General features: G+C 64.5%; 55 protein-coding genes (2 of these 55 only partly in view). 16 read left to right on the top strand and 39 right to left on the bottom strand.

Annotation, left to right across the window (positions count from 1 at the left end; all coding sequences use genetic code 11):
• The 4 genes from ACR9ZN_RS21685 to ACR9ZN_RS21670 form a co-directional block, all read right to left on the bottom strand.
• On the bottom strand, positions 1–541 hold the 5' portion of the coding sequence (locus ACR9ZN_RS21685) for a sugar-binding transcriptional regulator (protein WP_434958504.1). 431 nt of this gene lie to the left of the window's left edge; the window shows 541 of its 972 coding nt (coding positions 1–541); it begins with the start codon at positions 539–541; its stop codon lies off the left edge, out of view.
• Positions 542–551: 10 nt separating this feature from the next.
• Positions 552–1,574 (bottom strand): ABC transporter permease, encoded by a 1,023-nt coding sequence (locus ACR9ZN_RS21680; protein ID WP_481274381.1) that lies wholly within the window; start codon positions 1,572–1,574, stop codon positions 552–554.
• A gap of 5 nt (positions 1,575–1,579) precedes the next feature.
• Positions 1,580–3,100, bottom strand: coding sequence for a sugar ABC transporter ATP-binding protein (locus ACR9ZN_RS21675; RefSeq protein ID WP_481273149.1), 1,521 nt, complete (start codon positions 3,098–3,100; stop codon positions 1,580–1,582).
• 213 nt (positions 3,101–3,313) lie between these two features.
• Positions 3,314–4,225, bottom strand: a complete 912-nt coding sequence (locus ACR9ZN_RS21670) for a substrate-binding domain-containing protein (protein WP_481274380.1) — start codon at positions 4,223–4,225, stop codon at positions 3,314–3,316.
• Between the two features lie 494 nt (positions 4,226–4,719).
• On the opposite strand from ACR9ZN_RS21670, the gene ACR9ZN_RS21665 reads away from it, so the two are divergent.
• Both ACR9ZN_RS21665 and ACR9ZN_RS21660 read left to right on the top strand, forming a co-directional pair.
• Complete coding sequence (locus ACR9ZN_RS21665; protein ID WP_441771038.1) at positions 4,720–6,063, top strand: acetyl-CoA hydrolase/transferase family protein; 1,344 nt, start codon at positions 4,720–4,722, stop codon at positions 6,061–6,063.
• A 164-nt stretch (positions 6,064–6,227) separates the two neighbouring features.
• The gene (locus tag ACR9ZN_RS21660; RefSeq protein ID WP_454816509.1) at positions 6,228–6,692 is read left to right on the top strand and encodes a YbaK/EbsC family protein; all 465 of its coding nucleotides are present in this window, start codon (positions 6,228–6,230) and stop codon (positions 6,690–6,692) included.
• A 63-nt stretch (positions 6,693–6,755) separates the two neighbouring features.
• On the opposite strand, the gene ACR9ZN_RS21655 is transcribed toward ACR9ZN_RS21660, so the two are convergent.
• Positions 6,756–7,163: a DUF2000 family protein gene (locus ACR9ZN_RS21655; protein ID WP_454816507.1), complete on the bottom strand. Its 408-nt coding sequence runs from the start codon at positions 7,161–7,163 to the stop codon at positions 6,756–6,758.
• Positions 7,164–7,165: 2 nt separating this feature from the next.
• Here ACR9ZN_RS21655 and ACR9ZN_RS21650 point away from each other — a divergent pair, with 2 nt between their 5' ends.
• Positions 7,166–8,092 carry a helix-turn-helix domain-containing protein gene (locus tag ACR9ZN_RS21650; RefSeq protein ID WP_454816505.1) on the top strand — a complete coding sequence of 309 codons (927 nt, stop codon included), beginning with the start codon at positions 7,166–7,168 and terminating at the stop codon, positions 8,090–8,092.
• 16 nt (positions 8,093–8,108) lie between these two features.
• Here ACR9ZN_RS21650 and ACR9ZN_RS21645 read toward each other — a convergent pair whose 3' ends face one another.
• From ACR9ZN_RS21645 to ACR9ZN_RS21605, 9 genes are all read right to left on the bottom strand, one after another.
• The gene (locus ACR9ZN_RS21645; protein WP_481273148.1) at positions 8,109–9,617 is read right to left on the bottom strand and encodes an amidohydrolase family protein; all 1,509 of its coding nucleotides are present in this window, start codon (positions 9,615–9,617) and stop codon (positions 8,109–8,111) included.
• Positions 9,614–10,042, bottom strand: a complete 429-nt coding sequence (locus ACR9ZN_RS21640) for a VOC family protein (protein WP_434958496.1) — start codon at positions 10,040–10,042, stop codon at positions 9,614–9,616. The genes ACR9ZN_RS21645 and ACR9ZN_RS21640 overlap by 4 nt, the downstream gene beginning before the upstream one ends.
• A gap of 2 nt (positions 10,043–10,044) precedes the next feature.
• The gene (locus ACR9ZN_RS21635) at positions 10,045–10,938 is read right to left on the bottom strand and encodes an ABC transporter permease (RefSeq protein WP_434958495.1); all 894 of its coding nucleotides are present in this window, start codon (positions 10,936–10,938) and stop codon (positions 10,045–10,047) included.
• Positions 10,935–11,984 (bottom strand): ABC transporter permease, encoded by a 1,050-nt coding sequence (locus ACR9ZN_RS21630; protein ID WP_454816498.1) that lies wholly within the window; start codon positions 11,982–11,984, stop codon positions 10,935–10,937. Before ACR9ZN_RS21630 ends, ACR9ZN_RS21635 begins: the two co-directional genes overlap by 4 nt.
• Positions 11,981–13,546: an ABC transporter ATP-binding protein gene (locus ACR9ZN_RS21625; protein WP_481273147.1), complete on the bottom strand. Its 1,566-nt coding sequence runs from the start codon at positions 13,544–13,546 to the stop codon at positions 11,981–11,983. The genes ACR9ZN_RS21630 and ACR9ZN_RS21625 overlap by 4 nt, the downstream gene beginning before the upstream one ends.
• A 115-nt stretch (positions 13,547–13,661) precedes the next feature.
• On the bottom strand, positions 13,662–14,714 hold the full coding sequence (locus ACR9ZN_RS21620; protein ID WP_481273146.1) for a BMP family ABC transporter substrate-binding protein: 1,053 nt from the start codon (positions 14,712–14,714) through the stop codon (positions 13,662–13,664).
• 74 nt (positions 14,715–14,788) lie between these two features.
• Complete coding sequence (locus ACR9ZN_RS21615; RefSeq protein ID WP_311937788.1) at positions 14,789–15,118, bottom strand: NIPSNAP family protein; 330 nt, start codon at positions 15,116–15,118, stop codon at positions 14,789–14,791.
• 16 nt (positions 15,119–15,134) lie between these two features.
• Complete coding sequence (locus ACR9ZN_RS21610; protein WP_481273145.1) at positions 15,135–16,763, bottom strand: GMC family oxidoreductase; 1,629 nt, start codon at positions 16,761–16,763, stop codon at positions 15,135–15,137.
• A gap of 4 nt (positions 16,764–16,767) precedes the next feature.
• Entirely contained in the window at positions 16,768–17,607 is an 840-nt protein-coding gene (locus tag ACR9ZN_RS21605; RefSeq protein WP_454816490.1) for a uracil-DNA glycosylase family protein, read from the bottom strand.
• Between the two features lie 161 nt (positions 17,608–17,768).
• Here ACR9ZN_RS21605 and ACR9ZN_RS21600 point away from each other — a divergent pair, with 161 nt between their 5' ends.
• Positions 17,769–18,434 (top strand): TetR family transcriptional regulator C-terminal domain-containing protein, encoded by a 666-nt coding sequence (locus ACR9ZN_RS21600; protein ID WP_454816488.1) that lies wholly within the window; start codon positions 17,769–17,771, stop codon positions 18,432–18,434.
• 86 nt (positions 18,435–18,520) lie between these two features.
• Here ACR9ZN_RS21600 and ACR9ZN_RS21595 read toward each other — a convergent pair whose 3' ends face one another.
• Positions 18,521–18,802 (bottom strand): HU family DNA-binding protein, encoded by a 282-nt coding sequence (locus ACR9ZN_RS21595; protein WP_068297566.1) that lies wholly within the window; start codon positions 18,800–18,802, stop codon positions 18,521–18,523.
• A 432-nt stretch (positions 18,803–19,234) separates the two neighbouring features.
• Here ACR9ZN_RS21595 and ACR9ZN_RS21590 point away from each other — a divergent pair, with 432 nt between their 5' ends.
• Entirely contained in the window at positions 19,235–19,783 is a 549-nt protein-coding gene (locus ACR9ZN_RS21590; protein ID WP_481273144.1) for a methylated-DNA--[protein]-cysteine S-methyltransferase, read from the top strand.
• Between the two features lie 63 nt (positions 19,784–19,846).
• Here ACR9ZN_RS21590 and ACR9ZN_RS21585 read toward each other — a convergent pair whose 3' ends face one another.
• Positions 19,847–20,398, bottom strand: a complete 552-nt coding sequence (locus tag ACR9ZN_RS21585) for a TetR/AcrR family transcriptional regulator (RefSeq protein WP_454816484.1) — start codon at positions 20,396–20,398, stop codon at positions 19,847–19,849.
• Positions 20,399–20,492: 94 nt separating this feature from the next.
• Between ACR9ZN_RS21585 and ACR9ZN_RS21580 the strand changes: the two genes are divergently transcribed.
• Positions 20,493–21,281: an SDR family NAD(P)-dependent oxidoreductase gene (locus ACR9ZN_RS21580; protein WP_441771051.1), complete on the top strand. Its 789-nt coding sequence runs from the start codon at positions 20,493–20,495 to the stop codon at positions 21,279–21,281.
• Positions 21,282–21,292: 11 nt separating this feature from the next.
• Here ACR9ZN_RS21580 and ACR9ZN_RS21575 read toward each other — a convergent pair whose 3' ends face one another.
• The 5 genes from ACR9ZN_RS21575 to ACR9ZN_RS21555 all read right to left on the bottom strand — a co-directional run bounded on the left by ACR9ZN_RS21575 (position 21,293) and on the right by ACR9ZN_RS21555 (position 26,744).
• A complete protein-coding gene (locus tag ACR9ZN_RS21575) occupies positions 21,293–22,513 on the bottom strand; it encodes an enolase C-terminal domain-like protein (protein WP_434958485.1) in 1,221 nt (406 codons plus the stop codon).
• Between the two features lie 158 nt (positions 22,514–22,671).
• Entirely contained in the window at positions 22,672–23,505 is an 834-nt protein-coding gene (locus ACR9ZN_RS21570; protein WP_481273143.1) for a carbohydrate ABC transporter permease, read from the bottom strand.
• 17 nt (positions 23,506–23,522) lie between these two features.
• Positions 23,523–24,401, bottom strand: a complete 879-nt coding sequence (locus tag ACR9ZN_RS21565; RefSeq protein ID WP_454816477.1) for a carbohydrate ABC transporter permease — start codon at positions 24,399–24,401, stop codon at positions 23,523–23,525.
• Between the two features lie 259 nt (positions 24,402–24,660).
• Entirely contained in the window at positions 24,661–25,944 is a 1,284-nt protein-coding gene (locus ACR9ZN_RS21560; protein ID WP_481273142.1) for an ABC transporter substrate-binding protein, read from the bottom strand.
• Positions 25,945–26,069: 125 nt separating this feature from the next.
• Positions 26,070–26,744: a GntR family transcriptional regulator gene (locus ACR9ZN_RS21555; protein WP_434958481.1), complete on the bottom strand. Its 675-nt coding sequence runs from the start codon at positions 26,742–26,744 to the stop codon at positions 26,070–26,072.
• Positions 26,745–26,999: 255 nt separating this feature from the next.
• Between ACR9ZN_RS21555 and ACR9ZN_RS21550 the strand changes: the two genes are divergently transcribed.
• Complete coding sequence (locus ACR9ZN_RS21550; RefSeq protein ID WP_481273141.1) at positions 27,000–28,109, top strand: hypothetical protein; 1,110 nt, start codon at positions 27,000–27,002, stop codon at positions 28,107–28,109.
• Positions 28,110–28,225: 116 nt separating this feature from the next.
• Here the strand turns inward: ACR9ZN_RS21550 and ACR9ZN_RS21545 are convergent, their stop codons facing one another.
• The gene (locus tag ACR9ZN_RS21545) at positions 28,226–28,474 is read right to left on the bottom strand and encodes a GlsB/YeaQ/YmgE family stress response membrane protein (protein WP_434958479.1); all 249 of its coding nucleotides are present in this window, start codon (positions 28,472–28,474) and stop codon (positions 28,226–28,228) included.
• 231 nt (positions 28,475–28,705) lie between these two features.
• Between ACR9ZN_RS21545 and ACR9ZN_RS21540 the strand changes: the two genes are divergently transcribed.
• Entirely contained in the window at positions 28,706–29,188 is a 483-nt protein-coding gene (locus ACR9ZN_RS21540) for a YidB family protein (RefSeq protein WP_434958478.1), read from the top strand.
• A gap of 174 nt (positions 29,189–29,362) precedes the next feature.
• The gene (ahcY, locus tag ACR9ZN_RS21535; RefSeq protein WP_481273140.1) at positions 29,363–30,763 is read left to right on the top strand and encodes an adenosylhomocysteinase; all 1,401 of its coding nucleotides are present in this window, start codon (positions 29,363–29,365) and stop codon (positions 30,761–30,763) included.
• Positions 30,764–30,850: 87 nt separating this feature from the next.
• Here ahcY and ACR9ZN_RS21530 read toward each other — a convergent pair whose 3' ends face one another.
• Entirely contained in the window at positions 30,851–31,591 is a 741-nt protein-coding gene (locus ACR9ZN_RS21530; protein WP_481274379.1) for a superoxide dismutase, read from the bottom strand.
• 234 nt (positions 31,592–31,825) lie between these two features.
• Here ACR9ZN_RS21530 and ACR9ZN_RS21525 point away from each other — a divergent pair, with 234 nt between their 5' ends.
• Positions 31,826–32,236: an OsmC family protein gene (locus ACR9ZN_RS21525; protein WP_454816470.1), complete on the top strand. Its 411-nt coding sequence runs from the start codon at positions 31,826–31,828 to the stop codon at positions 32,234–32,236.
• A gap of 134 nt (positions 32,237–32,370) precedes the next feature.
• Positions 32,371–33,492 carry a lysozyme inhibitor LprI family protein gene (locus ACR9ZN_RS21520; RefSeq protein WP_481273139.1) on the top strand — a complete coding sequence of 374 codons (1,122 nt, stop codon included), beginning with the start codon at positions 32,371–32,373 and terminating at the stop codon, positions 33,490–33,492.
• An 81-nt stretch (positions 33,493–33,573) separates the two neighbouring features.
• Here ACR9ZN_RS21520 and ACR9ZN_RS21515 read toward each other — a convergent pair whose 3' ends face one another.
• The 5 genes from ACR9ZN_RS21515 to ACR9ZN_RS21495 form a co-directional block, all read right to left on the bottom strand.
• A complete protein-coding gene (locus ACR9ZN_RS21515) occupies positions 33,574–34,275 on the bottom strand; it encodes an ABC transporter ATP-binding protein (RefSeq protein ID WP_481273138.1) in 702 nt (233 codons plus the stop codon).
• Positions 34,272–35,150 carry an ATP-binding cassette domain-containing protein gene (locus ACR9ZN_RS21510; RefSeq protein WP_481273137.1) on the bottom strand — a complete coding sequence of 293 codons (879 nt, stop codon included), beginning with the start codon at positions 35,148–35,150 and terminating at the stop codon, positions 34,272–34,274. The genes ACR9ZN_RS21515 and ACR9ZN_RS21510 overlap by 4 nt, the downstream gene beginning before the upstream one ends.
• Positions 35,143–35,979, bottom strand: coding sequence for an ABC transporter permease (locus ACR9ZN_RS21505; protein WP_454816462.1), 837 nt, complete (start codon positions 35,977–35,979; stop codon positions 35,143–35,145). Before ACR9ZN_RS21505 ends, ACR9ZN_RS21510 begins: the two co-directional genes overlap by 8 nt.
• On the bottom strand, positions 35,979–37,037 hold the full coding sequence (locus ACR9ZN_RS21500) for an ABC transporter permease (protein ID WP_454816460.1): 1,059 nt from the start codon (positions 37,035–37,037) through the stop codon (positions 35,979–35,981). Before ACR9ZN_RS21500 ends, ACR9ZN_RS21505 begins: the two co-directional genes overlap by 1 nt.
• Before the next feature lie 96 nt (positions 37,038–37,133).
• On the bottom strand, positions 37,134–38,717 hold the full coding sequence (locus ACR9ZN_RS21495; RefSeq protein ID WP_481273136.1) for an ABC transporter substrate-binding protein: 1,584 nt from the start codon (positions 38,715–38,717) through the stop codon (positions 37,134–37,136).
• Positions 38,718–39,079: 362 nt separating this feature from the next.
• Here ACR9ZN_RS21495 and ACR9ZN_RS21490 point away from each other — a divergent pair, with 362 nt between their 5' ends.
• The 3 genes from ACR9ZN_RS21490 to olsA all read left to right on the top strand — a co-directional run bounded on the left by ACR9ZN_RS21490 (position 39,080) and on the right by olsA (position 44,607).
• A complete protein-coding gene (locus ACR9ZN_RS21490) occupies positions 39,080–40,330 on the top strand; it encodes an efflux RND transporter periplasmic adaptor subunit (protein ID WP_434958469.1) in 1,251 nt (416 codons plus the stop codon).
• Between the two features lie 17 nt (positions 40,331–40,347).
• A complete protein-coding gene (locus ACR9ZN_RS21485; RefSeq protein WP_481273135.1) occupies positions 40,348–43,542 on the top strand; it encodes an efflux RND transporter permease subunit in 3,195 nt (1,064 codons plus the stop codon).
• A gap of 297 nt (positions 43,543–43,839) precedes the next feature.
• The gene (gene olsA / locus ACR9ZN_RS21480) at positions 43,840–44,607 is read left to right on the top strand and encodes a lyso-ornithine lipid O-acyltransferase (RefSeq protein ID WP_481273134.1); all 768 of its coding nucleotides are present in this window, start codon (positions 43,840–43,842) and stop codon (positions 44,605–44,607) included.
• Positions 44,608–44,618: 11 nt separating this feature from the next.
• On the opposite strand, the gene ACR9ZN_RS21475 is transcribed toward olsA, so the two are convergent.
• Positions 44,619–45,161 carry an NADPH-dependent FMN reductase gene (locus ACR9ZN_RS21475; RefSeq protein WP_454816452.1) on the bottom strand — a complete coding sequence of 181 codons (543 nt, stop codon included), beginning with the start codon at positions 45,159–45,161 and terminating at the stop codon, positions 44,619–44,621.
• A 234-nt stretch (positions 45,162–45,395) separates the two neighbouring features.
• On the opposite strand from ACR9ZN_RS21475, the gene ACR9ZN_RS21470 reads away from it, so the two are divergent.
• The gene (locus ACR9ZN_RS21470; RefSeq protein WP_481273133.1) at positions 45,396–46,256 is read left to right on the top strand and encodes a DUF2189 domain-containing protein; all 861 of its coding nucleotides are present in this window, start codon (positions 45,396–45,398) and stop codon (positions 46,254–46,256) included.
• Between the two features lie 69 nt (positions 46,257–46,325).
• On the opposite strand, the gene ACR9ZN_RS21465 is transcribed toward ACR9ZN_RS21470, so the two are convergent.
• The 9 genes from ACR9ZN_RS21465 to ACR9ZN_RS21425 all read right to left on the bottom strand — a co-directional run bounded on the left by ACR9ZN_RS21465 (position 46,326) and on the right by ACR9ZN_RS21425 (position 53,642).
• Positions 46,326–47,108, bottom strand: coding sequence for an anti-sigma factor family protein (locus ACR9ZN_RS21465; protein ID WP_481273132.1), 783 nt, complete (start codon positions 47,106–47,108; stop codon positions 46,326–46,328).
• A gap of 2 nt (positions 47,109–47,110) precedes the next feature.
• On the bottom strand, positions 47,111–47,785 hold the full coding sequence (locus ACR9ZN_RS21460) for a sigma-70 family RNA polymerase sigma factor (RefSeq protein WP_454816448.1): 675 nt from the start codon (positions 47,783–47,785) through the stop codon (positions 47,111–47,113).
• Positions 47,786–47,820: 35 nt separating this feature from the next.
• Entirely contained in the window at positions 47,821–48,108 is a 288-nt protein-coding gene (locus ACR9ZN_RS21455; RefSeq protein WP_454816446.1) for a hypothetical protein, read from the bottom strand.
• A gap of 153 nt (positions 48,109–48,261) precedes the next feature.
• The gene (locus ACR9ZN_RS21450; protein ID WP_481273131.1) at positions 48,262–48,693 is read right to left on the bottom strand and encodes a PIN domain-containing protein; all 432 of its coding nucleotides are present in this window, start codon (positions 48,691–48,693) and stop codon (positions 48,262–48,264) included.
• Entirely contained in the window at positions 48,690–48,950 is a 261-nt protein-coding gene (locus ACR9ZN_RS21445) for an antitoxin (protein ID WP_441771065.1), read from the bottom strand. The genes ACR9ZN_RS21450 and ACR9ZN_RS21445 overlap by 4 nt, the downstream gene beginning before the upstream one ends.
• Before the next feature lie 55 nt (positions 48,951–49,005).
• A complete protein-coding gene (locus ACR9ZN_RS21440) occupies positions 49,006–49,710 on the bottom strand; it encodes an ABC transporter ATP-binding protein (protein ID WP_454816442.1) in 705 nt (234 codons plus the stop codon).
• A complete protein-coding gene (locus tag ACR9ZN_RS21435) occupies positions 49,707–50,495 on the bottom strand; it encodes an ABC transporter ATP-binding protein (RefSeq protein WP_481273130.1) in 789 nt (262 codons plus the stop codon). The genes ACR9ZN_RS21440 and ACR9ZN_RS21435 overlap by 4 nt, the downstream gene beginning before the upstream one ends.
• Positions 50,492–52,333: an ABC transporter permease gene (locus tag ACR9ZN_RS21430; RefSeq protein WP_454816438.1), complete on the bottom strand. Its 1,842-nt coding sequence runs from the start codon at positions 52,331–52,333 to the stop codon at positions 50,492–50,494. Before ACR9ZN_RS21430 ends, ACR9ZN_RS21435 begins: the two co-directional genes overlap by 4 nt.
• Positions 52,334–52,436: 103 nt before the next feature.
• Positions 52,437–53,642: an ABC transporter substrate-binding protein gene (locus tag ACR9ZN_RS21425; RefSeq protein WP_454816436.1), complete on the bottom strand. Its 1,206-nt coding sequence runs from the start codon at positions 53,640–53,642 to the stop codon at positions 52,437–52,439.
• A gap of 139 nt (positions 53,643–53,781) precedes the next feature.
• Between ACR9ZN_RS21425 and ACR9ZN_RS21420 the strand changes: the two genes are divergently transcribed.
• Positions 53,782–55,059 (top strand): hypothetical protein, encoded by a 1,278-nt coding sequence (locus tag ACR9ZN_RS21420; RefSeq protein ID WP_481273129.1) that lies wholly within the window; start codon positions 53,782–53,784, stop codon positions 55,057–55,059.
• Between the two features lie 9 nt (positions 55,060–55,068).
• Here the strand turns inward: ACR9ZN_RS21420 and ACR9ZN_RS21415 are convergent, their stop codons facing one another.
• Positions 55,069–55,389, bottom strand: partial view of a helix-turn-helix domain-containing protein gene (locus ACR9ZN_RS21415; RefSeq protein WP_434958454.1) — the end only. 483 nt of this gene lie beyond the right edge of the window; only the last 321 of its 804 coding nucleotides appear in the window; the start codon falls outside the window, past its right edge; it ends in the stop codon at positions 55,069–55,071.

Genomic DNA, 55,389 nt, shown 5'->3' with positions numbered 1-55,389 from the left:
CGAAGATCGGCGCATGGATCTGGAAGGCGCGTCCCTGCAGCTTGGAGGCGAGCTGGGCGGCGAGGTGGTTGACGTCGACGAAATGCTTGCCCTGCACACCGCCGGTCGCCGGCACCACGGTGACGTCATAGGCGCGGGTGGGCGCCAGGGCCTGGATGACGGCACTGACGCCGACGCCGCCGGAGACGCAGATGGTGTCGCCGTCCCGGAGCACGGTGAGGATATGGTCGGCGACCGAACGCCCGGCAGCCTGGAGGTTGACGCCCTCCTGGTCGGAGGCGGAGGGCACCACGATCGCTTCGGTGAGGCCGCTCGCCTCAGCCAGGGCCTGTTCGAGCTCGAACAAGTCCTGGCGCGGCGACTTCACCTCGATCCGGACATAGCCGCGCTCGTGCCCCTCCTTGACGAGGCGATTGACCATCGGATGGGACAGGCCGGTGCGCTTGGCGATCTCCGCCTGCGAAAGGCCTTCGATGTAATGCATGACCAATACCCGATGGATGCGGCGGAGCCGCTGGTCGCCTTCGTTCTCTTTTGCCACGATGCTTGTCCTATGCCTTACGAGTCAGGGCCTGCTTGCGCTTATGTAGCAGGTGATCGAAGGCGACGGCGGCAAACAGGATCAGGCCACGGATGGTGTCCTGCCAGTAGGGCGAGACGTCGAGCAGGATCAGCGAGCTCGACACCACCGATAGAAGGGCCATGCCAAGGATGGCGCCGAGGATGGTGCCCGAGCCCCCATTGAGGCTGGCCCCGCCGATCACGGCGGCAGCGATGATGTTGAGCTCCATGCCGACGCCGAAGGTCGGCGTCGCCGCCCCGAAGCGGGCCATGTAGATGACGCCGGCCACTCCCGCGAGCGTCGAGCACAGCACGATGCAGAAGAACTTCACCCGGGCCGTGCGGATGCCCGAATAGGCGGCGGCCCGTTCGTTGGAGCCGGTGTAGAACACGCGGCGGAACAGGGTGGCCTTGCGCAGGAGGAGGTCGAAGGTGACGACCACGGCCAGGAAGATCAGGATCACCACCGGCACGCCGTAGACCGAGCCTTGCCCGATGAATTTGAAGCTCGGCGGCAGGGAGAACAGCGACAGCGGCGTGCCGCCGGTGATCGCCAGGCACAGGCCTCGGATGATGACCATGAAAGCGAGCGAGACGATGAAGGAATGCAGGCCGATGCGCGTGACCGCCAGCGCCATGGCGGCGCCGATGGCGGAGCAGGCAAGGATCGCCATGGCGCTGGCGAGCCAGGGATCGACGCCCTCCAGGAAGAGCCAGCCGCCGATGACCATGGCGATGCAGACGACGGAGCCGACCGACAGGTCGATGGCGCCGACAATCAGGAGCACGGTCATGCCAACCACCACGATGCCCTCGACGGCGAATGACATCGTCATGGCGCGCAGATTGGTCCAGGTCAGGAAATAGGGCGAGGCGAAGGACATCACCACGCACAGAGCCAGGATGATCAGCAGGAGGCCGAGCTCGCGCATGTTGCCGAGACCGCGCAGCCAGCCGAGACGGGCGCGCGACGGCGCTTCGGGGTGTTTTTGATTCACTGAGGTTTCACCCATGACAGTCATGCCGCCCTCCCGGCGTCTTTGCCCAATCCGGATGCGAGGCGGATCAGCTTGTCTTCAGTCATTTCCGTTTCCGTGACCTCGCCGACGATTTCGCCCTCGTGGATGACGAGGATGCGATCGGCGAGGCCAATCAGCTCGGGCAGTTCGGAAGAGATCACCAGGATGCCGGTGCCCTGGTCGGCGAGTTCGCGCAGGATGCGATGGATCTCCGCCTTGGCGCCGACATCGACGCCGCGGGTCGGCTCGTCGAGCAGGATGACCTTGGGGGACACCGACAGCATCTTGGCGATGGCAACCTTCTGCTGGTTGCCGCCCGACAGCGTGGCGACCGCATCGTTCAGCGAGCCGCGGCGGAGGCGCAGGAGATCGCCGAGGCGGCGCGCCTGCTCCAGTTCGGCCGCACGATCGACGAAGCCGATGCGGGTGGAGACACGGCCGAGGTCGAGTGCCGAGACATTCGCCGCGATCGGCAGATCGAGGAAGATGCCCGACCCCTTGCGGTCCTCCGAGAGATAGACGATGCCGCTGGCGATACTGTCGGCATAGGTCGAGGGCGTGACATCGCGTCCGTCGAGCACGATCCTGCCGGCGCTGCGACGCATCAGCCCGCAAATGCCGAGCGCCATTTCGGTACGGCCGGCGCCGATCAGCCCGGCGACACCCAAGACCTCGCCGCGCCGGAGCTCGAAGGAGATGTCCTTGAAATGCACACCGTCGGAGAGGCCGTCCACACTCATCAAGGCGGACGCTTCGGCGCTGCCTGGGTTCTTCGGCGGATAGAGCGTGCCCAGGGTCCGCCCGACCATCTTGCCGACCACGCTTTCGGGCGTCATGTCGGCGATATCGTCGGTCGAGACGTGCTGGCCGTCGCGCAGCACGGTGATGCGGTCGCAATGGGCGAAGATCTCCGCCATGCGGTGGCTGATATAGATGATGGAAATGCCGCGTGCCTTGAGGCCGGCCATGATGGCGAAGAGCTTGCCGGCTTCGCGCTCGGTCAGCGCGGCGGTCGGCTCGTCGAGAATGAGGATCGAGCAGTCGAGGGTCAGCGCCTTGGCTATCTCGACGATCTGCTGCTCGGAGATGGTGAGATCACCGACGAGGCTGTCGGGGTCGATACGGCCGAGATCGGCCAGGAGGGCGCGCGCCTTTTCGCGGAGCTCGCCATAATTCATGAAAAAGCCGCGGCGGGCGTTGGTGGCGGCCATGAAGATGTTCTCGGCCACCGAAATGCCGCCGCACAGGGCGATCTCCTGATGCACCAGGCCGATGCCGAGGGCCTGTGCCCGGGCCGGCGAACCGATCTCGACCTTTTCGCCGCGGATGCGGATCTCGCCGGTATCGGGCCTGACGATGCCGTCGATGATGTTCATCAGGGTGGATTTGCCCGCGCCGTTCTCCCCGGCGAGGGCATGGATCTCGCCCTTGCGGACGCTGAGGCTGACATTGCGCAGGGCCTGGATCGCTCCATAGGCTTTGCTGATGCCAGTCGCTTCAAGGGCGAGATCTTGGGTCATGACCGGTCTTCGTCCTGGATAATGGCAAGGAAACTGGCGGGACGTAGGAGATGGAATGGGATCCAGAGGTCAGTCAGCACATCGACCTCTGGATCCCTCTCGCAAGCAAAGCTTGCGAGATTGCCAGGTAGGGAGCCCCATCGGGGCGGCACCGAGGCTATTCTTGAACGAGCCTCGAATAGTGGAGCTGCGGGAAGAGGCAGGCGTGCTGCCTCACTCCTCGATGCCCTTGGTGCCGCGGCGCTTGAGATAGGCGTCCCAATAGAAGTCGTCGGCATTGTCCTTGGAGACGACGGCAAAGCCATTGTCGACGAAGGGGACACCCATCGGGTTATAGCCGGCGCGCTTCCAGTCGTTCATGGGGTCGATCAGATCGGGGTGCTGGGCCATGAACAGGAGCATGAAGCCCATATAGCCCTGGATGCCCTGATTGGGATTGACAGAGCCGAAGACTTGTCCGGCCTTGATCATGTCGAGGATCTTGCCGTTCACGTCGGCGGTCATCACCTTGATCTTGCCGCCGAGCTCCTGGGAGGCCTGGGCTGCCCCCAGGGCCGAATTGGCCTCGGGCATGAACAAAGCGGCGAGATTGGGATTGGCCTGGGCGAGGGACTGCACCGCCTGATAGGCCTTGTTCGGATCCTGGTTGGTGGCGGTCCGGCCGACCAGCTTCATGCCGGGATATTTCTCGCCCATGCGGGCGATGAAGGCGGCGACACGCTTGTCGTGATTGTCCTGTCCGGGGTTTTCCAAGACGGCATAGTCGCCCTTGCCGTCGAGCGCCTTGGCGACCATGTCGGCGGCGGCGCTCCCTTCCCGGTTATTGTCGGAGGTGACATAGGAAGCGCGCTTGGAATTGGGCGAGTTGGCCGCAAAGGTCACCACCGAAACGCCGGAGTCGACGGCGCGATTGATCGGCTCGATGAAGGGATCCGAATTCATCGGGTGGACGAGGATGCCTGCCGGTTTCTTGGCCAGGGCCTGGTCGAAGCTCGCGATCTGCTTGGTGACGTCATATTCCGGCGTGCCGGTATAGGCCGTCTTGCAACCCATCGACTGGGCGGCCTGCTTGAAGGCCTCATAGACCGGGAACCAATATTCCACACCCGAGACCATGACGTTCATCACATAGGTCTCGCCTTCCTTGCAGCGGAACTTGCTGTCTGCCTGCGCGCTCGCGCCGGAGACAAAGGCCGCGCTCGCAGCCAGTCCGATGAGCCATTTCCTGATGGGCATCCTCACCTCCCGATGGTGTTTGCCGGGCTTGTTTCCCGGTGTTTTCGATTAATTTTGAAATAAATTTCACTATGTGATATTCATTTCAAATGGGATATAGATGAGATTGCGGACGGACGCAATGGCCTTTCGTCGGCGGCGTGTGTCCGGTGTGTCGATCTCCAGATCGGCATCTTTGGAAACACCGCATTTTGCTCAAGGAAGATGCCGATCCGCTTCATCACCCGATGGTGCTAAGGAGATCGGCGCACCGCGTCTGCGGACGGGATGCTCCGGCTTCCGGAAAGCCATGTCCGTCCCTCCCCTTTGGTTGACAGCGCTATGGTCGTCAGGGAAGCTGACGCAAAGGGCGCAAAGCGCCGTCACGATTGGGAGGAAGCGCCATGACCATTGGCCTTCGGGGAAAGCAGGCGACCAAGATCACGGCGGCCGAGGCGGCGGCGCGGGTCAAGCCGGGCATGTGGCTCGACTATGGATTCGGGCTGACCCAGCCAGATGCCTTCGAGGTGGCCCTCGCCGCCCGGCGCGACGAACTCCATGACGTCAAGATCCGCCACTGCCTCACCATGCGGGCGCGCGCCACCCAGGAATGCGATCCCAATGGCGAGCATTTCGGCTGGTTCAACTGGCACTTCTCCGGCTATGACCGCAAGCAGCACGATGCCGGACGCTGTAACTACATTCCGATGAATTTCGGCGAGGCGCCGGACTTCTATCGCCGCTTCATCGATCCCGTGGACATTGTCGTGATCAAGACGGCACCGATGGATGCGGAGGGCTATTTCAACTTCGGCGGCGGCGCTACCTATGTCGAGGCCATCCTCGAACGGGCCCGTACCGTTGTCGTCGAGGTCAACGAGGATACGCCCTATGTCTTTGGCGAGGGCAACCGCATCCATGTCAGCGCAGTCGACCACATCATCGAGGGTGACGGCCAGAAGGCACCGGAGATCGGTAATCCCGAGCCGAGCGAGATCGACCGGGCAGTCGCAGCCCGCATCGTCGCGGAGATCGACGACGGCGCCTGCCTGCAGATCGGCATCGGCGGCATGCCCAACGCCGTCTGCACCATCCTCAAGGACAGCGGCATCCATGATCTCGGCATCCATACCGAGATGATGACTGACGGCATCGTCTCGCTCTATGACGCCGGCCTGGTGACCGGTGCGCGCAAGAATATCGACCGGGGCTGCTCGGCCTTCACCTTCGCGGCTGGTTCGCGCCGCCAATATGAAGCGATCGACCGCAACCCCGATTTCAAATCCTACCCGGTCGACTACACCAATTTGCCGCACAATATCGCGCAGAACGACCATGTGGTGTCGATCAACAATACCACGCAGATGGATCTGCAGGGCCAGGCTGCCTCCGAGAGCGATGGCCATCGCCATATCTCGGGCACTGGCGGCCAGCTCCAATTCGTGCGCGGTGCCTATGCCTCCAAGGGCGGCAAGTCGTTCCTGTGCATGTCCTCGACCTTCGACAAGCGTGGCGATCGCCGCAGCCGCATCGTGCTCAATCTGACGCCGGGCAATGTGGTCACCACGCCGCGGACGGACGTGATGTATGTCGTCACCGAATATGGCATGGTCAATCTGAAGGGGCGTTCGGTGGCCGAGCGGGCCAAGGCCCTGATCGGCCTCGCCCATCCCGATTTTCGCGAGGGGCTGGAACGCGAGGCCCGCGAGAACGGCCTGATTCCGCGCTTTTGCTACGCGCTGTCCTGATGGGGTATCCCTGGGATCGCACGCGTCTCGCCTGCCTCTGTCTTTCCTAAGCGCGGCGCTTCCAAAAGCAGGCGAGACGCCTGCGATCCCAGGACAACCATGCTTCGCTTGGCACCCTCGCCGGCCTGCCCTAACCTTCCCGGCTTTCGGATGAGGACGATTTCATGACGCAAGCCATTGACCGGGTCCGCCAGGCCCTGCTGCAGGCCGGGCATCCCGACACTATCGCGATGTTCGCCGAGGGCACCCATACCGCGGCGGAGGCTGCCGCTTCCGTGGGCTGCAGCGTGGCGCAGATTGCCAAGTCGATCATCTTCCGCTCGGGCGAGATGCCGATCCTGGTGGTCGCGTCAGGCATCAACCGCATCGACCGCGCCAAGGTCGGCGCCGCCCTCGGCCGCAAGGTCGAGCGGGCCGATCCGGCCTGGGTCGAAGCCACCACCGGCTTTGCGGTGGGCGGCGTGGCGCCGGTCGGGCATCTCGCGCCGGCCCTCATTTTGATCGACGAGGACCTGCTTGCCCTCGATCCTGTCTGGGCAGCGGCGGGGTCGCCGACCCATGCCTTCCGCACCACGCCGGCCGACCTCGTGCGGGTGACCGGCGGTTCGGTGGCGAATGTGAAGGCTTGAACGTTTCCTGCCTCGTCGGGCTCGGCCTATCGATCCCGACCTATCGATCCCGACCTGCCAGTCTCAGGGGTGCATTTTCGCGCCCTTGACGATCTTGTCGACGACCTTCTTGTCCGCCCGGAGCGCGATCCCGACCACCTTGGCATCGTCGACGGCGTAATCGGCGAAGACGGCGCGATTGGCGGCATCGTGACCAGTCTTGAACATCTCCTCGATATAGAGCGAGGTCTTGATGCCCCGGTCGAGCGAGCGGCGGTGGATTGCGCTCATCGTTTCCGCATCGGCCGCCAGTACGATCGCCGGCTGTACCGACAGGGCATTGTAGAAGCGCCCGGCGCGATCACGATAGGGCTCGCCGATCATGTCGGGTGTCTGGGCGATGATGCCGCTGGTGAGGAAGGCAGTGACGTTGAGTGCCTGCCAGGAGGCAAGATCGTCTCGCAACACGATGGCAAACTTGGTATCGAACATGAATGACGACTTTCGAGTCAGAATCTCCGGAGGCCGAGCCCCTAGCCGGAACCACGCCGTCAGCCCTAGGGCAGCAGGCCTTCCAGGGTCTTGAACGTTCGTGCGGCGACAGCGTCCGCACCGCGCCGCCGCTGCCCGGTATCGAGCGCATGGAAGCCTGGTTCCACGGCAATGCCTTCGAGCTGCATCGCCACGATACCTATGCCGTCGGCGTCACCCTCGACGGCGTCCAGAGCTTCCGTTACCGCGGCGTATCGCGCGCCAGCCTGCCGGGACAGGTCCTGGTGCTGCATCCCGATGAGCTGCATGATGGCGGCGCCGGCACCGAAGAGGGATTGCATTACCGCATCCTTTATCTGGAACCCTCGCTCCTGATGCGGGGGCTCGGCGACGGCGCGGTGTCGCTACCCTTCCTGCGCCAGCCGGTGTTCAGCGATCCGGCGCTGCGCGAGGATATTCTCGGCTTGCTCGGCCCGCTCGACCGCGGGCTGGAACAGCTTGCCGCTGACGATCTCATTGCCCGCCTGGCACAGGGGCTGGCGCGCCACGCCGGCCAACCGCTCAAGCCTCTCGGCAGCCTGGCCTGGCGGCAGGTCGACCGGGTGCGCGACTATCTCGAGGCCCATGCCCTCCAGGCCGTGCGGTCGGAGGAACTGGAGGAGATCGCGGGGCTCGATCGCTACGCCCTGTCACGGCATTTCCGGGCGGCTTTCGCCACCAGTCCGCACCGCTTCCTGCTGATGCGGCGCCTGGGGCAGGCCCGCGCCTTGATAGCGGCCGGCGAAACCCTCGCCGAGGTCGCCGCCGCCACCGGTTTTGCCGATCAGAGCCACCTCACCCGCCATTTCAAGAAGGCCTATGGGGTGACGCCGGGGCGCTGGGCCGGCCTGGTCGAGACGGGGCGGCGGTCAGGCCCGGCCGCCGCATAGAGCATTTTTCCGCTGGTCAGCCGCGAGAACCGGCATATCTGTCCATGCCGACATCCAGGGCCGTGGCGCGCTGATGCATCTGCTCGAAATAGGGATGGAAGATGGCGTTGCGGGCTTCGATCTCGGCATGACCAGCCAGGAAAGCCGGCATGGCCTCGCGGATCTCGGCCAGGACGGCTTCCTCGTCGATACGGGTCAACAGGCCCTGTTCCACCACGATCTCGCCCTCGACCATCACGCGTTCGATCGAAGCGCCGTTCTCGGCATAGACGAGCTGCCTGACGATGTCGTTGAGCGGCGTGAAGGCGAGGCTGTCGAGCCGAAGCATGATCAGGTCGGCGCGCTTGCCGACTTCGAGGGAGCCGGTGAGCTCTCCCAGAAGGGCCGTACGCGCGCCGCCCAGCGTGGCGGCGTTGAGGATTTCCCGGGCGGAGACCCAGCGTTCATGATCGGGGCCGGTGGCACTTTGTACCAGGGCCGCCGTACGCATGACGTCGAAGATGCGCGCGCTGTCGTTCGATGAGACGCCGTCCGTGCCAAGGCCGATGGTGACGCCGGCATCGATGAGGCGGCGGAGCGGCGCGATGCCGGCACCGAGCTTCAGATTGGAGACGGCATTGTGAGCCACCGAGCAGCCCGCCGCGCCCATCAGGGCGATATCGTTCTCGTCGACCCAGACCGAATGGGCAATGGTGATGCCGGAATGGAGCAGGCCGAGATCGTGCAGGTAGCGGATCAGGCTCTTGCCATGCAGGAGTTCGCCGGTCACCGCCTGGGTCTTGGTTTCCAGGATGTGGGTATGGAAGGGCACGCGCCATTGCTGGGCCAGCTCGTTACAGGCCAGCATCAGCTCGGGCGTGCAGCGCTGGGGCGCGGAGGGAGCGATCATGAAGCGCAGCCGTCCGGCCCTGTCCTGGAAGGCCGCCAGGGCGGAGCGGCAATAGTCGACATAGGCGGCAGCGGTGATCGGCGGGCCGAAATCGAGTTTCGCCTGCAGGTCGGCCGGCATGGTCTGCCGGCCATAGGCGACGGCATCCAGCGGATGGATGTTCATCACCGCGCTGGAGACATTGGCGCGGATGCCGGCATCCTCATAGGCACGGAACACGGTGCCGAGCCGGTCGAGATCGTGACGGGGCGGGTCGAAGAAATCGTCGCACAGCAGGGTGACGCCGCCCTTCAGCGATTCCATCGCGAGCAGCAGCGTGCGCAGATAGAGCAGGCGCGGCGGCAGCAGCGGGCCCATCAGCAGCGGATAGGCATAGAGCAGCCATAATTCCAGCGGCAGGCACTCATAGCGCCCCCGGAAAAAGGTTTCGCCGGAATGGGTGTGGGCGTTGACGAGGCCCGGCATCACCAGCCGGCCGCGCCCGTCGATCAGCCTCGCGCCGGGGTGGTCGCCGAGATCAGGGCCGATGGCGGCGATGCAATTGCCCTCGACCAGGATATCGCCCCCGAAGGGCGTGCTGCCATGCTCGCCGCCCATGGCAAGGATGGTGGCGTTGCGGATCAGGATTCTGCTCATGCCAGTTTCCCTGGCGCACCGCCGTCGAGCCAGGCATAGAGCTCCCAGACCTCTCCATCCGGGCCGGCGAAATAGCAGCAGCGCGCATTCCAGGCATAATCGGCTGGGGGTCTTTCGAAGGCCACGCCCTTGGCGGCGAGCTCGGCGTGGCAGGCATCCAGTTCGGCCGGCGAGGACATCAGCACGGCGATCAGCACATTGTGATGGCCCGAACCGCGCTCGGCCGACAGGCCGGCATGATGGCTGATATGGCCGATGTCCCATAGGGCCAGTGTCAGCCCGGCGCCGTTGAAATCGGCGAAACCGGGAGCGCGGTGCTTCAGGGTGAAGCCGAGCCTGTCGGTGTAGAAGGCGATCGAGCGTTCGATGTCCGCGGTGAGGATGCAGACATCGCTGATCGCGTGGCGTTGGGCAAAGGCCGTCATTGTCAGTAATCCCGTAATTCGCCGCCGGTCGCGGCTGCCTTGACGCCGCCGCGCAGCTGCCCGCTGATCCACACGCCCAGCACGGTGGCCAGATAGGGCAGTGCGAGCAGGAGATCGCGCGGCACCTTGTCGCCGAAGACGAGCTGGGCCCGGATGCCGAGGGCATCGACGACGGAAAAGAACAGCGCGGCCAGGGCCGAGCCGATGGGATGTCCGCCGCCGAAGATCACCGAGGCAAAGCCCATGAAGCCGCGGCCGGCCGTCATGTTGATGCTGAAGAGCTGGAGCGTGCCGAGCGCCAGTTCGGCACCACCGAGGGCGCAGAGCACGCCGCCGCCCATCAGGGCGATCAGGCGCATGCGGGCCGGCGCCACGCCCACGCTGCGGGCGGCGAAGGGATGTTCGCCGCAGGCCGTCAATTGCAGGCCGAAGCGGGTGCGCCGCACGATGACCCAGAGCGCCAGCACCACGAAGGGCATGGCGATCACCAGCACGGAGAGCACCCCGAAGGGGCCGAAGGCCTCGCCGAGCCGGGGCAGTCCCCGGCCGGCCATCACCGAGGCCTGGCTGCCATAGATGGCCTGGACGGCGAGATCCGTGCCGCCGAGCCCGAGGCCGGTGAGGCCGAGGCCGGCGATGATGGGATGGGCGCGCAGCTTCTCGACCACGAACCACAGCAGCATCGAGCCGAGCACGCAGACCACGATCGCAAGGCCGAGGCCGAAGGCGACCGAGCCGGATTTGGCGGTGCCGACGGCAGCGGCGCAGGCGCCCGCGATCATCAGCCCTTCCAGGCCGAGATTCCAGATGCCGGCCCGCTGGGCCAGCATGCCTGCCATGGCCACATAGATCAGCGGTGTGCCCGAGCGCAGGATGGCAATGAGGATGTCGCTCATGGCTGGGTCCTCCGCGCCGGCAGGCGCCGCTTGATGAAGCCGGGTAGCAGCCAGGTACGCGCCGTGATGAACAGGGCGATGGCGGCGTTGATCACGTCGATGGCGGCGGCCGGCAGGCCGGCGATCACCGGCAGATAGAGGCTGGCGGCGGCAAGGCCGCCGAAGAATAGCGAGACGATGGCCGCGCCGGCCACGGAGAGCCCCGCGACGAGGGCGATCAGGATCGCGGTGAAGCCATGGCCGGGCAGGAAGCCGCTGACCAGGCGGCCATTGGGACCGAGCAGCTCGATCGAGCCGGCGAGGCCTGCCAGCGCGCCGCTGATCAGGAAGGCCGACAGCCCAAGGCGGGAGAGCCGGGCGCCCTGCCACGCGATCATCACCGCATTGCGGCCGGCGAGGCTGGAGAGCACGCCATAAGCGGTGCGGTTCACCAGGAGCCAGACCAGCACCAGAACCAGCACGGACAGCGCGATCATGGTGGGCGAGACGCCGACCGAGGTGGCGATGCGGTAGGCGGAGGCGACGGGCCGGCTTGCCGTGACCTGTCCGGTGCCGGAGGGATCCTTCAGCGGGCCGGAGGTGACATAGACTAGGAGCAGGCCGGCCATGAAATTGCCCATCAGCGTGGTGATCACCTCATCGGTGCCGTAGCGCAGCCTGAGGAAGCCGGGCCAGGCCGCCCACAGGGCGCCCGCCAGCATGCCGGCCAGCATGGCCGATGGCACCACCACCAATGCGGGTGCCCCGTTGAGCAATTCGACGGCGGTCGCAGCTCCGATGGCGCCGAGGTAGAACTGGCCCTGCGCGCCGACGTTGAAATAGCCGCAGCGAAAGCAGACCAGCACGCCGGCGGCGGTGATCACCAGCGGCAGGGCCCAGCGCAGACTCTTCATCAGCGCATTGGGTGAGGTGAAGGCGCCGTCGGCGATGCTGCGGAACATCTCCGGAGCCGAGTAGCCGGCAAATTCGAACACGATGCCGCACAAGCCCAGTGCCAAAGCGACGAAACTGACGGCGCGCAGGATGGAAAGGAGGCGGGCGGTCATGCGGCTTCCTCCAGGCCGACGTCGCCGACCATGGCCTGTCCCACCGCCGCTATCTCGAAGGGGGCGGTGAACTCGGCGACGATGCGGCCGGAGAACATCACGACCACCCGGTCGGCGATGTCGAAGAGCTCGTCGAGATCCGAAGAGATCAGCAGCACGCCGCAGCCCTGGTCACGGCAGGCTCTCAGAGCGCGCCAGACGAAGGCGGTAGCGCCGATGTCGAGGCCACGGGTGGGCTGGGCCGCGATCACCAGCCGCGCCGTCTCGTCGATCTCGCGGGCGAGGATGACCTTCTGGGCATTGCCTCCCGAGAGCGAGCCGGCCGGTTGGGTCGTGGTGGAGAAACGGACGTCCCACCCGTGCAGGCTGGCCTGGCAGGCCTTCCTCAGCCGCGCGGGAGCAATGAAGGAAAGGATGCGTCCCAGCAGCAGGTTGCGGGCCGCCCAGTTCTCCCAGAGCGAGCTGGTCAGGCTCAGCCCCTCGCTGTTGCGGTCGAAGGGAATGATGCGCAGGCCGGCGGCGCGGCGCTCGAGCACGGGGCGCCTGGTGACATCTAGCCCATCGAGCGCAATGGTACCACGCTCCAGGCCGACAAGCCCGGCGAGGGCACGGACCAGGGTTTGCTGGCCGTTGCCCTCGACACCGGCAATGCCGACGATCTCGCTGGCGCGGATGGTGAGATCGGCCCGCTCGAGCGGGCGCCCTTCACCATCTGGGCGGGTGGTGACGGCCTTCATCTCGAGGATGGGGGCGCCGGTGGATGGCATCACGGCGTGGGCGGGAGGCGCGCTGACGCCCTCGCCGACCAGAGCGGCCTTGTCCGCCTTGTCGAGGCCGGCGGCGGTACCGATGATCGAGTTGGCGAGGCGGGTGGCATCGATCTCGCTCACGGGCACGCAGGCCTCGATCAGGCGCCCGCCGCGCAGGACGCTGACCGTCTCGGCGATACCGAGCACCTCGCGGATCTTGTGCAGGATGAGGATGATGGTGACGCCGCGCTCGCGCAGGCCACGCAGCCGTTCGAACAGGGTCTCGATACCCGAGGGCGAGAGCACGGCGGTCGGCTCGTCCAGGATGAGGATACGGGCATCGGTTACCAAAGCGCGGGCGATCTCGACCGCCTGGCGGGTCTCCACCGGCAGGTCGCGGATGCGGGCGCGTGGCTCGACCTTCACACCGAGGCCTTCGAGATGGGCGGCCCAGCGGGCGCGCAGAGCCTTGGCGGAGAACAACGCCCCCCGCCCTTGCGCGCCGAATTCCATGGCCTCGGCGACGGTGAAGGAGGGCGGCAGGGCGAAGCTTTGGTGCACGAGCTCGACCCCGGCGGCACGGGCGGCATTGACCTTGCCGAGCGGTACGGGTTGTCCCCCGATCAGCAATTGCCCGGAGGAAGGCCTGACGATGCCGGCGCAGACCCGGGCAAAGGTCGTCTTGCCGGCGCCGTTCTGCCCGACGACGGCATGGATGCGGCCGGCCTCGAAGCCCAGGCTCACCTGCCTGAGCGCTGCAACCTCGCCGAAGAGGACACTGACATCGCCGCATTCGAGGGCGTGCTGGGGCATGGTGGTCTTCCCGGATACGCGGGCCATCGGGCCGCAACCTGTCGGATGGAGCACTGCGCCTCGTCACCGCCAGAGGCAAGCCGGCGCGCGACGAGGAGGAGGAGGCAGGGGGGCTCTAGAGCGCGGTGTTGAGCGGCACCTTGAGCGTTCCGGCGATGATCTCCTTCTTTGCCTTCTCGATGTCGGGCCAGATCTCCTTGGCCTTGGCAACGAGATCGGCCGGGCCTTCCTTGAGGAAGGTGTCGGAGAGCTCGAAGTCGATCACGCCGGTATCGATGCCGGTGGCGACGTGATGTCCCTTCCAGCCCTCGGTCAGCGCCTTGCTGACTTCCTGATAGAGCGACAGGCCGAAATCGAGCTTGACGATGGCGGCCACCGCCTTGGGGCCGAGCTTGTATTGCTCCCGGGAGATGGCGCTGACCAGGCGGCCGGGCGCTTCGGTGGCGGCCTGGATGATGCCGGTATCCGTGGCGGCTGAGTCGGTCTGGATATAGTCGACGCCGGACTGGAACAACTGATTGGCGATCTCATGACCTTTGGCGGGATCCTGGAACGAGCCGGCGAAGGCCCCGGTGAACTTGATGTTGGGGCCGATCACAGCGGCCGCGGCCTTGAGGGCGTTGAGATCGGCGATCTGGCCGGGAATGCTGGCGCCGCCGATATAGCCGATCGCGCCGGTCTTGGAGATGCGGCTGCCGAACAGGCCCGAGAGATAGCAGCCCAGATAATAGTCATAGGCCACCGTCACCACATTCGGGATCGCGGGCTCGAATGGGTCGGCGTAGAGCTGCACGAATTTGGTGTTGGGATATTCGGGCGCCACGGCTTTGAAGGGTTCGGCGACCTCGTTGAAGGTCGAGACGACCACGCTGGCGCCGGCATCGCCGAGGCTGCGGAAGATCGATTCATAGGTCGCGGCGTCCTGCGCATAGATGATGCGGGTGGCAAAGCCCTTTTCGCCGGCCAGTTTCTTCAGCGACGCGATCATGCCGTCGACCGGGCCGTTGTCGCCCGCCGCCTGGGTATGGACCAGTGCCACCAGGCCTTCGGCGGCCCGGGCTTGGTTCGACAGCAGGCCGAAGGCCGCCACGCCTGCGGTGCCGATGAGGAATTGGCGGCGTGATGCCGAATACCGGAACGGGCCTGAAACGGAGGGAGTCTTCGTCATCTGTCAGTTCCCTTTTTTGGTTTGGATGGTGTTGATTTTTGTTGTTCTCCGGGGAGCTTCAGCGCCCCGGGCCGTCAGGCCGCCGGCAAGGGCGGGCAGATCGAGGTCGGCTTGAGCATCTTGACCTCCTGCGAGATCATGGCGTCCAGGCCCCAGACCTCGCCGATGAACTTGGTCCACGCCGGATCCGCGGCCATGGCGGCGCGTCGTGTCTCGCGATCGCCCAGGCCCTGATAGGCCCACATCATCACGATCTGGTGCAGCGGGCCGATCTCGCTGACCCATAGGCCCATGAAGGTGCCCAGATGCTTCTTCTGGATCGGCAGGCCTTCGGTCTCGTATTTCTTCAGCCAGCGGTCGAGCTGGCCCGGCTTGAAGCTGTAGGTGCGCTGTTCGATGATCATGGCCGCCGTGCCTCCGTCATGGTTTGGCGTCGAGGATGAAATCGGCAGCCCGTTCGCCGATCATGATGGTCGGCGCGTTGGTGTTGCCGCTGGAAATGATCGGCATGATCGAGGCGTCCGCGACCCTCAGGCCCTCGACGCCATGGACCCTGAGCTCGGCATCGACGACGGCGTCGGCATCATTGCCCATCTTGCAGGTGCCGACCGGATGGAGGGTGGTCAGGGCCGAAGCCCGCAGCCATTCCAGCAACGCGTCGTCGCTGAGCGCGCCGGGCCCGGGCGCCAGTTCCTTGCCGCGATAGGGATCGAAGGCCGGTTGGGCGATGACCTCACGCATCATGCGGATGGCGGTGATCATGGTCTTGCGGTCGAATTCGGTGGCGAGGTAATTGGCTCGGATGCGGGGCGGCGCCGCCGGATCGGCGGAGCGCAGCGTGATGGTGCCCCGGCTCTCCGGATTGACCGGGCCGACGCGGATTGTGAAGCCGTGATTGGCCTCCACTGCCTGCTTGCGGAAGGGATTGGGCCAATGGAGATTGGCGGTCTTCTCCAGCGCCGGCATGAAATGGGCCTGGATGTCGGGCGCCACCAGGTCTGGCCGCGACTTCATGAAGGCGCCGGCCTCATAGGGAAAGGTGGTGGTGATGCCGGTGCCCAGCACCATGCCCTGTGCGACCGAGGCGATCAGCTTGTCGGCGCGCAAATCGCCATAGAGCGTCACCGGCTGCTTGCATTCATAGCTCAGGCAGCAATCGACATGGTCCTGCAAGTTGCGGCCCACGCCCGGCAGATCATTAAGTACGGCGATGCCATGCTTAGCCAGCTCATCAGCTGGGCCGATGCCGGAAAGCATCAGCAATTGCGGTGAGTTGACTGCTCCGCCACACAAAATCACTTCCCGTCTGGCCCGCACGCTGCACGGCCGCCCGCCCTGCGTGAACAGGACGCCGGTAGCGCGCCCGTTCTCCACGAGGATGCGATGGCTGAGCGCGTTCACCTCTACCGTGAGATTGGGCCGGTCGAGCACCGGTCGCAGGAAGGCATGGGAAGTCGACCAGCGCTTGCCTTTGCGGATGGTGAAATCGTAGCGCCCGAAGCCTTCCTGTTCGGCCCCGTTGAAATCATCATTGCGGGGATAGCCCGCCTGCACGCCGGCCTCGATGAAGACATCGAACAACCCGTTGCGGCCGCGGGCACGGCAGACGGTGAGGGCGCCCTCGGTACCATGGAAGCTGCCATTGCGTTCGACATGGGTTTCGGAGCGACGAAAAGCGGGAAGAACCTCGTCATAAGACCAGCCCGGCAGGCCCATCTGCGCCCAGCGGTCATAGTCATGGGCGTTGCCACGCACATAGATCATGCCGTTGATGGTGGAGGTGCCGCCAAGCGCCTTGCCGCGCGGCCAATAGAGCGTGCGGTTGTTGAGATGGGGCTCGGGCTCGGTGCGGTAATTCCAGTTGTAGAGGCCGGAATTGAAGAGCTTGCCCATCAGCATGGGCAGGCGGAATAGGGGATTGCGGTCGCGCCCGCCCGCTTCGAGCAGCAGCACGCGATTGCCGGGATCCGCGGACAGGCGATTGGCGACGACGCAGCCTGCCGAACCGGCGCCGATGATCACATAGTCGTATTCGGCATCGTTACGCATGGCCTTACCAGTCGATCGGGGCAGCGCCGAGCGCCTTGAGACGCTCATTGCCGAGAATGAAGGGATTGGGCAGGCCGAGCACCGCGTCGCCCCGGGCCGGATGTTCGCGCAGGATGCAGTCGTCGCCCTCCATGATGCCGGCCGCCCGGAGGGTCTGCGCCGCCGCCTCGCCAAAGCCGAGGAAGATCACTTTCTGTCCGGAACCGGCGAGATGGCGCAGCACCGCCAGCATCAGCGGCCGCCACAGCGGTAGGTGGCCCCGGCTCTGATGCGGATCGATGGAGACCTGGAAGCGGCTGAGGGTTAGCGAGGCGTTGAGCAGCAGGGCACCGCTGGCCACCCAGCGATCGGCGACGGCATTGGCCGGCTCGAGTGCGACGGCGCCGGCCTCGATGGCGGAGCGCAGGCGCGGCCAATCGGCCATGCTGCCAGTCCAACTGGCCTCACCGGTGCGGGCGGCGACGATCATCTGCATCACCGTGCGGATGGAGACCGAGAACATCTTTTCCAGCTCGCGCCATTCGGCGACATTGCCGGCCTCGAAGGCGCGGCCGGTCGAAAAGTCGGGGCTCGGATAGGGATCCTGGCCGAGCACCACGCAGCGCACCTGTTGGGGGTCGAGACCGTCGAAGGCGCGCAGCATATGCGCGCCCTTGGGTTGCCCGGGAAAGAGGCGCCCCTTGCGTACGGGGAAGACCGGTTCCCACGGCTCCAGCGTCAGGCCGGCATCCATGTCGGCGAAGCCCAGTTCGACCGGGCCGAGGATGTCGCGCCAGGCGGGCGGCAGATCGGCCTGCCAGCCATCCAGCACGTCCCGCATGACTTCGCGCAATGATGTCGACATCGCCGCTGCATCCCCCTCGTTGCATGAAGGATAGCCAAAACCTGACCAAAACGTCAAGTTATGAGTTGAAAAAATCTGACGTTTCGGTCAGGTTTTGACATTGGGTTCCGATACCGGCATTTCCGGAGCACGGACGCATCTCGAGAGTGCGGGAGGACAAGGTGGCGACGACCAGCGCAAAGAAGGCGCGCAAGGATGGCTCGGACAACGAGGAACGCATCCGGGCCCGCAACGAGGCGGCGATCCTGGCCGCTGCTATCGACCTGTTCGCCCGCAAGGGTTTCGACGGGACGCGGATCGCCGAGGTCGCCGAACATTCGGGATTGCCCAAGGCGAACGTCTATTACTACTTCCCGGCCAAGGAGGATATTTACCGTGCCTTGATCGGCCGGCTGATCGCCAGCTGGGATACGGCGCTTGAGGAACTGCAGCCCGGGCGCGATCCGGCCGAAGCCATCATGGCCTATATCCGGGCCAAGCTCGATTATTCACGCCGCTTCGCCGCCCAGTCCAAGCTATTCGCCAACGAGATTCTCAGTGGTGCGAAATTTCTCGACAAGGCCGGCCGCAGCCACGTGCAGCAAGCGACCCGCGCCAAGGCGGCCGTGGTCGAAGGCTGGGTCGCTGCCGGCAGGATGGCGCCGATCGCCATTCCGCATTTCTTCATCATGCTGTGGAGCACGACACAATTCTACGCCGATTTCGAGGTGCTGGCCTGCGATGCCATGGAAGTCAGCCGGCTGACCAAGAAGGATTTCGAGGCGGCCGCGCTCGCCATCGGCGATATCGTTCTGCGCGGCTGCGGCCTTGCAATGCCACCTGCCTGAGATCGAAATAGTATGCGCAAAATAAAACGGGACGGTGTCTAGCTGACACCGTCCCGTGTTTGAAACGGGGCTTGCGGCCCGCGAAATCAGCCGTTCACGGCATCCTTGAGCGCCTTGGCAGGCTGGAAGACCACCTTCTTGGAAGCGGCGATCTTGATCGTGGCGCCGGTGGAAGGGTTGCGGCCTTCGCGTGCGGGCTTGGCCTGCACCTTGAACTTACCGAAGCCGTTCAGGGAGACTTCCTCACCCTTGACAGCCGCCTCGGTGATCCCTTTCAGAACGTCCTCGACAGCTGCCTTAGCGGCAGTCTTAGTCAGGCCATGAGCGGCGGCAATACGGTCGGCAAGATCGCTGGTGCTGACGGGCATGATGTTATCCTTTCGATGATTCGTCCGATGGCGTTATCGCATGACCGGTTCGATATCGCCATCGCATGTACACCGGAAACGCACGGAAATCCTGCTTTTTCAACGGATATGAACGGATTTTCTCGCGCCCAGCTCTTGTTTGGAGCGGTTTGAGTTTGCAAACGCCAGTTTGGCGATGCCGTTTGGTAAAGTAAGCACCCGGCCGGCGATGCGATGAAAATGCCTTGCGCTTTGACCGACCCCACCAGGGATTGCAAAGATGCCTTGGAGATCAGTGGGTTAGAATAAGGAAGCATTTTTGCCGGCCTACGCTTTGCTCCAGGGGACAGCACCGGGCTGGCGGACTATACTTGCCGACCATAGATATCGGGTGGAAGCGCGGGACTTTTTGCGGTGATATCGCGGCAAGTTCAATCACAGGGAGACGAAGCAATGACTTCCCCCCATTTTGCCTTGTTCGACACCGAAATCGGCACTTGCGCCCTCGCCTGGGGCGATAAGGGCCTGGTCAGTGTGCAACTGCCATCCCACAGTCCGACGGGCTTGCGGGCGCGCATGCTGCGCTCCCTGCCGGGTGCGATCGAGGCCGAACCGCCGGCGCTGGTTCGCCAGGCCATCGCGGCCATCCAAGCCCTGCTGGCGGGAGAGACAGCCGATCTCGGCTTCATCGAGCTCGACATGACGGTAGTGCCGGAATTCAATCGCCGGGTCTATGCCGTGGCGCGGGGCATCCCTCCCGGCTCCACCATGACCTATGGCGAGATCGCCAAGCAATTGGGCGATCCCCTGTTGGCGCGCGACGTCGGCCAGGCCATGGGGCAGAACCCCTTCACCATCGTGATGCCCTGTCACCGGGTGATGGCGGCCGATGGCAAGTTCGGCGGCTTCTCGGCCTATGGCGGCGTGGAGACCAAGCGCCGGCTGCTCGAGATCGAGGGTGCCCTGCCAAAGCCGGAACCCACCTTGTTCGGCTGGGCCTGAGCTAGGAGGGTTCGGACCGCATGGACGAGCGCCGGCGGCTTGGTGAGGGAAAGCCGGGCGTCGTTACGAACCGGCTACCTGTCGAAGCGTCGTCTCCAGGATCTCGTCGGAAAGGGCGGGATCGTCGGCGATGCGGGCCAGAACGACGGCGCCGACCATGGCGGCCCACCCGGCGATCGCCTCGCTACGCCGTTCTTGCGGCGTTTCGCCCGGGGCGGTCGCGCTGAAATCCTCGATCTGCTCACGCAAGGAACGGGTCAGCACGGCACGGATATCCTGCGATCCACGCACAGCTTCTGTGCCGAGCGCGGCAAAGGGGCAGCCCTCGGCACGCGCATCGCGATGCGTCCGGCTGAGATAGGTCGTAGCATAGTCGGCCATCGTCCGGCCCGGAGGCTTGGCCGCCTCCGGTTGAAACAGCACATGAGCGAGCGCCTGGGCGATCAGATCCTCCTTCGACTTGAAGTGACCATAAAAGCCGCCATGCGTCAGACCTGCGGCCGCCATGATTTGCGCAACGCTCACGCCGTCCAACCCCTTCTCCCGATAGAGGCGCGCAGCCGCATCCAGAATGCGGTGGCGATGCTCAGCGACCTGTTCGCGGCTGACTTTCATGACGGGCTCTCCTGTCTCGCTTGACTTTATACATGATGTCTATCATGAATGCATTATATATGATAATCATCATGAATAGGAACGGAGAGATGTCATGACCCAAACGCGACCCACGGTTCTCATCACCGGTGCCTCCACCGGCATCGGCGCAACCTATGCCGAACGCTTCGCCCGGCGCGGCCACGACCTCGTGCTGGTGGCGCGGGACGAGGCGCGATTGAACGCGCTTGCCGACCGCCTTCGCCAGGAGAACGGCGTGGCCGTCGACATCCTCAGGGCGGATCTGACGGCCGCCGAGGATCTGGCGCGCGTCGAGGCGCGGCTGCGCGAGGACGCCAAGATCGGCATCCTGATCAACAACGCCGGCGCGGCCGCCCATGGCGGGTTTGCCGACCAGGATCCGGATGCGCTGGAAAGGCTCATCCGTCTCAACGTGACGGCACTGACGCGGCTGGCCGGTGCGGTGACGCCCCGGTTCCTGGCGGCGGGAACGGGTGCCATCGTCAACATCGCCTCGGTGGTGGCGCTGGCGCCGGAATTCGGCCTGGGTGTCTACGCAGCGACCAAGGCTTTCGTGCTGACCTTGTCGCAGAGCCTGCAGGTGGAGCTCGGCCCGCGCGGCCTCTATGTCCAGGCCGTGCTGCCGGCTGCGACCCGCACCGAAATCTGGGAGCGCTCGGGCCGCGATGTGAACACGCTGGAAGGCGTGATGGACGTCGGCGAACTGGTCGACGCCGCGTTGGTCGGCTTCGACAGGCGGGAAAGCGTCACCATTCCGCCCTTGCCGGATGCGGGGCAGTGGGAGGCCTTCGATGCCGCCCGCCGCGCCATGCTGCCGAACTTCCGGCAGGAGCACGCAGCCGAGCGCTATCGGTCGGCCTGACCGGATTCCCTTTATTTTTGGGGAGTGGCGAAGCGCTGCTCGGGCAGGATCGAATACCAGCCCGGGCGGCCGGGGTCGCGGTCATAGGTATAGCCGCCGACCTCACGGTAGTACTCGGCATAGCGGGCGAGCTTGTCGCGATCGAGCTCGACGCCGAGGCCCGGTCCCTGCGGCAGGGCGATGGCCCCATCGACATAGCGCAGCGGCCCGCCGACGATGATGTCGTCGGTGAGATGATGGTAATGCGCATCGGCGGCGAAGGAGAGGTTCGGTAGCGCCGCGCCCAGATGCAGCATCGAGGCAAGCTGGATGCCGAGTTCGCCCGAGGAATGCACGGCGGCGCCGTACTGGAAGGTCTCCAGCACCGTGCCGGCCTTGTGCGCCTGGCGCAGGCCGCCCCAGAAGGTGGTGTCGAGCAGCACGACATCCACCGCTTCCAGGCGCAGATTGGCGGCGAGCTGCTCGAAATTCACCACCACCGTGTTGGTGGCGGTGGGGATGCGGACGAGGCCTCGCAACCGGCGCATGCCTTCGAGGCCCCAGGTCGGATCCTCGAAATAGTCGTTGTTGAGATGCTCGATCGCTCGCCCGACCCGGACCGCTTCCTCCACCGACCAGGCAGCATTGGGATCGAGGCGCAGCCGATCGTTCGGGAAGGCAGCGCCTAGGGCGCGGAAGGTTTCGATGTCGTGCTCCGGCGGGAAAAGACCGCCCTTCAACTTGTGGCTGGTGAAGCCATGCCGGGCCTTGAGTTCGCGGGCATGGGCGACGATCTCGTCCGGGCTGGTCTCGCCGCCTTGGCCGGTTTCTTCATGCGGATAGCGATAGAAAAGATAGCTGGCAAAAGGAATCGTCTCGCGTATGGCGCCGCCTATGAGGTCGCAGGCCCGGATGCCGAGTTTCTTGCCAGCGGCATCCATGCAGGCCATTTCGATGGCGGCGTGGAGTTGCATGCGGTTGTTGTAGAGCGAGGCGGTGGGATTCATGATCTTCCAGCGCAGCTGCTCGAGCTGCAGCGGATCATGGCCCTCGAGATAGGGCAGGAGGGCGCGCACCGCTGCCTCGGCCGACTCGCCGCCGCCGCCCATCTCGCCGAGCCCGATAATGCCTTCGTCGGTGATCACTTCCACGATGGTGCGGATGAAGCGCCCCCAATGCGCGCCCGCGGCATGGCGCAGCGGCGCTTCGAGCGGCACGGCGACGGTGGTGGCCTTGAGGTCGACGATCTTCATCGCACTATCCGGTTGCAGGAAGAGAAAAGGGAGAAATGACGCATCAGCTCGCGGTTCCCAGAAGCAAAGCGCGTTTTAGCGAAAACGCACTTTTGCTCTGGCTCTTTGTTCGAACGCGTCTTTGCGATTCTTGGTGATTCGGTCAGCATCGCAAAACGCTATAGAGCGAGGCCGCGCACGAAGTGCTTCTGCAGCATGAGGAACAAGAGGAAGGTCGGCAGCGAGACGATCAGGGTGGCGGTGATGATGGTGGGTGCGTCGGCCTGGCCGTAGAGGCTCTGCATGCCGAGCAGGGCGACCTGAACGGGGCGGGCATCGGGTGAACGCACCAGGATCATGCCGAAGAGCAGGTCGTTCCACACCCAGGTGAACTGCACCAGCGTCAGCATCAGGAAGGGCGCCTTGGCGAGCGGCATCATGATCTTCCAGAACACTTCCCAGCTCGAGGCGCCGTCCATTTCGGCTGCTTCCTGGATGTCCCAGGGCACGGTGAGAAAGAAGCCACGCATCACGAAGGTGGCGAAGGGGATGCAGATCGCGGTGTAGAAGGCGAAAAGCCCGATCTTGGTGTCGTAGATGCCGAGGGCGATGTAGCTCTTGAACAGCGGGATCAGATACATCTGCAGCGGGAAGATCGTGCCCGAATAGATGAACAGGAACCAGCCCAGGCCCCGCGGCAGCTTCAGCCTGACGATGCCATAGGCGGCGAAGGCGGCGAGCAATACGGCCGTGAGGGAACTCGCCGCGCCATAGAGCAGCGAGTTGATAAAGCCGCTCTGGATCCCCTGCGCCCAGGCATTGGCGATGTTGTTGAGGAGGTTGAAGCTGGTTGGCAGCTTCAACGGACCGCGTGTGTAGTCGGCGGCCGTCTTGAGCGTGTTCATCAAGAGGAAGGCCATTGGCGAGAGCCAGACCAGCGTCACCGCCAGCATGGCGCCCGAAAGGATGGTTTTCCTGCGATCGCCGGATTGCGCCACGCTTGCACGTTCCATGGCTATACGCTCCATGACTAAACCTGGCTTTCGCGCGCGAGCATGTTGCGCAGATAGAGATAGGAGAACACCAGCGAGAGGGCGGAGATCACCACGGCGACGGCCGAGGCGTAGCCCATCTTGAAGTTGGCGAAACCCTCCTTGTACATGGTCACCGCCAGGGTTTCGGACATGCGGGCCGGGCCGCCGCCGGTCATCACCCAGATGGTGTCGAACACCTTGAACGAGTTGATCACCGCCAGGAGGGAGGCGATCACCACATAGGGCATCAGCATGGGGATGATGATCTTGGTGGCGAGCACGAAGCCGGCGGCACCGTCGAGGGTGGCTGCTTCCACCGGTTCCTTGGGCAACCCCTGCAGGCCGACCAGAAAGATCATCACATTCAGCCCGGTCGCCTGCCAGGTATAGGCACCGATCATCGCATAGGTGTTGTAAGGCTGGACATAGAGCCAGTTCACCTTGAGTGCCCCCAGGCCGATGGTGTCCAGGAGGATGTTGAGGGCGCCCTGGTCGCGCAGCACGAAGCCGAAGACGATGCCGGCGGCGGAGGCCGAGATGGTGGCGGGAATGTAGATGCAGATCTGCATCAGCTTCGCCCCCTTCAGCCCTGAAATGGCATAGGCGAAGAAGAAGCCGAGCCCGACCGGCAAAACCACGCCCAGCACCATCCATTTCAGCGTGTTGACGAAGGGGCGGGTGAAATTGGCATCCGTCACCAGCTTGAAGAAGTTCTGCAGGCCGATGAAACGCGGCGCGGTCATGCCGTTCCAGTCGGTGAAGGCGAGCAGGGTGGTGTAGAGCATCGGCAGGATCAGGAAGACGCCCACCATCAGCGCCGCCGGGGCGACATAGAGATAGGCTTCGCGCTGCTTGTGGTCGGACAGGGGGGACATGGGAGAGCCGAGTGCTGGGGTTCAGGATAAGGCGCCATTCTCCTTCCCCACGAAGCTGGGGAAGGTGTCGTTGCAAAACAACGACGGAAGGGGTGTGGCGGGCAGCGCGTGGAACATACCGAGCTGACACGACGGTCGAGCAGGCGTGCCAAGGCCCGCCGCCCCCCTCCGACCCGACTTCGTCGGGCCACCTCCCCCAGCTTCGTGGGGAAGGCGAACTGAGCCTCATTCTGCGAGCGTCGTGGAGAAGTGCCGTCTCTCACGGCTTGGGATGGGCTGCCCAGTAATCGTCGGCGATCTTCTGCAGGTTCTGCATCACCTCCGGCGCGGAATTCGGGTCGAGCACGAATTTGGAGATCTCGTCGACGGCCGCTTCGGCGATCGGCGAGGGCGTGGTTTCCCAATAGCGGCCGAGCAGCTTGTAGTTGCCCTTGACGACCGCATCGTTCAGCTTCGCCACCTCCTTGTCATCCGGCAGCTTGGCATCGGCATTGGCGACGAGGAAACCGGTGAGGTCAGCCCAGCGCTGCTCGCCTGCCTTGCTCATCCAATACGCGGCAGCCTTCACGGCGGTCTCATGCGTGTCGGAGTTCTTCGACACCAGCAGCGGCCCCGCCTCGAAGATCACGCTGGGCGGCAGGCTGGCCTTCTTGTTGGGCAGCACGAACAGGCCCCAATCGCGTCCCTCGATCGTGCCGGCCTTGGTGACGGTGTCGGCAAACCAGGTGCCGACCAGCATGTGAACGACTTTTCCCTGGGCGAAGGAATTGTTCATGCTGTCGCCGGTGGTGAAGCCGAAGGGCGAGGTGCCGTCATCCATCCAGCCCTTGGTCATCCAGTCCTTCCAGGTGGCGAAGGCGGCGGCGACCTGCGGATCGGTATATTTGGCCTTGCCGGCCATCAGCTTCACATAGAAATCCGGATCGGATCGCACCAGGAACTCGGAAAACCAGATGAAGGCCGGCCAGCGTCCCTCGATGGTCTGGCCGATCGGGATCTTGTTGGCAGCCTTGATCTTGGCGAGGTTGCCCTCCAGTTCTTCCCAGGTCTTGGGAACCTCGAGGCCGAGTTCCTTGTAGACGTTCTTGTTATAGAACATCGCCCAATAGGCGACATTATTGGGCACGGCATAGATCTTGCCATCGAAGCTGAAGGCATCGGCCACTTCCTGCTTGACCTTGCCTTCGGCCAGCAGAGGCTTCCAGATCGCCGTCAGGTCCTCCAGCAGGCCTGCCTCCACCAGGTCCTTCATGCGGTAGCCGGACCACCAGGTGAACATGCCCGGCGCCGAGGTGGTCGGCAGGGCGGCTCGGACGGCGGCCTGGTAATTGGTGGTGTCGCCGAAAGGCGTGACCTGCCAGCTCGCAGTAGGGTCGTCCTTGCCATAGGCCTCGAAATTGGCCTGCCAGCCAGCCTTGTCATGCGAGACCGTCAGCTGCGGCTTGTCGGCGGCGTGGGTCGCCGAGGCCACCAATCCCGCGGCGAGCAGGCCGGCGACGGCCGCCAGGCAGATTCCCCCTGATCGAGCCCTGGGCCCGATCAAGGGGAATCTGCAAGATGCCAGAAATTGGCGGAGCTTCGTGACGATCATGGGTTCCCTCCTGCTTGCGGTCGTTGCCGAAGCTTTGGTTTTGTCGTTAGGGTGGCCGCCTTTCCGGCGGCTCTGGTTCAAGGCGTGCGCGCGACGAAACTGTCGAGCGCCTGCAGGATCGTGCGCAGATGGTTGCGCATCGCGATGGCTGCGGCGTCCTGGTCGCCGGCGGCGAGGCCGGCAAGGATGTCGCGATGTTCTGCGATGATGGCGTCTGACCGGTTCGGCCAGTTCACGGTGACGAAGCGCAGGCGGTTGAGATGGGCCTTCATGTCCTCCAGCTCGTCAGCGGCGGCGAGGCAATCGACCGTTGCGAAGATGCGGCGATGGAAGGCTTCATCCAATTCGTAGAAACGGCGCAAATCCTTGCGGCCGGCGGCGAATTCCTGCTCGTCCACGATGCCGGCCAGAGCGTCGAGGTCGGCCTGGTTCGCCGCCTGACAGGCCCTGCGGCTGACTTCCACCTCGACGACCTCGCGAATGAGCTGGGCAGCCTTGACCTTTTCCACCCGGATCGGCGCAACGACCGTACCGCTCTGCGGAAAGATCTCAACCAGGCCGAGATTGGCAAGACGCAGCAGGGCTTCGCGCACCGGCGTGCGGGACACGGAAAGGCTGGCGGCGATCTCCGCCTCGCGGATCGGCTGCTGGGGCCTGAGCACGCCAAGCACGATGTCGCTGCGCAACATCTCATAGACATTGGTAGCGGTGGAGCGCGGCCTCACATTCGCATGTCGCAGCGTGTCCAGCATGGCGGATAGCTCCGATGATCGGTTCCTGCGTGACGTCGATTAATATATTAGTGCATTTATATTGTTGCAAGCGCCTTCTTCGCCGGTGTTCGAAATCCTCCGGCGGGACAGAAGACAAGCGGGCGAGGAGCGGCACTTTGCGGCAGCTTGCCGCCTGTTGCGTCTGGCCACTTTTGGATCATACTGGCGGCGAGGGAAGTCTATCTTGTTGTTTTAACACGAATAAAAACAGCCGATTCAGGGGAGATGCAGTTCATGGCCGCCGATGAGGAGTTTGTCACGGTCGAGGCGCGCGGCATCCGCGTGACTCTGGATCTTGCGGTCGGGCATATCCGGGAACTCATGGTGGAACGGGACGGACGTCAGGTCGCGCCCCTGCATCGTGCACCCTGGTTGGAGGAGGCGCATGCCGCCGATACGCCGGCCCATCTCCGGCGTCTGTCGGGCGACTTTCTCTGCGCGCCGTTCGGCCTCAGCGATGTCGATGGTTCGCCGGCCCATGGCTGGCCGGCCAATTCGGCCTGGAAGCCTGTCGAAATCCGCGCGATCGATGGTGGGCGCCAGGCTCGTTTCGAGCTGGAAAAACGGGTGATGGGCGCACGCGTCGTCAAGGAACTCACCGTTCGCGACGGCCATCCCTTCCTGTACCAGCGCCATCTGTTCCAGGGCGGGGATGGTGCCGTCTCGGTCGGCCTGCACATGATGGTGTCGCTGCCGCAGGGCGGACATCTGAGCTTTTCGCCCAAGCGTTTCGTCGAGACGCCAGCCGATCCGCAAGAGGCCGATCCGCTCAAGGGGCGCTCGGCGCTGGCTTATCCCGCGCACTTCAGCGATCTCAAGAAGGCGCCGCTTGCCGATGGCGGCACGGCCAATCTCAGCTGCTACCCCTTCGATCGCAATCACGAGGATTGCGTGATGATGCCCGAGGCGCCTGGCCGGGAGCTCGCCTGGGGCGCCGCACTGCGGCACCACGAGGCGGATCTGGTACTGAGCCTGAAGCGGCCGGAAGATTTTCCCTCCACCCTTTTGTGGATGAGCAATGGGGGGCGCTATTACAGCCCCTGGAACAGCCGCCATCGCGGCGTGCTCGGCCTGGAGGAAGTGCGGACCTATCTGCTGGCGGGCCACAGGGCGTCGGTCGAACCGAATGACTATAGCGAGCAGGGCATCCCGACCTCGATCAGCCTGACGCCGTCGGGAGAGGTCGACCTGCGGCAGGCCATCGGCATCATGCCGGTGCCGCCGGGCTGGGACCGGGTGACGGAGGTGGAGACGCGCGCAGACCGGCTGGCCGTGCTGTCCGACGTCGGCGAATTCAGCGTGCCCTACGATCCCGCCTTCGTGCTGCATCGCCAAGGCGTTTAGCGATTTGCCGGCATCGGCGAAAATTGCAAAGACGCATCGAAACAAGGAGCTAGGGGCCGACAAGAAAAAGGCCGGTCATGCGACCGGCCTTTCAGCACGATTTGATCTCGGCAGGGTCAGCGCCGGGCCAGGGCGTTGTAACCCACCAGCACGATGATCGCGCCGGCAATGGCAATGAGAATACTGCCGATGTTGATGCCATCGACGGTACCGATACCCATGGCCTTGGCAATGAAGCCGCCGACGAGGGCGCCGATGATGCCGATCACGATATCCATCAGCAAACCGGAACCCGATTTGTTGACGACTTTGCTGCCGACAAAGCCCGCAATCAGGCCCAGAATAATCCAAGACAAGATACCCATGGAGTCGCCTTTCCCTCGTGGCGGATGACAGATCCGAATCTTACCATTAAATGATCGTAGGGGCGCAAATTCTTTTGGCAAGAGGGAACCTGCCGTAAGGCAAAGTCAATCTTGGAAAAATTTTTGCCGCATTCACTGTTGTAAAATGCTTGTCGTTGGAGACAGGATACACAACATTGGAGGAGACCGCGGTTATCGCGGCACCCCATTCTTTCACGAGGAGACGCAGACATGGGCTTTTTCGACACCGCCGTGAACGATGCCGTGCCACAGAACAGTCTCACCAAGCCGCTGATCATCGCGGCCGGTGCGCTCCTGCTCGCGAAATGGCTGAAGGGGGGCAGCGAGGATGCCCAGCCCGATACGCAAGCTTCCACTCCCGTGCCGGCGCCGGCTCCCGAGCCGTCTGCACAGCAGGCGGATACCTCCGGCGATGGCGGGTTGCTTGGTGGCCTCGGCGGCCTCCTGGAGAAATTCCAGCAGTCGGGCCAGGGGGACGTGATCAAATCCTGGATCGGCGGCGGGCAGAACCAGCCCATCCAACCGGGCCAGCTCGGTCAGGTCCTCGGTCAGGACACGCTGAACAACCTGGCCCAGAAGGCCGGCGTCAATCCCAACGATCTGCTCGGCCAACTCGCCCAGCACCTGCCCGAGATCATCAACAAGCTCACGCCGAACGGCCGCCTGCCCAATCAGAACGAACTCGGGCAGTAAAGGCCGGTTTGCGAGCCGGATAAAGCTCTCAGCAAGGGCGGGCCTGACGGCTCGCCCTTTTGCATGATCGGCCGCCAGCAGTGCGTACGTCACATAAAGAAATCCTTATATCCTTATTGCCGATGGCTGCCGACTGTGCTAGACGCCCGCCATGTCAAATGCGGGATGCATCGAATGAGCACGCACGATTACATCGTCAAGGATATGGGTCTGGCCGATTGGGGCCGTAAGGAAATCGAGATCGCCGAGAGCGAAATGCCGGGCCTGATGGCCACGCGCGCCGAATATGGCCCGCGCCAGGTGCTCAAGGGCGCCCGCATCGCCGGCTCGCTCCACATGACCATCCAGACGGCCGTGCTGATCGAGACGCTGAAGGCCCTCGGCGCCGATGTGCGCTGGGCTTCGTGCAACATCTATTCGACCCAGGATCATGCCGCCGCAGCCATCGCCGCTGCCGGTACGCCGGTCTTCGCCGTCAAGGGCGAGTCGCTCGAAGAATATTGGGAATACACCCACAAGATCTTCGAATGGGCCGATGGCGGCACGCCCAATTTGATCCTCGACGATGGCGGCGACGCCACCATGCTGATGCATCTGGGCCTGCGCGCCGAGAAGGGGGACGTCGCCTTCCTCGAGACCGCCGACAATGAAGAGGCGGAAGTACTGTTCGCCGCGATCAAGAAGCGGCTCACCACCCATCCGGGCTGGTACACCAAGAATGCCCTCGCCATCACCGGCGTGACCGAAGAGACCACCACGGGCGTGCATCGCCTTTACGAGATGGCCAAGAAGGGCACGCTTCTGTTCCCGGCCATCAATGTGAATGACTCGGTGACCAAGTCGAAGTTCGACAATCTCTATGGCTGCCGTGAATCGCTGGTGGACGGCATCCGCCGCGGCACCGACGTCATGATGGCCGGCAAGATCGCCATGGTCGCCGGCTTCGGCGATGTCGGCAAGGGCTCGGCTGCTTCCTTGCGCAACGCCGGCTGCCGCGTGCTGGTTTCGGAAGTCGATCCGATCTGCGCCCTGCAGGCCGCGATGGAAGGCTATGAAGTCGTCACCATGGAGCAGGCTGCGCCGCGGGCCGACATCTTCGTCACCTGCACGGGCAATGTCGACGTCATCACCCTCGACCATATGCGCGCCATGAAGGACCGTGCCATCGTCTGCAACATCGGTCACTTCGATTCGGAGATCCAGGTCGCCGGCCTGCGCAACCTGAAGTGGACCAATGTGAAGCCGCAGGTCGACGAGATCCAGTTCACCGACGGCCACCGCATCATCCTCCTGTCGGAAGGCCGCCTGGTCAATCTCGGCAATGCCACCGGCCATCCCTCCTTCGTGATGTCGGCATCCTTCACCAACCAGACGCTGGCTCAGATCGAGCTGTGGACCAATCCCAGCCAGTACGGCAAGCAGGTCTACACGTTGCCCAAGCATCTGGACGAGAAGGTCGCCTCGCTCCACCTCGCCAAGGTCGGCGCCACCTTGACCAAACTCTCGGACAAGCAGTCCGCCTATATCGGCGTGGAACAGAACGGCCCGTTCAAGCCGGAACTCTACCGCTACTGAGTTCGCTCGACACGCATGCGTTTCAGCCCTTCCCGCAACTGCGGGGAGGGCTTTTTTGTCGCTTGCCGTACCGCCCTGCTACGGCCGTCAGATCACCAGCTTGCCCTGCTTGGCGAGTGCGTAGCGGTCGCCGATCTTGCGCCAGTCGACCACCTGCCACCAGGCCTTGAGATAATCCGGCCGGCGGTTGCGGTAGGTCAGGTAATAGGCGTGCTCCCAGACGTCGTTGCCGAAGAGCGCGCGCTTGCCGTCCATCAGCGGCGTGTCTTGATTGGGCTTGCTGTCGAGGGCGAGCTTGCCCTCGTTCGTCACCGTGACGAAGGCCCAGCCCGAGCCGAAGACCTTGGCGCCGGCGGCACCGAAGGCTTCCTGCAGCTTGGCGACACCGCCGAAATCGCGCTCGATGGCAGCGAGAACCTCGCCTTCGGGCTCGCCGCCCTTGGCGCCCATGATCTGCCAGAACATGGAGTGATTGACATGGCCGCCGAGATTGTTGCGCACCATCTGGCGGACACTCTGCGGCACCTTGTCCAGGCTGGCCAGAATGTCGGTATAAGCCAGGTCTGCCAATGACGGTTCCTGCTTCAGGGCCGCGTTGAAATTGCTGACATAGGCCTGGTGGTGCTTGTCGTGATGCAGCGTCATGGTTTCGGCATCGATGGTCGGCGCCAGCGACGAGGCCTGGTAGGGGAGAGGCGGCAGTTCGGCCGGCCCCTTCGGGTCCGTCGACGCCGAGGCAGCGGCGCTGGCGGGAGCAAGCCTGGCGCTGGCGGCCAAGGCAGCGCCTGTCGCGGCGGCAAGGAGGGTGCGACGGTTCAGCATGGTCATGGTCATTGAAAACGTCTCCGGCCTGTTGGATGAAGAGTCTCGAGCAATGAGGCGGATCGCCCGCGGTCGAGTACCGCGGGCGGAGCGTAATGAAGCTATTGCGGTAATTTGGTGGTACCGAGGCCGCAAGCGCGTTCATGACTGAGCGCCTGCTTGCTCTGGTACCGCGTTTCGAGGCGTCTTTGTGATTTCTGGCGCTTCCGTCTGACCGCAAAGCGTTTTTGGGAGAACGGCATGTCGGTTGCAAAAGTGAAGCCGAGGCAGACGGGGGCGACGGCCGTGCTGTCCCGTTTGGGACAGCCGGTGGTGACATCGGCCACTGGTGGCGAGATCGGCGTGGTCACCCGCCCTTCGGAGGCCGGCTTCAATCCGCTCGACCTGCTCTATGCCTCGCTGTCGGCCTGCCTCGTGCTGAGCGCCCGTATCGCCGCCAGTAATCTCGGCGTGCTCGACAGGCTCGGCGAGGTGCGAGCCGAGGTGAAGGGCGAGAAGGCGGCGGACGAACCCTCGCGCATCGAACGCTTCCATGTCGCGATCGAGATCAGGGGCGATTTCGACGAGGCGACGAAAGCGGCGATCATTGCCGATGCGGAGCGGATCTGCACGGTCAGCAACACGCTCAAGAGCAGTCCTATCCTGAGCTGAGCTTCAGTCGCGGACCATCCGTACATTCCGGCATGGATCCGCCGGTTTTGTGCCGAGAATGCCGGTCAAAGGCGATGGCCGGACAGGCCGGACCTTCTATAGCCTCTCGCCATTCTCCTTTGCGAGTGTCGGCGATGCGCTATTTCGGTTTTCTGATCCTTTCGATCCTGCTCGCAGTCGCGCAGCCGGCCTTGGCGCAGGACAATGCCTGCACCAAGCCGGGGGAGACCGGTATAGAGGGCCTCGAAAACCTGCTGCGAGAGCAGAAGAGCTGCAAGGCGGCGACGGCGCTGCTGAGCGAATGCCGGTGGGGTTCCAGCGCCGATACCGGATTCAGCGCCATCGTCGTCTCCATCTGCGAAAAGGAGTTTTACCAGCGGCTCTCCAAGGCGGCTCAGACCGATTATGGCGAGCGCATGCAGCTATGTGCCTACCGTTATGCCGGCCAGCAGGGCACGCTCTATATGTCGATGGCAGCGACGTGCCAGAGCGAGGTCGCGGCGCGCTCTGCCGATCCGGACGCTGCCCGCGAGCCGCTTGGCCGCGCGAGCTTCAACTGCGGCAAGGCGGTAACGGCGCTGGAGAAGGCGATTTGTTCCGACCGGAAATTGGGACGGGCCGATCTCGTCTTGGCGCAGAGCTATCGCGAGGCGGTCGCGAGCCTGGATGCTGACGGGGAGACGCGCGGTGCTCTCATAGCCGATCAGCGTCGCTGGCTCGATCGTGTCGCCCGAAAATGCCATCTTGCCGATGGCGGCACGCCGTTTTCTGCCAAGAGCCTTGCCTGTGTCCGCCGCGCTTTCGAGGAGCGCTTTGCCTTGCTCGACAGTTGCGGCGAGGCGGGCATCAGCGTCGATTGCCTTGCCGGGACGGAGGACGGCGCAGCCGATCCGGCCCGGCGGGCGAGTTTCGATTGCGACAACCCCTCCACGCCGCTGGAAATCGCCATCTGCGCCAACTCGGACCTCGGGCAGGCGGACATCAAGCTCGCTGCCATCTACGAAAATGTGAAGAAGACCGCGGGCGGTGAGCCGGACAGGAAGCTTCTGGTTGAAAGCCAGCGCTTATGGCTCTCCTTCGTGCAAGGAACCTGTCCGCTCGGCGCGGTTGGCGGCATTCCGCCGGTGCTGGGGCGTGCTTGCGTACGTTCCGCTTTCGAGCTGCGCGGTAAACAACTCACGGCTTGTCTGTCGAAGCCGGACATCGACCGCAAGACCTGCCTCGATGATTTCAGGATCCTCGAAGACAAGAAGTAGATTTTGGAGCGTTTTCCAGAAAAGGTGGCGGATGATTGGGCCTCTACGCGAGGACGTCCGCGTTTACCGACGGAGGGGACCTCAGCCGCGTGCCAGATCCTGCCGGTCGAGCAGCGCCTCGATCCTGCCGCCCGCCATGCGCGCCGCCCTGTCGCACATATGGCCGATCACGTCCGGGTCATGGCTCACCAATACCAGCGTCATGCCATGGCGCCGCTTGAGGTCGTTGAGCAAATTGAGAATGCCGGCCTGGACCGAGATGTCGAGCGCCGAGGTCGGCTCGTCGAGCAGCAGCAGGCGGGGCTTGAGCAGCAGGGCCCGGGCGATGGCCACGCGCTGGCGCTGGCCGCCGGACAGCTCGTGCGGATAGCGCCCGGCGATCTCGGCGGCGAGGCCGACATCGGCGAGAATGCTGTCGACACGCCCGGGAATATCGGTCTCCCCCTGCACTTCGAGGGGCTCGCCGAGCACGCGCGCGATCGTATGGCGCGGATGCAGCGAGGCATAGGGGTCCTGGAACACCATCTGGATGTCACGCCTCAGGGCGCCCTCGATGGCGCGTCCCGGCTGCAGGGGGTGCCCGAATACCGAGATCGCGCCCTGCCAGTTCAGGTTCAGCCCGGCAATGACTCGTAGCACCGTACTCTTGCCGCAGCCCGACGGGCCGACCAGGCCGAAGGTCTCGCCGGGCTCTGCGGCAAAGCTCACTCCGCGCACGGCGGCGAAGCTTCGGCCCCGGCGCTGGAAGCTGACCTCGAGATTGTCGATCGACAGCGCCATCATGGCCGTACATACCCCGAGAGAAGCGCTTGTGGCATGTCGGGGGTCGGCAGGCGGGTGCCGTAGGTCGCTGCCGACGGCCGCGCCTGCCACAGGCCGCGCGTATAGGGATGGCTTGCGTGGGCGAGTTCGTTGGCCGGGAGGGCATCGACGATCGACCCCTGGCGCATCACCAGGACACGGTCGGCGAAGCGGGAGACCTGCTGCAGGTCGTGGCTGATCAGGAGCAGGCCCATGCCGCGCTCGCGCGCCAGCCGCTCCAGCAATTCGAGAATCTGATCGCGCACGACATGGTCGAGAGCGGAAGTCGGTTCGTCGGCGATGAGCAGCTCCGGCTCGCCGATCAGCATGGCCGCGATCATCACGCGCTGGCCCATACCGCCGGAGAGCTCGGCGGGCAGGCTGCCATAGACACGCTCCGGATCGTCGAGCCCGACCTGGGTGAGCATGCTGAGAGCCTTTCGTCGTCGTTCGGCCCTGGGCAGGCGACCATGCAGCAGCAGGGCTTCCTCCACCTGGCGTCCGATACGGTGGGCCGGATTGAGCGAAAATTTCGGATCCTGCAGCACCAGGCCGATCCGCCGGCCGCGCAGGCGCTGCCAGCCCCGGGTGTCGAGGCCGGCGAGGTCGGTTTCGCCGAGCCGCAGCCCCGCGGCCCGTGCCGTAAGGCTCGTCGGCAGCAGGCCCATGATCGCCCGCGCGGTCAGCGACTTGCCCGAGCCGGATTCGCCGACAACAGCCACTTTCTCGCGCCCGACCTCGAAGGAGATGCCGTGCACGAGCTGCCGGGGTGCCGCACCGCCGTCCGCTTTGCCCCCGGCTGTCCGGCTCTTGGTTTCGATCACCAGATCCTCGACCTGCAGCAGGGCATCAGTCATGGCGCGGATCCAATATGTCGCGCAGTCCATCCCCCAGCAGGTTCAGGGCAAGGCTGGTGATGAAGATGGCAAGGCCCGGTGCGGCGGCGATCCACCATTGGTCGAAGATTACCTTGGTGCCATCGGCCACCATCGAGCCCCATTCGGCCATGGGTGGGCGCACGCCGAGGCCGAGGAAGCCGAGGCCGGCGGCGGCCAGGATGATGCCAGCGAGATCGAGCGCCAGGCGGATAATGGCCGAGGGCAGCACGAGGGGCAGCACATGGCCGAGAAGCAGGCGTGGCCCCCTGATGCCGACCATGGACGCGGCGGCAAGATAGTCGCTGCGAGCAAGGGCTGCGGTCTCCACCCTGGCGAGCCGCGCATAGGCTGGCCAACTCGTCAGGGCCAGAGCGAGGGCGCCGTTGACCAGGCCCGGGCCTAGAATGGCGACGAAGGCGAAAGCCAGCACCAAGCGCGGGAAGGACATCACGATGTCGGTCAGGCGCATCAGTATCCGCTCGGTGAGGCCGCCGAAAAAGCCGGCGAGAAGGCCGACCGCTACGCCGAGCGGGGCCATCAGCACGGTGACCAGGACGATCAAGAGCAGGGTCGGCTGGGCGCCGTAGATCAGGCGCGAAAGCAGGTCGCGTCCGAAGCCGTCCGTGCCGAGCCAGTGCTGCCAGGACGGAGCGGCGAGGCGGATGGCACTGTCCTGCAGGTTGGGATCGTAGGGAGCGATCAGCGGGGCGGCCAGGGCCATGAAGACGAGCAGAGCGAGCACGCTGGCCCCGATTAGGGCGGATGACGAACGGCGCAGCGCCGCGAGAGAGATTGCAAGGGAGGCCATCAGGAGCGCTCCGCCAAGGCAGCCGGATCGACGCGGGTGACGATCAGGTCGGTAAGGCTGTTGAGCAGCACGAAGGCCATGCCGATCGCCAGCGTCGAGCCGAGGATGGCGGCGGTGTCGCCGGCGAACATGGCGACGGTGAGGTAGCGCCCGATGCCGGGCCAGGCGAACACGGTCTCGGTGAGCACGGCGCCTTCGAGCAGGCTGGCATAGGCGAGGGCGATCACGGTGATCAGCGTGCCGGCCACATTGGGCAGAATATGGACCAGCACCACCCGCAGGGCGCCGGCTCCCTTGGCGCGGGCGGTGAGCACATATTCCTTGGAAAGCTGTTCGAGAATGGCCGCGCGCGTCAGCCTCGAAATGCCGGCCATGGCATAGAGGGCCAGCACCGCCGTCGGCAGGACGAGATGGGCGAGGGCGCTGCGCAGGGCGCCGGGCGTTCCCGAAAGCCAGGCGTCGATCAGGGCGAAACCTGTGACGGGCTTCATGGTATATTGAAAGACGATGTCGAGACGGCCGGGCCCCGGCGCCCAGTGCAGTCGGGCATAGAAGAGCAGCAGAAAGATCAGGCCGAGCCAGAAGATCGGAGTCGAATAGCCGATCAGCGACAACAGGCGGGCAATATTGTCGAAAAGGCCGCGCGGCCGCAGCGCCGCCAGGATGCCGAGCGCCAGGCCGAGCAATGCACCGATCAACGCTGCGGCTGTGGCGAGTTCGAGCGTCGCGGTGAAGGTACGCAGGATGTCGGAGCGGACGGGCTGGCCGGTCGAGGAGGCGATGCCGAGATCGCCCTGGACGACATGGCCGAGATAGCGCAGGAATTGCATCACCAGCGGCTGGTCGAGCCCGAGCTCGCGGCGCGCGGCCTCATAGCTCGATTGGCTGGCGTGATCGCCGACCTGCTGCAGCGCGGGGTCGATGGTGGAGAGCCGGGTCAGGACGAAGGTGACGACGATCAGGCCGAACAGCGTGAGCACCACGGATAGCAGCCAGCGCAGCACCCTGAGCACCGGGCGGAAGAAGGGCCTGGTGCCCGACGTTTCGTCAGTTTGCATGTCCGGGTCCTGGAGGTGGCGCAGGTGCTACGCCGCGGCGTCATGAGAGAGAAAGCCGTCTCGTTCCACTCTCGGCGATTGGAACGAGACCTCAAGTCATTTCTCGACCTGATCGTAATAGACCTGATCGGCGTTCAGGCCCTGGGCATAGCCCTTGACGGCCTTGCTGAGCACCACCTGATCACTGCCCTGGAACATCAGCACATAGGGGGCGCTCTTCTGGATCTTGCGCTGCAGTTCCTCATAGAGGGCGGCGCGCTTGGCCGGATCCTGCTCTTTCACCGCGGCGGCCGTCTCGTTGCTGAGCTCGGGGATCACCCAGCCGGCCTGTTTGGCGATGGTGTTGTACTTGTTGTCGCGGTTGATCGCGAAGGCGCTGGCATTGGAATGCGGGTCGAAATAGTCCGGGATCCAGTAGCGCAGCGTGAATTCATACTGGCCCGAGCGGCCCTTGGCATAGATGTCGCTGGCGACGCCCGGCTGGATGTCGAGCGTGAGGCCGGCCTGGCCGAAGGTCTGCTGCAGGGACTGGGCGATCTGCAGATAGGGTTCCTCGTTGAAGACGGGGAAGGCGATCTTCGTCGGGCCGATGCCGGCATCGGCCAGGATCTTCTTGGCCCTCTCGACGTCAAGCTTGTAGGGATTGTCGTTCAGCGCACCCGGGAAGCCGGCGGGCAGGAAGGCCTGGTGTACCTGCGACTGGCCGCGCAAGAGATTCTTGGCGATGCCCTCATAGTCGACAAGATAGCGCGCTGCCTCCCAGAAGGCCGGATTGCCGAGGGCGGCTTTGGCCTTGGTGTTGATCAGGAGATAGTCCGAGCGCGCCGAGGGTACGGCGAGCACGTTGAGCTTGCCCTCCTTCTTGAGAGCGTCGATCTGATCGGCGCCGAGCCCACGGGCGATGTCGATGTCGCCCTGCTCCACCAGGAGGCGGCGGGCGGCGGCATCGGGAACATTGCGCAGGATCACGCCCTGCAGCTTGGGGGCGCCACCCGGCGAGGTCGGGTTGGCATCCAGCACCAGCGCCTCATGCGCGGTATAGGTGTTGATCTTGAAGGCGCCGCTGCCGGCCGAGTGCGACTTCAGCCAGCCATTGCCGAAATCACCGTTGGCAGCCTGCGGAGCGACCGTGGCCTCATCGACGACGGAGGCGATCGGCGCGGTCAGGATGGCGAGCACGAAGGCGGGGCCGACATCGGCCTGCCAGCTCAGCTTGAGCTTGCCGTCGTCGACCTTGGTAATGGACTTGTCGACATTGTCGGCGTTCCAGCCGAGTTCGCCCAGGATGAAGGAGGGCGCCTTATTGAGCTTCACGGCCCGGGAGAAGGAGAAAATCACGTCTTCCGGGCGGACGGGATTGCCGGAGGCGAATTTGGCGTCCTTGGCCAAGGTGAAAGTCAGGCTCTTGCCATCGCTGCCTGCCTCCCACGAGGTGGCGAGCGCCGGCTCGATGCGGGTGCCCTCCTGGCGGTTCGACTGCACGAGGCGCTGGTAGAGGGCGTTGAAGGCCTGCACCGTCGTCAGCTCGAAGCCTTCGGCCGGATCGAAGCTGACGGCATCGTCGATTGACTGGCCGATCACCAGCAGGCCGGGCGGCGTCTCGGCCTGTGCCGTGGCCACCAGCATGGTCGACAGGCCAGCCAGCATGGCGATGCCGGCCTTCTTCCAGAACTTACCCATTTCACACCTCATGACAGCCGGAACCTTCGATGAATGCCCGGTTCACGGCCCTTCCGCCGTGACGATTAGGCAAGCCGGTTATAACGGTCAATATATTTCTATCAATCTTGTAGACTGTTGGTCGCGACCGCGATCCGCCTAAGCCGTGATCACGAAATTTCGGTTCCTTTACACGAAAACGTGTGCGGGCGGAGCCTTGTTATGCCGGGCGAGAAACAATGCGTTCACATACTCGCTGCAATTTGTGCGCATGGATACACTGCAGCACCCGTTTCCGGATATATTCGGGAGCGGGGCGTATCGTTTTGAAAAAGGGGGAGGCCTCGCCTGCCCGGATTTAATGAAGATCTGATGGCGGCTCGATGAAGCGTCTTCTCAATTTCGTGCTTATTCTCGTTGTGGTCGTTGGCCTGGCCTGGTGGCAGCGTGCCGCCCTGGTGCCCTGGCTGGTACAGACGGTGCCGGCCTCGAAGTCACTTATCGCTGCTCTTCCCGGTTTTGCCGATGCTCTGCACAAGCCCGAGGAGCCCCAGCCAGCCGGCGGCGGCAGCAAGTCCGCGCAGCGCAACGTCGCGCCCGTGCCCGTGGTGCTCACCCAGGCGGTCGCCAAGCAGATGCCGATGGTTATCGATGCCGTCGGCACCGCCACGCCCTATGCCTCCATCCAGATCCGCACCCGCCTCGACAACACCGCGGTGACGAGCGTCAACGTCGCCGAGGGATCCGAGGTCAAGCAGGGCGACATTCTCTTCACCCTGGACGATCGTGCCATCAAGGCGCAGGTCGCGCAGATCCAGGCCCAGATCGCGCGCGACCAGGCCCAGATCGCTCAGGCCCAGATCGACCTTTCCCGCGCCAATGACCTGCTCGCCCGCAATGCCGGCGCGGCGACCACGCGCGATACGGCTGCCACCGCTCTCAAGGTCGGGCAGGCTCAGCTCCAGGCAGACCAGGCCTCGCTGGAAGCGGCGCAGGTGACGCTCGATTATACCGTGATCCGCGCGCCCGTGCCCGGCCGCATCGGCTCGATCCCGGTCAAGCCCGGTTCGACGGTGCGCACCTCCGACACCAGTCCGCTCGCCACCGTGAACCAGCTCGATCCGGCCGTAGTGGCCTTCTCGATCCCGCAGGCACGCCTGGCCGAGTTGCGTGAGGGCATGGCGAAGGGGCCTGTGCGTGTCGACGCCATCACCGGCAAGAATACGCTCACCGGGCAGGTGTCCTTCGTGGAGAACACCATCGATGCCGCCACGGGAACCATCCTGGTCAAGGCCGACATTCCCAATCCGCACGAGGTCCTGTGGGGCGGTGCCTTCGTCAATGTGCAGGTGGTCCTGCCCGATGCCAGCCCGCAGGTGGTGGTTCCGGACGCTGCCGTTCAGCTCGGCCAAAAGGGGAGCTACGTCTTCGTGGTGAAAGATGGTAAAACGGCTGAGCTTCGGCCCGTGACCGTGGCGCGCGTCACCGGCGCCGATGCCGTACTCACCAGCGGCGTCGAGAGCGGCGAGCAGGTGGTGGTCGACGGCGTGTTGCGCCTGGTCGACGGCGCGCCGGTCGCCATCAATGCGGGAGCCAAGGAGAGCACCGCCGCCAATACCAGTGCCAAGAGCTGAAGCCGGGAGACAAGCCGTTGCTTTCGGAACTGTGCATCCGCCGCCCGGTCATGACCATCCTGTTGATGGTCTCCTTCATTGCGGCCGGTTGGTTCGGCTACCGGCAATTGCCGGTGGCGGCCGTGCCACGCGTCGATTTCCCAACCATTTCGGTGACCGCGACCCTGCCGGGCGCCAGCCCCGAAACCATGGCGTCTTCGGTGGCCGCCATTCTCGAGAAGCAGTTCTCGGCGATCTCCGGCATCTCGACGATGTCGTCGACCTCCTATCTCGGCTCGACCCAGATCGTCCTGCAGTTCGACCTCAACCGCAACGTTGACGGCGCGGCGCTGGACGTGCAGGCGGCGATTGCTACGGCGCAGCGCCAGTTGCCGAACGAGATGACGACACCGCCAAGCTTCAGGAAGGTCAACCCGGCCGACCAGCCGGTGATCTTCATGGCGCTGACCTCCGACCAGGCGCGCACATCGGATATCGACCGCTTCGCCCAGTCCAACATTCAGCCGCTGCTGGCGACGTTGCCGGGCGTCGCCCAGGTCAATATCTGGGGTTCGCAGCAATATGCCGTGCGGGTGGAGGCGGACCTCGACCAGCTCACTGCGCGTGGACTGACCCTCGACGATGTGCAGAAGGCCGTTGCGGCCGCCAATTCCAACACGCCGGTCGGTTCGACCAGCAATAACGGCCGCAACCTCATCCTCGATGCCACCGGCCCGATCCGCTATGCCAAGGGCTATATGCCGATCGTGGTGTCGTCCAAGAACGGCGCCCCCGTGCTGCTGCAGGATGTGGCGCGGGCCGTCGACAGCGTGGAGAACGACAAGACCGCAGCCTGGCGCAACGATACCCGCGGCATCATCATCGCCATCCAGCGCCAGCCTGACGCCAACACGGTCGCCGTGGTCGACGCGGTCAAGAACACCCTGCCCAAGATCCGCGAAAGCCTGCCGGTCGGGGTCAGCCTCGACATGCTGTTGGATCGCTCCGTGCCGATCCGCGCCGCGGTGGAGGACGTCGAGTTCACACTGGGCCTGTCGATCCTGCTGGTGATCATGGTGATCTACTTCTTCCTGCGCAGCGCGCGGGCCACCCTGATCCCGGCCATCGCCCTGCCGATCTCGCTGATCGGCACCTTTGCGGGCATGTATGTGCTCGGCTTTTCGATCGACAACATCTCCCTGCTCGCCTTGACGCTGTGCGTCGGCTTCGTGGTCGACGACGCCATCGTCATGCTGGAGAACATCGTCCGCCATGTCGAACTGGGGCAGAAGCCCTTCGCGGCCGCTCTGATCGGCTCGCGCGAAGTCGGCTTCACCATCCTGGCGATGACGCTGTCGCTGATCGCTGTGTTCATCCCGGTGATCTTCATGGGCGGCATCGTCGGGCGGATGTTCTCCGAATTCGGCTATGTCATGGCCATCGCCATCCTGATCTCCGGCGTGGTCTCGCTGACGCTGACACCGATGCTGTGCTCGCGGCTGATCAAGGAGCATCAGGAGGAAAAGCGTCCGGGTCTGCTGCTGCGCCTGTTCGAGGCCGGCTTCAACTGGTTGACCAGGGGCTATGCCCTCACGGTGCGCTGGGCGGTCAATTCGCCTGGCTTCATGCTCACCGTCACGGCAGCGACCTTCGTCGTTACCGCCATCCTGTTCGTCAACATCCCCAAGGGCTTCTTCCCGCAGGAAGACATGGGCTTTGTCAGCGTCTCGACGGTAGGCCCCGACGATGTCTCCTTCGAGGCCATGATGGCGCGCCAGCAGGCCGTCGTCACCGAATTGCGCAAGGATCCCGACGTCGTCTCCATCCTGTCGAGCATCGGCGGCGGGGCGACCAGCCAGATCAGCTCCGGCTCCATGAACATCCAGTTGCGCGACAAGCCGGCGCGCCAGGACCCGATCGATGTGGTGATCAAGCGCCTCGCCCAGGAAGCGGCGAAGGTGCCGGGCATCAACACCTATTTCCAGGCGGTGCAGTCGATCAATATCGGCGCCACCCGCTCGCGCAGCCAGTATCAATACGCCCTGATGTCGCCCGACGTCGATGAGCTCAGGGCCAACGCCCAGAAGCTGCAAACGCGCATGACCCAGATTCCGGGCATCACTGGCGTCAATTCCGACCTGCAGATCAAGGCACGCGACGCCGTCGTCTCGATCGACCGTGACAATGCCGCCAAGCTGGGCATCACCGTCGACCAGATCCGCTCCGCGCTCTATTCGGCCTATGGCACCAGCCAGGTCTCGACCATCTATGCGCCCGAAAATACCTATGAAGTGATCCTGGAGGCGAGCCAGGCCTACAGCTCGCCGCAGGACCTGATGCGAAAGCTCAATGTTCGCTCGAACTCGGGAGTGCTGATCCCGCTCGACAGCGTGGCGCGAGTCGAGCAAAAGCCGTCGGCCGTCTCGCTCTCCCATATCGGCCAGCTGCCTTCGGTGACGATCTCCTTCAACCTCCAGCCCGGCGTCGCACTCAGCCAGGCGGTGGACGCCATCCAGCAGGCGACGGCGGAGCTCGACATTCCCAAGACGATCTCCACCCAGTTCCAGGGCACGGCGCAGCAGTTCCAGGATTCGCTGGCCAGCATGCCGCTCCTGCTCTTCGCCGCGGTGCTGGTGGTCTATATCCTGCTCGGCATTCTTTATGAGAGCTTCATCCACCCGATCACCATCCTGTCGGGCCTGCCGACGGCTGGCATTGGGGCTCTTTTGACCCTGCAGATGTTCTCTATGGACCTCTCCATCATCGCCATGATCGGCCTGATCATGCTGATCGGCATCGTCAAGAAGAACGCCATCATGATGGTGGACTTCGCCGTGCAGCGCCGCTCGGCGGGTCTTTCCGCCAAGGAGGCCATCGTAGAGGCGGCGGTGCTGCGCTTCCGCCCGATCATGATGACCTCGCTCGCCGCCATCCTCGGTGCGCTGCCGATCGCCCTCGGCCATGGCGCCGGTGCCGAACTGCGCCGGCCGCTCGGTGTCACCGTGGCCGGCGGCCTGATCGTGTCGCAAATGCTCACCCTCTACATCACGCCGGTGGTCTACCTCGCCCTTGACCGTGTCGCCGGCTGGTTTTCCCGCAAGCCGGAGGATCTGCCGGCACGCACCGACGACGTCCTGCCCGAACCGGAGCAGCACGACGTGCAGCCGTCCGCGCCGGATGTGCCCGCTATCGCCGCCGAGAAGAAGTCCGGCCTGATGACCGCGGCGGAGTAAATTTCCTGGGATCGCAGGCTTCCAGCCCATAGGCGCTAATTTTGCGGCCGGAGGCGCGGGTAGCGTGGAGGGTCGATCTCCACAGCTCCATCAATTGATGGAGCGAGATCGACCACCTTTGTCCTCTATGTGGCTCGACATTTCCAAGATGGTCGATCTGGAGATCGACCCTCCAATCTGGTGCCACCACCCAAAGTTAGCGCTTATGGGCAGGGACGTCCGCGCACCCGGCGAACCCCATTTGCCCTCCACCCCAGCTTTCGCCTATGAAGGCCCCGATTCCCCGGATGCCTTCCCATGCGCCTCAAGGCGATCTGCCGTATTGCTGCCGTCGCTTTGCTGGCCCTGCCCCTGATCCCGCTGCAATGGCTGGCCGTGAAACGGGACTGGGCGCTCGCCCGCCGCCTGCCGGTGTTCTTCCATCGCAGCGTGCTCGCCATCATCGGCGTCAAGGTTGCCGTCAACGGCGTCCAGGCTCGGCAACGGCCGCTGCTGATCGTCGCCAACCATGTCTCCTGGCTCGACATCGTGGTGCTCGGCGCTCTGGCTCCCCTGTCCTTCATCGCCAAGAGCGAGGTGCGCGGCTGGCCGGTGATCGGCCTGTTCGCCCAGCTGCAGCGTTCGGTTTTCATCGAGCGCGAACGCCGCTACAAGACCGGCCACGCCACCGCCGCCATCGGTGCCCGGCTGAAGTCGGGCGATGCCATGGTGCTGTTCGGCGAAGGCACCACCGGTGACGGGGTGCATGTGCTGCCCTTCCGCTCGGCTCTGGTGGGTGCGGCGCGCGAGGCGCTCGATGGCGGCGAGGCCGCCGCCTATGTCCAGCCGCTCGCCTTGCGCTATGCCAAGCGCGGCGGGCTGCCGATCGGGCGCGGGGCGATGAAGGAGGTCGTCTGGATCGGCGACATGGATCTGGCGCCGCATCTCGTCGGCATTCTCTCCGGTCCACCGATCGACGCGGTGGTGAACTGGGGCGAAGCGATCGCCTGCGACGCCACCACCGATCGTAAGGCCCTGACTCGCCAGCTCGAGGCCGATGTCCGTCGGCTGGTACGGGTGAGTTAGCCGGGGCCTCCCTACTCCGTCTGTACGGAGGCTTCGATCGTCCGCGCGAGGGCCGTCAGTGCCGCCATGACCGACGTAGCGATCTCGGCGTTCCCGGCCATGCCGGCTGCGTCCAGCCTGGACGCCAGCAAAGGCAGCGTGATCGAGGCTTCCTCGACGATGCGGGCCGACATCGTGGTCAAGACCAGGCGCAAGGCCGCCTGCGCGTCGCTGGCGCGCGGGGAGGCATTGAACAGGGCGACCGGCTTGCCCGGAAATTCGAAGCTGCCGACCAGCCAGTCGAGAGCATTCTTGAAGGAGCCCGGAATGCCGCGGGCATATTCCGGGCAGGAGATCAGGAGGCCGTTGGAGGCGCCGACCTGGCGCCGCAGGGCTGTAACAGCCTCGGGCGGATTATCACCGTCGAGATCCGGGTTGAAATGGGGCAGCGTGCCGATGCCGTGATAGGGCTCGATCCGCATGCCGGCCGGCGCCAGCAACCCCGCCGCTTCGAGCAGCACGGTATTCGACGAGCCAAGGCGAAGGCTGCCGGATAGTGCGAGAAGTGTGATCATTGGCGAATCCGATGCTGTTCCGAAGGCCCACTCTTACCGACGGCCGGGCGGGCGGCAAGCACACGCGCAAGTGACAGGACCGGGGCGAGATAGGAGGCTGACATTCGCCCTCATGAGGCGTATTGTCGCGGCTCTCCAGGTCGTGTTCGTCGTGGTTGTTCCCGCGTCGATATCCCCGTTCGACGCTTCCCACTTCGGTTGCGGCCTCTCGAAATTCCTTTCGGGAGTAGGACCATGACGATCAGAAATCCCATCGAATGGGGTATCGATGCCGTCCGCGGCGCCGCCAATGGCGTGGGCGCCCTCGGTACCACCCTGCATCGCCCCGCCGCCCAGTTCGAGACCTCGACGCCCGTCGTCCGCCAGATCGGTTTTGCTGATCTGCGCGAGGTCCTGATCAAGGGCTTCCAGGATTTCGGCGCTTATCGCACCGACGTCATCTTCATCGGCCTGATCTATCCGCTGGCCGGCCTGGTACTGGCTCAGTTCGCCTTCGGCAACGGCATGCTGCCAATGCTCTTCCCGCTGGTATCGGGCTTTGCCCTGGTCGGCCCGGTTGCTGCGATCGGGCTCTACGAAATGAGCCGCCGCCGCGAGCAGGGTCTCGAGGCCACCTGGGCGCATACGCTCGACGTGGCGCGATCGCCCAATTTCGGTGCCATCCTTGGGCTTAGCCTGATCCTGGCCGTGATCTTCGCGCTCTGGCTCGGTGTCGCCGCGCTTATCTATCGCTATACGCTCGGCCCGGCCCTCCCGGTCTCGGTCTCCGCCTTCGTCTCTGATGTCTTCACCACCGGCGCCGGCTGGGCGATGATCGTGCTCGGCGTGGGAGCCGGCTTCCTGTTCGCCCTGGTGGTCCTGGCGATCAGTGTGGTGTCCTTTCCCATGCTGCTCGACCGCAAGGTGCGGATCGGCACCGCGGTCAGGACATCGGTGGATGTGGTGCGCGCCAATCTTGGCCCGATGCTGGCCTGGGGTTTCATCGTCGCCTGCGCCCTGGTGCTCGGCTCGCTACCCGCACTGCTCGGCCTGATCGTCGCCATGCCGGTGCTGGGACATGCGACCTGGCATCTCTACCGCCGCGCGGTAGGATAGCAGGCTCCAGATATGCTCATGCCCGGGCTTGACCCGGGCATCCAGCGTTGGTGGGCCGAAGTACAGCCCTCATTTCGGTGAGGCCTCGACGAAATCCTGCTGGAATTGCTTCAACTCCGCTTGGTTCAGGTCGGAAACCGCCCAGAAATTCAGCCCTGCCTGGGTCCAGTTCAGGAGCGTGTAGCCCTCGCGCTCGCCGGCTGGGGCAGGGGCGTCCGTATCAGGCCAGATGAAGAGATTGATGACATGGCCGCTGCGCCGATAGATCAGCGCGGCGACCACCCGGCCATTGAGATAGTCCACACGCCCGCCGACCAGCGGGAAACCCTGAGTCTTGAGATCCATCACCGGCGGCGAGAAATCGATCTTGCCGTTGAACCAGGGCTTGACGGTGTGCTGGTCGGAGGTGGCGACGTCGGTCAGGTGGTTGGCGAGCAAGGAATGGACATGGCTGGAAATCAGCTCGTCTTCCAGTGGCGGGCCCGGTTGCGGCCGCATCGTCACGAACAGCGCGCAGGCGGCCAGGACGGCCAGCGAAGGCAGTAGGCTCCAGCGCGTGAAACGGTCGACAAACAGGCGCCAGTCGAGGCCGGCGAGGGGGGAAGTCCGGGGAGCACCGGCTTCGCGGCGCAGGGCCGCTGCCACTCGGCCATGCAAGGTTGCGGAGGCCGGCCAGCGCACGCCGTCCTGGGTGATCATTGCCCGGATCGCCTCGATTTCGGCAAGTCGCGCGTTGCAGTCGGGGCAGCCGGTGAGATGGTCCTCCACCCGCATGGCGTTGGCAGCGTCGAGTTCGCCATCGGCATAGAGCTGCAGCAGCTTGTCCCAGTCCTGGTGGGATGTTTCTGGCATGCTCATGCCTCCTCTCCCAGACCCGCCTGCCGGCTTTTCCACGCCGCGGCGAACAAAGCCCGCGCGCGGGCAAGCCGCGACATCACCGTGCCCATGGGGGCCACTATCGTGTCCGCGATCTCCCGATAGGACAGATCCTCCATTTCGCGCAGGACCAGGATCTCGCGAAAGACTTCGGGCAGGCCGTCGAGAACCTCGCGGATCTCACCCGCTTCGGCGCCCTGCAGCAAGGCGGCTTCCGGGCTCGCCTCGTCATGCGGCAGGTCGGTGCGTTCTTCCCCGCCTTCGCCATCATCGAGCGGTTCGGTATGGATGCTGCGCTGGCGCGCCTGCCACCAGGAGCGATGGCAATTGCGCACGATGGTCAGCAGCCAGGCGCGCGCGCTGCCACCGCGATAGTCGGCAAAGCCGCGAAAGGCGCGCAGGAAGGCCTCCTGCACGATGTCCTCGGCGATGTCGGCATCACGGCAGAGATAACGTGCCAGATTATGCGCAGCATCGAGATGGGGCAGTATCACGGCCTGGAACCGGGCGAGCGTTTCGGCATTCCCGACCGCCCGGGCGGAAGGTTGCCCGGTTGCGGCCATGGCCCAGACGCCATGCCACCATGCAGCCAGCCGCCGGATCGATGGCAGCAGCCATGGCGTGTCGGGATTCGTGTCGGCATGCGCCGTCATCGCCACTCGTCCTTCCCGCCCCAACCCTAGTTCGATCAATGCGTAGCCCACCGCATCGCGACTTTGCCGGTCATCGGCGTGGGCCGGGAACAGGAATAGCTGAAATCCCGGGCCTGCGCGAAGGCGAAGTTGTCTGCGGTTGCTTGGAGAGGGCAGCGGGCGCCGACCAAGGCGGGTAGGGACAGCAGGGCGAATTGCAGGGCGAGGCGCGCCAAGGCATGGCGGTAGAGGCGGGCGGCCGAAGGCAATCCAAACAGGTCCGCGCGGCGGCGACGGCCGGCACCGTCTCCATCTGGAGAAGGTGTATTGTGGGAATGGATCATCTCTCGCTCCGGATGCTGAAAGGGGCTGCCGGCAGCCCATGCCGATCCAGATCACGGCGATCGGGGTTTTATTCCCGAGCGTTCAACTTTTTTCCGATGTAGCTTGTGAGCGAGGGGAGCGCGGACCTGAAGGATGACAGGCGGGCTTGCGCCTCAGGATTCGTGAAAGCCCGTTGGCGACGGCAGCGTCCAGTCTTCCAGGCTGAGCTTTGGAATCCGGCTGAATTCGCCCACATTATTCGACACCAGAGTCAGCGATCGGGCGATAGCTTGCCCGGCTATCAGCAGGTTATAGGACCCGATCGGCGCTCCAGCCGCCGCCAGAGCGGCCCTGATATCACCGGCTTCGCGGGCATCGCCGTCATCGAGGTCGAGAACCTCGAAATCGCGCTTGATCAGGCGGATGACCTCGAGATTGCGGTCGATCTTCTGGCTGCGATAGGCGCCGTAATAGAGTTCATGTAGGACAATGGTGGAAAGGGCGATCTCGCCCGGCCTGCAGGCCAGTATGCGATCGAGCAATACGCGTGAACGCTGGTTCTTGAGAGCAATAATCGCGTTGGTGTCGATGAGGTAGCGGATCATTCGAAGAACTCGTCGAGCCCGGGCCGATCCGGCGTCGCTGGCTCTTCGCGGCCGTCAGCCAGAAAGTCGTTGCTGAAACCGAGTTCGAGAGCCGCCCGCAGGGAGGCCCAGTTCTGGGCGGGGTCGGCACGGGGGCGCAGGATGAGAGCATCGCCTTCCCGGATGACCTCGACCTCGTCGACCTGGAAGCGGAATTCCTTTGGCAGGCGGACGGCCTGGGAATTCCCGGAGCGAAAAACCTTTGCGTAGTGTGGCATCGACAAACCCAATGGGCGTATATACGGGTCGGTATATACGCCCATTTCGGCGCGGCTACAACGCCAGATACTCCGTCTGCACGGCACTGTCGGCGTCGAGTGCCGCCATCGTACCGGAATAACGGATCACGCCGCTCTCGATGACATAGGCGCGATCGGCGATCAGGCGGGCGAAATGCAGGTTCTGCTCGGAGAGCAGGATCGACAGCCCCTCTTGCTTGAGAAGCAGGATGGCACGCGCCATGTCCTCGACGATCTTGGGCGCGAGGCCTTCGGAGGGCTCGTCCAGCAGCAGGATGGCGGGATTGCCCATCAAGGTGCGAGCGATGGTCAGCATCTGCTGCTCGCCGCCGCTCATCCGCCCGCCCAGCCGGCCCGGCATGGCGGCAAGATTGGGAAAGAGCTCGTAGAGCCGTTCCGGCGTCCAGGGTTTCAGGCCCTGGCGGGGCGGTCGGCGGCCCACCTCCAGATTCTCGGCGACCGTCAGGTCGGCGAAGATGCGGCGATCCTCCGGTACATAGCCGATGCCAAGGCGGGCGATCTCGTAGACGGGTAGGCGGATGATGTCGGCGCCGTCGAGGCGGATGGCGCCGCGCCGGTCGGCGACCAGCCCGATGATCGAGCGGAAGGTGGTGGATTTGCCGGCGCCGTTGCGGCCGAGCAAGGCCACGACCTCGCCCTGTCCGATCTCGAGGCTGACCTGGTGCAGGATATGGGCGGGGCCATAGAAACTGTCGAGGTCGGCGATCTCCAGCTTCATCGGGCCTGTTCCTCCGCATGAGTCCCGGCGGGCGCGAAGACCGTGCCATCGCCAAGGTAGACGGCGCGCACTTGCGGGTCGTTGCGCACGGTCTCGGCGTCGCCCGCGGCGATCAGGCGGCCGCGATCGAGCACCAGGAGCCTGTCGGCATGCTCGAACACCACGTCCATGTCGTGCTCGGTGAACAGGATGCCGATGCCGCGCCCACGGGCGATGCCCGCTGCCAGGGCCATCATGGCGATGCGCGCGCCAGGGGCCATGCCGGCCGTCGGTTCATCCATCAGGAGAAGGCGCGGCTCGTTGGAAAGAGCCACGGCCAGTTCCAGCCGCTTGAGATCGCCATAGGCGAGTTCGGCACAGGGATGATCGGCCAGGGCGCCGATGCCGACGAGATCGAGCAGGGCCTGGGCCTCTGCTCGCTTGTAGCGGTCGAGGCGGGAAAAGCGCCGCCAAATGATGCCGTCATGGCTCGCCAGGGCGACCTGGAGGTTCTCGATCACGCGCATGGAGGCGAAGGTGGCGGTGATCTGGAAGGTGCGCCCGACACCGAGGCGGGAGATTGCGGCGGGCCGCATCCCGGCCGTCTCACGGCCGAACAGGCGGATGGAGCCGCGGTCGGGCTTGATCTGGCCGTGGATCATGTTGAAGCAGGTGCTCTTGCCGGCGCCGTTGGGGCCGATCAGCGCCACCATTTCGCCCGCCGCGACGGTGAGTGACACGTCCTTCACCGCCTCGACCCCGCCATAGGTCTTGGCGAGCCCCCGGACCTCCAGCAGCGCCGTCATGGCCGGTTCTCCTTTGTGGGCAGGAGATCGCGCAGGCCCGCCAGACCACGCGGCAGCAGCACCACGACGGCGACGATGAACAGGCCGATGGCGAGCTTGGAATAGTCGGTTGCGCTCATCAGCCAGATCGACAGGGTCTTGAACACGCCGGCGCCGAGCACGGCGCCGGAGACGCTGCCCATGCCGCCGAGCAGCACCATCACCAGCCCGTCCACCGAGGTGGTGACGCCGAAGGCATCGGGAAACACGCTGCCTTTCAAGAAGGCGAACAGGGCGCCGGAAACACCGGCCAGCAGGCCGGCCAGCACGAAGGCGGCCCATTGCACCGGCGCCTTGGCAATGCCGACCGCTTCGGCACGCAGGTCGGAATCGCGCACGGCCCGCAGCATGAAGCCGAAGGGCGCGAAGGTAGCGAGCCTGAGCAGGCCGACACCCAGCACGGCCAGAACCAATGTCAACTCGTAGAAGGCCCAGGACTTGGACGCCCATTTCGCCGGCCACACGCTCAAGATGCCATTGTCGCCGCCGGTGAAATCGACCCATTGCGAGGCAATCGACCAGCAGATCTGCGCAAAGGCGAGGCTGAGCATGGCGAGATAGACGCCAGAGAGCCGGACCGCGAAGCCTGCGAAGAGCACCGCCCCCGCCAGCGCCAGCAGGGGCGCGACCAGAAGCACGGCTTCCATCGGCCAACCCAGCATCGTCGTCAGCAAGGCGGCGCCATAGCTGCCCAGGCCAAAAAAAGCAGCATGGCCGAAGGAGACGAGGCCGCCCACCGAGACCAGGAACTGCAGGCTGGCCGCGAAAAGCACGAAGATCAGGATCTCGCTGCCGACCGACAGCACATAGGGGCTGGCGCCGAGCGGAAGCAGGGCCGCGAGGGCAATGGCGGCTGCCGCGACCAGCCGTCCGGAAATGCGCATGGGCTGCCAGGGCTGTGTCGTGAGGCCTGGAGCGGTGCGCTGCGGGCTTGTCGGCTTGCCGAACAGCCCCCAGGGCCTGACCACCAGCACCACCGCCATCACCAGGAAGATCAGCACGATGGAGATCTTGGGGAAGGCAAGGATGCCGAAAGCGTTGAGCTCGGAGATCAGGATGGCGGCGACGAGTGCTCCCACGATGGAGCCGAGCCCGCCGGTGACCACGATGATGAAGGCCTCGACGATGATGGCGAGGTCCATCTGGTGGGTCACGGCATCGCGTGGGATCTGCAGGGCCCCGCCGAGCGCGGCGAGGCCGACACCGAGCATGAATACGCCGGTGAACAGCCATTTCTGGTTGACGCCGAGAGCGGCGACCATGTCGCGATCCTGCGTGGCGGCACGCACCAGGATGCCCCAGCGGGTGCGGTTGAGCAGCAGCCAGATCAGGCCGAGCACCAGCGGCGACATGGCGATGAGGAAAAGGTCATAGCTGGGAATGGCCTTCCCGGCGATCTCGACCGCGCCCTTCAGCCCGGGCGCGCGCGGCCCCAGCAGATCGTCCGCACCGAAGACGATTACCACCAGGTCCTGTACCACCAGTGTGACACCGAAGGTAGCGAGCAGCTGGAACAGTTCCGGCGCCCGGTAGATCCTTCTCAGCAGCGTCATCTCCAGCAACCCGCCCAGGACGGCCACGATTACCACGGCAGCCGGCAGAGCAAGCCAGAAGCCGAGCGGGCCGGACCAGGCATTGGCGAGCGTGCAGGCGATATAGGCGCCCAGCATGTAGAAGGCACCATGGGCGAAATTGACGATGCGGGTGACGCCAAAGATCAGCGACAGGCCCGACGCGACCAGGAACAGGGAAGCGGCCCCGGCCAGGCCGCTCAGGAATTGGGCGATGATGGTTCCCACGAAGACCTCGGATCAGGGGGGCTCGACCTGTAACCTGGAGCGCAATTCGCCTCCCCCTGCTTCGTGGAGGAGGCATATCGCGCCTTTCTCGGCTTGGTCTTCCTTACTGGGCCGGCCGCATGCCCTTCACCGTGGCGTCATCCGGCAGATAGTCCTTGCCGTCGCGATAGACGAAATCAGTCATCACGCCATTGCCGTCCTGCACGGCCGTCTTGCCGACGAAGGCGCCCATGGTCGATTGATGGTCGATGGCGCGGAAGCTGATCGGGCCGAACGGGGTATCCAGCGGCAGGCCTTCCGCCGCCTTGATCAAGGCCTCCGTCTCCGTCGAGCCGGCCTTGGTAAGGATGGCAGCGGCGGCCTTCATGGTGACGTAGCCGACGATCGATCCGAGGCGGGGATAGTCGTTGTATTTGGCCTGATAGGCCTTCAGGAAAGCCTCATGCGCCGGCGTCTTCACGGCGTTCCAGGGATAACCGGTGACGATCCAGCCCGTCGGCGCTTCGTCCTTGAGGGGAGCGAGATATTCCGGCTCGCCGGTGAGGAAGCTCACCACCGCCCGGTCCTTGAACAAGCCGCGGGTCGAGCCCTCGCGCACGAACTTCACCAGGTCTCCGCCGAAGGTGACATTGAGAATGGCATCCGGCTTGGTGGCGATCAGCGCTTCCACCACGGGGCCGGCATCGATCTTGCCCTGTGTCGGCCATTGCTCGCCTACCCATTTCACGTCGGGGCGCTTGGCACTGAGGATCTGCTTGAACACGGTCACGGCCGACTGGCCATATTCGTAATTGGGCGCCACAGTGGCCCAGTTCTTCGCCGGCAGCTTGGCGGCTTCCTCCGCCAGCATCGCCGCCTGCATGTAGTTGGAGGGACGCAGGCGGAAGGTCTGGGCATTGCCCTTCGACCAGGTGATGGCGTCCGTCAGCGGCTCGGCCGCCAGGAACATCACGTTCTTCTGCTTGGCGAAGTCCGAGACGGCCAAGCCGACATTGGAGAAGAAGGTGCCCATCAGCATGACCGCGCCGTCGCTCGACGTGAGCTCGTTGGCGGCGGTGATGGCGCTGGCCGGCTTGCCGCCATCGTCCTTGGAGATCACTTCGAGCGGCTTGCCGTTGATGCCGCCGGCGGCGTTGATCTCCTCCAGCGCGAGCTGCCAGCCCTTGCGGTAGGGCTCGGTGAAGGCGGGCAGGCCGGAATAGGAATTGATCTCGCCGATCTTGATGCTGTCGGCCGCTAGGGAAGGAAGGGCCGTGAACAAGGTCACGGCAACGGTGCCGGCGAGGGCCAGTCGAGACAAGATCCGCATTCAGGGTCTCCGCTCTGGATGTTGGAGGCTTTATGATTCTTGGACTGTGTCGGCTCGCGTCCTCGCGGTCCAGCGTCATGGCTGCTGGGAGAGGGCGCAAACCGCCGCAGGCAGGCTGAAAAGGCGGAAAATCGTTCGTATGCAAATGAGTTTCGGCTGTGAAGGTCGCCGTTGTCAAGTCGAATGCTCGGGCAGCTTGTGGCGGGCACCTTGCCGAGGATGGGGCACTGGAGCAGGATACGACCATGGGCTGGAAGGGGCTGGCATGGTTGCGCTAGGTGGCAGACGATTATGGTTTCGCCTGACATTGCTGGTGTTGCTTCTGGCGCTATGCAGGCTGGGTAACGCCATCTCGCTTCCGGGATTGAGCCAGGAGGCGATGGAGTCGCTATTCGGCCCCTTCAGCCATGGAATGCTGAAGCAGATTTCCATCTTTGCTCTCGGCCTCAATCCGCTCTTCGCGGTGCTGGCCTATCTGGAGATGGCAAAACTGCTGTTTCCAGGGCTGGCGCGATGGCAGAGGGCATCTGCCGACAACATGTTCAAGCTGAACGATTATGCGCGTCTCGTTGCCGTCGTGATCGCCGTCTTTCAGGCCTATGGCGTGGCGGTGGGGTTGCAACAGGGAGCCAATCTCGTCGCCGAAGCACAAGGCGGTTTCGTCCTGGCGACGATCGCAACCTTGCTCGGAGGCTGTGTCCTGCTGTGGTGGCTCGTCGATCGCATCACCTTGCTGGGACTTGGCAACGGTTTCTGGCTGGTCTGGGCGGCCGGTATCGTTTCAAGCTTTCCGAAGAATGCGGCGCAACTGGTGGACCTGACGCAGACCGGCTGGGTGGGGACTGATATCTGGTTGATCTTGGCCGGCTTCCTGTTGGCCATATGCCTTGCAGCCGTCATCGTGAACTTGCTGCTTGTCGACCAGACCTATCTCGATGTCGGACCTCAGGCGGCCTCGAACCACGAGGCGATCCTATCCGCCAGGACGGCGAGCCTGGCACTGATCTGGCCGCCGCTGCTTGCCAATATCGTTCTGGGCTATGTCATGTCACTGTTTCTGGCGTTGGGCCCATCGGTCGATACAGCCTATGCGTGGCTGGGCTATGGACGCCCGGTTCGCCTGTTTTTGCTCGCCGTACTGCTTCCACTCTTTTGCTTTGCCTACATGCGAACTTGGCTTCGTGATGGCGCACAGGCTGGTTTGGTGACACGCTCCAGACTTGTTTTCGGGATGCTTTGCGCGCTTCAGATCACCAGTTGCCTGGGAGGGGAATGGCTCGAGCGCCACCTGAAATTGCCTTTCAGCCTTCACGGTGCCTCGCTCATTCTCTGCATCACGGTGGCGATGAGCTTCTTGCGTGGCCTGCCGCTCGGTTCCTTCCTTGATGCACCAAAGACGGCTGCGGGTCGCGGATAGCGAGGCGCCCTACACCTCATCCTTCGCATAGGAGATGATCGACAGGAAGCGGATCGGCAATTGCCGCATCTCGTCCGGGCCGTGCGGGGCATCGGCGTCGAAGAACAGGCTGTCGCCGGGCGTGAGGTGGTAGAGCTTGTCGGCGTGACGGTAGATCACCTCGCCTTCCAGCATGTAGATGAACTCCAGGCCGGAATGCTGGAACAGCGGGAAGACGTCGGATTCCTCCGTCAGCGTGATGACATAGGGTTCGACCACCACGCGGCCGGTATTGCCGGCATTGTGGCCGAGCAGGCGGTATTGATGGCCGGCGCGCGTGCCTCGCCGCTC

The sequence above is a fragment of the Labrys sp. HAY1-8F genome (assembly GCF_056754975.1).
Note: the sequence above shows the minus strand (reverse complement) of the source record. Positions and strands in the feature narration are given on the sequence as shown.

Coding starts and splice junctions, on each gene's coding strand:
- ACR9ZN_RS21425 (WP_454816436.1), bottom strand. CDS start 53,642: ATGCGGATCTTGTCTCGACTGGCCCTCGCCGGCACCGTTGCCGTGACC.
- ACR9ZN_RS21665 (WP_441771038.1), top strand. CDS start 4,720: ATGACCATTGGCCTTCGGGGAAAGCAGGCGACCAAGATCACGGCGGCC.
- olsA (WP_481273134.1), top strand. CDS start 43,840: ATGCGCCTCAAGGCGATCTGCCGTATTGCTGCCGTCGCTTTGCTGGCC.
- ACR9ZN_RS21455 (WP_454816446.1), bottom strand. CDS start 48,108: ATGATCCATTCCCACAATACACCTTCTCCAGATGGAGACGGTGCCGGC.
- ACR9ZN_RS21635 (WP_434958495.1), bottom strand. CDS start 10,938: ATGAGCGACATCCTCATTGCCATCCTGCGCTCGGGCACACCGCTGATC.
- ACR9ZN_RS21640 (WP_434958496.1), bottom strand. CDS start 10,042: ATGACGGCCTTTGCCCAACGCCACGCGATCAGCGATGTCTGCATCCTC.
- ACR9ZN_RS21675 (WP_481273149.1), bottom strand. CDS start 3,100: ATGACCCAAGATCTCGCCCTTGAAGCGACTGGCATCAGCAAAGCCTAT.
- ACR9ZN_RS21505 (WP_454816462.1), bottom strand. CDS start 35,979: ATGGCCTCCCTTGCAATCTCTCTCGCGGCGCTGCGCCGTTCGTCATCC.
- ACR9ZN_RS21570 (WP_481273143.1), bottom strand. CDS start 23,505: ATGGAACGTGCAAGCGTGGCGCAATCCGGCGATCGCAGGAAAACCATC.
- ACR9ZN_RS21465 (WP_481273132.1), bottom strand. CDS start 47,108: ATGCCAGAAACATCCCACCAGGACTGGGACAAGCTGCTGCAGCTCTAT.
- ACR9ZN_RS21450 (WP_481273131.1), bottom strand. CDS start 48,693: ATGATCCGCTACCTCATCGACACCAACGCGATTATTGCTCTCAAGAAC.
- ACR9ZN_RS21655 (WP_454816507.1), bottom strand. CDS start 7,163: ATGTTCGATACCAAGTTTGCCATCGTGTTGCGAGACGATCTTGCCTCC.
- ACR9ZN_RS21585 (WP_454816484.1), bottom strand. CDS start 20,398: ATGAAAGTCAGCCGCGAACAGGTCGCTGAGCATCGCCACCGCATTCTG.
- ACR9ZN_RS21420 (WP_481273129.1), top strand. CDS start 53,782: ATGCAAATGAGTTTCGGCTGTGAAGGTCGCCGTTGTCAAGTCGAATGC.
- ACR9ZN_RS21525 (WP_454816470.1), top strand. CDS start 31,826: ATGTCGGTTGCAAAAGTGAAGCCGAGGCAGACGGGGGCGACGGCCGTG.
- ACR9ZN_RS21645 (WP_481273148.1), bottom strand. CDS start 9,617: ATGAGCAGAATCCTGATCCGCAACGCCACCATCCTTGCCATGGGCGGC.
- ACR9ZN_RS21495 (WP_481273136.1), bottom strand. CDS start 38,717: ATGGGTAAGTTCTGGAAGAAGGCCGGCATCGCCATGCTGGCTGGCCTG.
- ACR9ZN_RS21520 (WP_481273139.1), top strand. CDS start 32,371: ATGCGCTATTTCGGTTTTCTGATCCTTTCGATCCTGCTCGCAGTCGCG.
- ACR9ZN_RS21620 (WP_481273146.1), bottom strand. CDS start 14,714: ATGACGAAGACTCCCTCCGTTTCAGGCCCGTTCCGGTATTCGGCATCA.
- ACR9ZN_RS21680 (WP_481274381.1), bottom strand. CDS start 1,574: ATGGGTGAAACCTCAGTGAATCAAAAACACCCCGAAGCGCCGTCGCGC.
- ACR9ZN_RS21615 (WP_311937788.1), bottom strand. CDS start 15,118: ATGATCATCGAACAGCGCACCTACAGCTTCAAGCCGGGCCAGCTCGAC.
- ACR9ZN_RS21605 (WP_454816490.1), bottom strand. CDS start 17,607: ATGTCGACATCATTGCGCGAAGTCATGCGGGACGTGCTGGATGGCTGG.
- ACR9ZN_RS21555 (WP_434958481.1), bottom strand. CDS start 26,744: ATGCTGGACACGCTGCGACATGCGAATGTGAGGCCGCGCTCCACCGCT.
- ACR9ZN_RS21575 (WP_434958485.1), bottom strand. CDS start 22,513: ATGAAGATCGTCGACCTCAAGGCCACCACCGTCGCCGTGCCGCTCGAA.
- ACR9ZN_RS21610 (WP_481273145.1), bottom strand. CDS start 16,763: ATGCGTAACGATGCCGAATACGACTATGTGATCATCGGCGCCGGTTCG.
- ACR9ZN_RS21515 (WP_481273138.1), bottom strand. CDS start 34,275: ATGATGGCGCTGTCGATCGACAATCTCGAGGTCAGCTTCCAGCGCCGG.
- ACR9ZN_RS21580 (WP_441771051.1), top strand. CDS start 20,493: ATGACCCAAACGCGACCCACGGTTCTCATCACCGGTGCCTCCACCGGC.
- ACR9ZN_RS21565 (WP_454816477.1), bottom strand. CDS start 24,401: ATGTCCCCCCTGTCCGACCACAAGCAGCGCGAAGCCTATCTCTATGTC.
- ACR9ZN_RS21650 (WP_454816505.1), top strand. CDS start 7,166: ATGACGACTTTCGAGTCAGAATCTCCGGAGGCCGAGCCCCTAGCCGGA.
- ACR9ZN_RS21630 (WP_454816498.1), bottom strand. CDS start 11,984: ATGACCGCCCGCCTCCTTTCCATCCTGCGCGCCGTCAGTTTCGTCGCT.
- ACR9ZN_RS21500 (WP_454816460.1), bottom strand. CDS start 37,037: ATGCAAACTGACGAAACGTCGGGCACCAGGCCCTTCTTCCGCCCGGTG.
- ACR9ZN_RS21435 (WP_481273130.1), bottom strand. CDS start 50,495: ATGACGGCGCTGCTGGAGGTCCGGGGGCTCGCCAAGACCTATGGCGGG.
- ACR9ZN_RS21595 (WP_068297566.1), bottom strand. CDS start 18,802: ATGCCCGTCAGCACCAGCGATCTTGCCGACCGTATTGCCGCCGCTCAT.
- ACR9ZN_RS21475 (WP_454816452.1), bottom strand. CDS start 45,161: ATGATCACACTTCTCGCACTATCCGGCAGCCTTCGCCTTGGCTCGTCG.
- ACR9ZN_RS21470 (WP_481273133.1), top strand. CDS start 45,396: ATGACGATCAGAAATCCCATCGAATGGGGTATCGATGCCGTCCGCGGC.
- ACR9ZN_RS21670 (WP_481274380.1), bottom strand. CDS start 4,225: ATGAACGTCATGGTCTCGGGTGTGGAATATTGGTTCCCGGTCTATGAG.
- ACR9ZN_RS21460 (WP_454816448.1), bottom strand. CDS start 47,785: ATGACGGCGCATGCCGACACGAATCCCGACACGCCATGGCTGCTGCCA.
- ACR9ZN_RS21660 (WP_454816509.1), top strand. CDS start 6,228: ATGACGCAAGCCATTGACCGGGTCCGCCAGGCCCTGCTGCAGGCCGGG.
- ACR9ZN_RS21510 (WP_481273137.1), bottom strand. CDS start 35,150: ATGACTGATGCCCTGCTGCAGGTCGAGGATCTGGTGATCGAAACCAAG.
- ACR9ZN_RS21440 (WP_454816442.1), bottom strand. CDS start 49,710: ATGAAGCTGGAGATCGCCGACCTCGACAGTTTCTATGGCCCCGCCCAT.
- ahcY (WP_481273140.1), top strand. CDS start 29,363: ATGAGCACGCACGATTACATCGTCAAGGATATGGGTCTGGCCGATTGG.
- ACR9ZN_RS21445 (WP_441771065.1), bottom strand. CDS start 48,950: ATGCCACACTACGCAAAGGTTTTTCGCTCCGGGAATTCCCAGGCCGTC.
- ACR9ZN_RS21625 (WP_481273147.1), bottom strand. CDS start 13,546: ATGCCCCAGCACGCCCTCGAATGCGGCGATGTCAGTGTCCTCTTCGGC.
- ACR9ZN_RS21545 (WP_434958479.1), bottom strand. CDS start 28,474: ATGGGTATCTTGTCTTGGATTATTCTGGGCCTGATTGCGGGCTTTGTC.
- ACR9ZN_RS21490 (WP_434958469.1), top strand. CDS start 39,080: ATGAAGCGTCTTCTCAATTTCGTGCTTATTCTCGTTGTGGTCGTTGGC.
- ACR9ZN_RS21540 (WP_434958478.1), top strand. CDS start 28,706: ATGGGCTTTTTCGACACCGCCGTGAACGATGCCGTGCCACAGAACAGT.
- ACR9ZN_RS21590 (WP_481273144.1), top strand. CDS start 19,235: ATGACTTCCCCCCATTTTGCCTTGTTCGACACCGAAATCGGCACTTGC.
- ACR9ZN_RS21550 (WP_481273141.1), top strand. CDS start 27,000: ATGGCCGCCGATGAGGAGTTTGTCACGGTCGAGGCGCGCGGCATCCGC.
- ACR9ZN_RS21530 (WP_481274379.1), bottom strand. CDS start 31,591: ATGACCATGCTGAACCGTCGCACCCTCCTTGCCGCCGCGACAGGCGCT.